The sequence below is a fragment of the Heliophilum fasciatum genome (assembly GCF_004341395.1).
GTDB lineage: Bacteria > Bacillota > Desulfitobacteriia > Heliobacteriales > Heliobacteriaceae > Heliophilum > Heliophilum fasciatum.
The window spans coordinates 57672-115342 of sequence record NZ_SLXT01000003.1 but is presented as its reverse complement, the minus strand read 5'-3'; the positions used below and the strand labels follow the sequence as shown (position 1 = coordinate 115342).

The window sequence follows — 57671 nt, the reverse complement described above, 5'->3', positions numbered from 1 at the left end:
GGAAGAGCGCAAGGCGGAGTTGCTGGAGGCCGCCTACCGTCTCTTTGTAAAAAAGGGATATCATCACACCGCTGTCAGTGATATCGTCAAAGAAGTGGGCGTTGCGCAAGGGACGTTTTTTTACTACTTCGCGACGAAAGAGGATGTTCTGGAGGCGATCACGGAGCGCTATATCGTACGCATGCTGGAAGATGCCAAGCGCATTACCGAGAATCCCAACTTGACGGCGCCCCAAAAGCTGAACGATGTGCTCAATTCGGTACTCCGCAATCTCGGTACCCAAGGGGAGACGATCTTACAGGTTCTCTTGGAAGAAAAATACTTGGGATTACGGCAAAAACTGCAAAGCCACAGTGAACAACGATTTACCCCCTACCTGATAACGATCTTGGAGCAAGGCCAGGCGGAAAAGTCGATGTACATTGAGCATCTGCCGGAAACGATTGATTTCATTAATGGGATCTTTTCTTTGTTGGTGGAATCGGCGTTATCGGCCAACTCCCCGGAAGGCTTGGCCAGAAAAGCGGCTGTGGCTGAAAAATTAATTGCCTGCGCTGTCGGCGTACCACGGGAGCAGATGCGGTTTTATGCCGTTGCTCCGCAGCATGGTCAAGAAGCGATTTCCAACGAAAAATAATATTCGGTGACTAATGTAGCCGGAAGCACGCGAGTTCCTTCGTGTGCTTCCGGCTACTTCTTTTCTCATTTAGACTTGACAACAGCGCTTTGTCTCATAATATGAAAGATAGTGTTCTTTTCGATAGGGAAAAATCGCGATATTTTGGTGGTAACAATCCAGAGGTGGTGCCACGATGGATGAAAAACAAGGCGGAACCTCCAATCGCCAGATGGCCAACGTGGTCTTAGGCGTTTCCGTAGCCGGCTATTTGCTCACGGTGCCTTTTGCCGGGACCTTTGCCGGTGGTTTGTTGAGCAGCGGTTTTGGCGCTGCTGTGGTCGGTGGTTGTGCCGATTGGTTTGCCGTGACGGCGCTCTTTGGTAAGCCCTTGGGGATCCCTTACGGTACGCAGATCTTGGTGCGCAACCGGCAAGAGATCGTCGATACGATGATCACCATGGTGGAAAAAGATTTGCTGACCAAGGATTACCTGCAAAGGCGACTGGCCGCCTATGATGTGGGTGTTTGGTTTGAGCAGGAAGTGCTGGCTTCGATCTTGCCGCGCCTCGTCGAGGGTGCGGCGCCGGATTTTTTGGGCAAGACGCTGGAACCGTTAGTGCGCACGATTGTGGAGGACCTACCGTTGTCGCCTTTTTTGGCCGATCAATTGACGTGGGCGCTGGAGCAAGGCTACGATGAGCGGCTTTTTGATCTGGCCTTGGACGAAGCGGAGTTATTGGTTATGCATTCGGCCATCCGGCAGGAGCTGGCCCGTCTGGTGGCCCAGACGAAAAAGCGCTATGAAGCAACGCTGACACGACGGCGCTTGTTCAATGATTTGATCTTGCGGATGGATCCCGATGATCTGGCAGCACAATTGCAGCGGGCTGCCCGCAACTACCTGGCGACGCTGCGTGACGGTGACCATCACTGGCGTAAAAAAGCGCGCGCTTATGTGCGCGATTGGGTGCTGCGGCTGCGTAATGATCCGGCGTTGCAAGCGCAGGTGGAAGCCTGGAAAAAAGCCCAACTCGGCCAAATCGCCTGGGAAGCGCTTTTGCAGGATCTGCTGAAGCAAGTGCAATCACCGGACGGACAAGTGCCGCTGGCGAAGTCCCCTTGGTTTCGCCGTACGGTGCGCCGCGTTGTCCGGTTGGTGGCGGCGCTGAAAGAGCAAAGTGCGTCACCGGATAAGCTGGATCAACTGTTGAAGCGAATCGGCGAGCAGTGGATCGATGATAAGCACAGCGCCATCGGCGAATTGATCCGGGAGAATATCAATCGTTTCAGCGATGAAGCGCTGGTGGAACTGGTGCAGTCCAAAGCTGGCAACGATCTGCAGATGATTCGGATCAATGGCTCGGTGGTCGGGGGCTTGGTGGGGATGCTGATTTTTTTGCTGACCCAGTTGACGTGATGACGTGATGACGGGATGGGAAAGGAGGCGTACGCATGCGCTATCAGAAAGCCAACGCCGTGCTGGCCGGCGTGTTTGTCCTTTTTCTGGTGTTGTGGATGCTGGCGCGCGTCTATCCGGACCAAGCGCTCTTGCGGGCGGCCTTGATCACGGCGGAGGCGGCGCTGGTCGGCGGCGTGGCCGATTGGTTTGCTGTAACGGCGCTGTTTCGCAAACCCCTGGGCTTTCCCTGGCACACGGCACTGGTACCGCGCAACCGTGACCGGGTGACGAGGGCCGTCATTCAAATGATTGAACGGGATTTGCTCAGTGCAGACATCATCCGGGCCAAGCTGGCCCAAGTCCGCTTGATCGATATTTTGATCGCCTGGCTCGATCAACCCGGGGTACTGGCTTTTCTGGAAGAACGGCTGGCTGACTATTTGCAGAACTGGAAATCGGACCGGCTCTATCAAAAGACGCTGCGTTTTTTGGAAAAACCGCTCAAGAGGCAACTGCGCGACAAGCCCTTGGCTGGGAAGGTGACGGTGTGGCTCAAGGGCTTCCTGACCGACGGCCGGGAAGCGCCCTGGGTCGAACTGGCCATTGAAGCGTTGCGGCGCTGGAATGACAGCCCGGCGGCACTGGCGCAGATTCGCCGGTATGTGGATGATCAGGTGGCAGCAAAGCGCAGTGGCGGCGGGTTGCTGGCGGATCTTTTCTTGTCGACGGTGGTGCTCGCTGATGCGTTTAACCCGGCCGATGCGGCTGCCGCGATTCAGCAGCAAGCGGGGCAATTGCTTCGGGAGATGGGTGATGAAGCCCATCCGATGCGGCAGACGCTGCGGCAGTTGCTGATCGATAAAGTGGAGCAGCTGGACGAGGACCCGGTATGGAATGCGGCGGTGGAAGCTTGGAAGGTGACGTTGATCGATGCGCTGAGTATCGGTGGAGCCCTGGCAACGCTCGTTCCGGAGGGTGAGGACGATCGGCGGCTCAAGGACAAGTTGGAGTTGCTTTGGGTGCAAATCAAAGGCGATCAAGCGCTGCTGGATTGGTTGGAAGGGCATTTACAGGCGACGGTGGCCTTGTTGATCGCGGCCAATCATCACCGCGTCGGCGAACTGGTCGAAGATGTGCTGGCGACGTTTTCGACGGATGATCTGGTCCGTTTTGTGGAAGATAAATCGGAACGGGATCTGCAGTGGATTCGCATCAACGGTTCTGTCGTCGGCGGTGTGGTCGGTCTCGGCAGCTATTTGTTTGTCGAGTGGGTTTATTTGCCGCTCTGGGCGGGCTTTTTCAGCCGGTAACCAGCGAAAGCGTTGCCGGGGCTCTCCGGAGAATCGGCATGGAACGATTGCTTTGAGCAGCGAAAAAAGAAAAAAACCGCCAGGCACTTGCCGGCGGTAGTAGGTTCAGGTAACGGAGCGATGCGATGGGCCGGCCACGGTGGACGGCGCACTTTGCTGGTACTGCAGTACCCGTGGTACGTAGGCGGTGGTTTCCCGAAACGGCGGGATGCCGCCGTATTTGGTGACATTGGCCGGTCCGGCATTATAGGCGGCCAGAGCCGATGCGGGATTACCTTGGAAGCGATCCAACTGTTGGCGCAGGTAGCGAACACCGCCATCGATGTTTTGGGCCGGATCAAAGGGATTGGTTACGCCTAAGGAAGCGGCCGTTTGCGGCATCAACTGCATCAAGCCGGCGGCACCGGTGCGGGACACGCTGTTTGGTTGAAAATTCGATTCGGCTTTGATCACGCCCCAGACGAGGGTGGGATCGACGCCATAGCGCTGGGCCGTTTGGCGGATTAGGTCGTCATAGGCCGTGGGGTCCGCCGGCGTAGCGGCCCTGGCGGATGACTTTTGTCCGGCGTTGACCGGTGACAGGGGCAGCGCGGCAGAACGGTCCGTCATCGGCGACGCCGTTATTGACGATGGCATTACTGGTGACGCCGTTACCGATGACGTCATCATCGGCGGGGCTGTTGGCGCCGTCGGGATCTGCGCTTGGTTTTTTATCGTTGTCGCTAAGGTGGCGGCAAAATCGGCATACGGGCGTGATGAGGTAGGACATTGTTCCATGATTTTTTGGCGGATCGGTTCGATGCTGTTGATCGTCATGCAAGCACCCCCTGATGTTCACTATACCTGAGGGCGCTGGCGATGTAAATAGGGCGAGAGACAGGCCGCGGTGAGGTTTTTTGCTGGAAAAGGTGTCAACAGTGCCAACTGGGCAATATGATACATTCCAATGAGCAACCGGTGAGCGGTCTTGGAGAGAAGGTGGCTTATGAACGAGCAAAAAGTGGCGCCCTGTTGTGCCCTCTGTCAGCAAACGCCGGAGCGCGGTATTGCCGGTGGTTGGTGGATCGGTGGATTCTTCCTTTGTGATCGCTGCTGGCAAGCGGCCGCCGCTTCCACGGACGGGGAAGGTGTCTATGACGAACTCTTTCGGGTGCTGCGTGAGCGCTGGCGCCATCACCGGCGTTGGCGTCGCTATCTCGTTCCCGGGGGAGGGGCCATAGGGCCGCGGCTGGGCACAATGAAGGTAAAAAAGGGGCGGCATGATTGAAGGAGCGACCACTTTGGCAAGCGTTACAGGCCTACCGGCAGGCTGGGATCGTCGGATTGCACATGCCGGGCCATGGACAGGGACGAGCTTTTGCAAAGCATCCCCTGACTGTCGATCTGGATGTGACGGAAGTACCGGGCCTGGATGATCTGCATGCACCGACGGGGCCGATCCAAGCAGCGCAACAATTGGCGGCCGAGGCCTTTGGTGCTGATGAAACTTTTTTTCTGGTCCAGGGAGCGACCGTCGGGATTCAAGCACTGTTTTTGGGGATGCTTAAGCCTGGCGACCGGGTGCTTTTGCCGCGGGCCAGCCACCGAGCCGCTTTTGGCGCGATGGTGCTAAGCGGTGCGGTGCCAAGTTATGTACCGCCCATCTGTGAGCCGGGGACGGGCTTACCGATCGGGACCGATTGGTCGGCAGTTACGGAGTCCGTTGTTACGGAATCAGTTGTTACGGATCTGGTAGTTACGGAGTCGGCAGACATGAAGCCGGCAGCTACCCAGCCGGCCGCCGCCCTGGCTGCCTGCCTGGCGTTGCGGCCGACGTACTGGGGCATTGCTGAAGATCTCGCCCCCTGGCGCCGGATCGCCCAGGCGCAGCAAGTGCCGCTGTGGGTAGATGAAGCTCATGGCGGAGCCTTTGCCTTTTCCGGGGCGTTACCGACGCCGGCACTGGAACTGGGGGCGCAAGCGGTCGTCCAGGGCAGTCACAAGACGCTGCCGGTGCTGACGCAAGCAGCGATGCTGCATTTGCGGTTGGGGGCGGACGATCCGCCAGGCTGGCGCGATGCATCGCTGCGGATTCGCCAGGCCCTGACGGTCCAGCAAACCACAAGTCCTTCCTATTTATTGATGGCATCGTTAGATCTGGCGCGGGCACAACTGGAGGAGTGCGGCGATGAACTGTGGGCCAGAACGATGGCCCGGGCCGATCAATTACGAAAAAAGCTGAAGCGGCTCAAAGGATTTCACCTCTGGGGTGAAGAAATATTGTCCTGTGTTCCAGGCAGTATTTTGGATCGAACGCGCCTGATGATCGCTTGGTCAGCAGGGGCGTTTACTGGTTTTACGGCAAGACAATGGTTGCGCCGGCAATGGGGCATCGAAGCTGAACTGGCCGGCCGTGATCATCTTTTGTTTCTGCTTTCTCCCTTTGATGCGCCCGGTACCGATGACAAGTTGGAGCAAGCCGTAACGGCCCTGGCGGAGGAGTTGGCCGGCAGCCCCGGCTCCGGAGCTGATGGAAGAAACGGTGCATCCTGGTCGGCGTTATTCCGCCACTTGCCGCCGGCGGTGTGCACACCACGGGAGGCTTTTTTTGCGCCGCGTCGGATCGTGCCATGGCGGGAAGCGCAAGGACAGGTGATCGGTGAGATGATCTGCCCCTATCCGCCGGGAATTCCACTGGTGGTACCGGGCGAAGTGCTTACCGCCGAAGTATGCGAAGCGGTGGCGTTGCTGGGACAAGCCGGTGCCCAATGGCAGGGGCCGGCCGATCCGACGCTGGCAACGATCGCAATTTTAGATGAATGATCAGTAAGGTGGGTGGCCATGACCGGCTTGTTTATTACGTTCGAAGGCGTCGATGGTGCCGGCAAAACGACGCAGGCCGCCTTAGTCGCGGAGGCGTTCCGGCGCAGCGGCCGCAAGGTGCTACAGACCCGTGAACCGGGCGGCACACCGGTCAGTGAAGCGGTACGCCGGTTACTTCTTGATCCGCAGTACCAGGTCGATCCCTTAGCGGAAGTGCTGCTCTACGAAGCGGCGCGGGCGCAACTGGTGGCCGAGGTGATTCGTCCGGCCCTGGAAGCCGGGGAGGTCGTGATCTGCGATCGCTTTATCGACTCGACGCTGGCGTATCAAGGGTATGGCCGGGGCATGGACTGCGCCATGTTGGAACTGTTAAATGACCGGGCCACGGCCGGATTGCGGCCCCAGGTGACGCTGGTGCTTGATGTCAACCCCAGGGAAGGTCAAGCGCGAACGGGGCAACGCCCGGCCGATCGTATGGAACTGGCCGGCTATGATTTTCAAGTGCGCGTGCAGCAGGGGTTTCGGGAACTGGCTGCGAAGGATCGGCGCTTGCAGTTGATCGAAGCCGGCGGCGCGATTGCTCAAGTGCACCGCCGTGTGATCGAAGCGCTGCGGCCTTGGGCGCCGGAACTGCTCCCGGCCGGTGAGGATTTTACGGACGATCACGGTTGAAAATGGCCGGTTTGGGAGATGATGACGGAGGAGAGATGACCTGTGCGGTTGTCAGCGATGGAAGGACAAGAACAGGTGATTCGTTCGCTGCAGCGAGGGTTGATCCATGAGCGCGTCGGTCATGCCTACTTGTTTTCCGGAACGCCCGGTGTCGGCAAAAAAACGATTGCCCGGGCCTTTGCGCAGTCGATTCTTTGCTTGCAGCCCCAAGCCGGTGATGCTTGTGACGTATGTCCGTCGTGCCGTCAGTATCTGTCGGACAATCATCCCGATATGACGTGGTTGCAACCCGATGGTGCAACCTTGAAAATTGATCAAATTCGCGGATTGCGTCAGCGCATTCGCTATCGTCCCTATGAGTCACCGAGCCAAGTGGTGATCATGGAGCAGGCTGATACGATGCAACCGCCGGCGGCCAATGCGCTGCTCAAGATCTTGGAAGAGCCGCCGGGGCCGGTCGTGTTTATCTTGATCAGCGATCGCGGGCAGGCACTGTTAGAGACGATTCGTTCGCGCTGCTTACCGGTGGCTTTTGGCCCTGTGCCGGATGAAGCGATTGCCGCCTTTTTACAAGGTCAAGGGGTGGCGGAAACGCAAGTGACTTTGCTCACGCTGCTGGCGGAAGGTCGTTGGGACCGGGCGGCGCGCCTGGCCAAAGAAGGACCGCCGCCGATCCGGGAAAAAGCGATTGCCCTCCTGAAAGAACTGCCCCAGGCCGGCGAAGTGACGATCTTTCGCTGGGCCGAAGAGTGGGATAAAAATAAAGAAGGTATCGCTGAATTGCTCGACACGATGGCCTTGTTGATGCGCGATCAGTTGTTGATCAACCAGCAGGTGCCTGAGTCCTTGATCGTCAACGGTGACTGCGCCGGGTTGTTAGTCCATTGGCCGCCGGCGGCGTTGCTCGATGGTGTCGAAAAAGTGCTGGCAGCGCGTAACTGGCTGACGAGTAACGTCAGCGGCAAGCTGTTGGTGGAGGATTTGTTGATGACGTTGCGCGAGCACGTGCGGCGCCGGTGAGGAGGAAAAGCCGTGATTAAGATTGTAGGCGTGCGGTTTAAAAAGACGGGTAAAGTCTATTATTTTGACCCCGGTGACTTGACGATTGCCTTGCATGACCGGGTCATTGTCGAGACGGCACGGGGCATTGAGTTTGGCGAAGTGGTGATCGCACCGCGCGATGTAGCCGAGGAAGATGTGGTCAGCACTTTGAAGAAAGTGTTGCGGTTGGCTACGGAGGAAGATGCGCACAAGGTTGAAGAAAATCAAGTCAAAGAAAAATATGCCTTTGAGGTTTGTCAAAAAAAGATTACCCAGCATCGCTTGCCGATGAAGCTGGTCGATGTGGAATATACCTTTGATGCGTCCAAAATCATCTTTTACTTTACGGCCGACGGGCGTGTGGACTTCCGGGAACTAGTCAAGGATCTGGCGGCCATTTTCCGCACGCGGATCGAACTGCGGCAAATCGGTGTGCGTGATGAAGCCAAGATGATCGGCGGCTTGGGGTCTTGTGGCCGTGTGCTCTGTTGCGCTTCTTTTCTCGGCGATTTTGAGCCCGTATCGATTCGCATGGCCAAGGATCAGAACCTGTCCTTGAACCCGACGAAGATCTCCGGGATCTGTGGCCGGTTGATGTGTTGCCTCAAATTTGAAAATGACTGTTATGAACGCAAAGAACATTGTCGTCGCCGGGAACGGTCCGATGCCAATACGATTCCTGCGGAAATGATTGAAGGTCCATCGTGAAGAACGGGCGTTCTGCTGTAACGCTTGGATCGCCAGGAGGTGGCAGCATGAAAAAAATTACCACACGGCTGATTGCGCTGGAAGAGCATCTTCAAGGGTTGTTGGCCGAGATCGAATTGCTCAAGATGGAAGCCTATGCCTTAGAAGCGGAAAATCAACGCCTGCGCGCGCAGCGGGCGAATGTAACGCCGGAAGAAATGAACCGTGTGGAAGATAATGCGCGGATGCTGCAAGGGGAGGGCTACGACAACCTGGCCCGCTTGTATCAAGAGGGCTTTCACATTTGCCATGTTCATTTCGGGCAACCGCGCACCGGTGAAGAGTGCTTGTTTTGCATGACATTTTTACATAAGGAATGATGAGGTGCTGCATGGTGGCTGAAGGGCAAGGCAAGTTGTTGGTTTGCGCCACACCGATCGGCAATTTGCAGGATATTACCTTGCGGGTGCTGCAAGCGCTGCAACAGGCCCATGTGATTGCGGCGGAAGATACGCGGCATACGCGCAAGTTGCTCAGTGCATTTGACATTCATGTGCCCTTGACGGCCTATCATGAGCATAACCGCCTGGGCAAAGGGAATCTGTTGCTGGAGCGGGTGGCCGCCGGTGAGACGGTGGTGCTCGTATCGGATGCGGGGATGCCGGGTATCTCTGATCCGGGGGAAGACTTGATCCGCTCCTGCATCGCTCAGGGTTTGCCGCTGGAAGTCTTGCCTGGGCCGTCGGCTTCGGTGACGGCCCTTGTCTTATCGGGCTTGCCGACGGATCGGTTCGTCTTTGAAGGCTTTTTGCCACAAGGGAAAAAGGAGCGCCGTGAACGGTTGCAGCGTCTCGCGCAAGAGGAACGGACGATGATTCTTTATGTGGCGCCGCACCACTGGGCGGCGACGCTCAAGGAACTGACGGCTGTGCTGGGGGCGGAGCGACCGGCGGCGCTGGTGCGGGAATTGACGAAAAAATTCGAGCAGGTGCTTCGAGGGACCTTAGCGACCTTGGAGGCGGACACGGCTGACGGTGTGCGCGGCGAATGTACCTTAGTCATCGGCGGACGACCGCCGGAGGAAGCGGCCCCGCTGGACTGGGAAGCGGACCCGGAAGGGTGTCAGCTACGTCTGCAAGCCGAACTGGCTCGGTGCAGGGAAGCCGGCATGGACAGCAAGGAAGCACTGAAAGCGGCAGCGCTAACGATGGGCATTCCCAAACGGGAAGCTTATCGTCTGCAGTTGGCGCTGAAAGGGCAAGAATAATAGCAGCAACGTTGCGAGGAGGCGATCAGTTTGAGTTCCAAACCGACTTTTTATATTACGACGCCCATTTATTATCCCAGCGATCATTTGCATATTGGTCACGCCTATACGACGGTGGCCAGTGATACGATGGCCCGCTACAAGCGCCTGCGGGGCTATGATGTGCGCTTTTTAACCGGTTCCGATGAGCATGGCCAGAAGATCGAGCGCAAGGCGCGGGCGCAGGGGAAAGAACCCTTAGCCTACGTCGATCCGATCGTGGCGTCGTTTAAAAATCTCTGGAGCCGCTTGCAAATCGAGTACGATGATTTTATCCGCACGACCGATGAGCGTCACATCCAGGGCGTACAAGCGATCTTCCAGAAGATCTATGATCAAGGCGATATTTACTGCTCCGAGTATGAAGGCTGGTACTGCACACCTTGTGAAGCCTTTTGGCTGGAACGGCAGTTGGAGAAGGGTGAAAACGGTGAAAAACTGTGCCCGGACTGCCAGCGGCCGGTCGAACTGGTTAAAGAAGAAAGCTACTTTTTCCGTATGTCCAAATATCAGGATCGCTTGCTGGCCCATATCGAAGCCAATCCTGACTTTATCCAACCGGTCAGCCGACGCAATGAAATGATTGCTTTTATCAAGCAAGGGCTGGAAGATCTTTGCGTATCCCGGACGACCTTTGCTTGGGGAATTCCCGTACCGATCAATAAGAAGCATGTGATCTATGTTTGGTTTGATGCGCTGTCCAACTACATCACGGCCTTGGGCTACGGCCGCGATCAAGATGAACAGTACCGCCGCTACTGGCCGGCCGATATCCATGTCGTCGGTAAAGATATTGTGCGCTTTCACACGATCATCTGGCCGATCATCCTGATGGCCCTGGGCGAGCCCTTGCCGAAGCAAGTCTTTGGTCACGGCTGGCTGTTGCTGTCTTCCGGTAAGATCTCCAAATCCAAAGGGAACCTGGTTGATCCGCTGGCACTGCTGGAGCGGTACGGTGTCGATGCACTGCGCTACTACTTGCTGCGGGAACTGCCGTCGGGACAAGATGCCTATTATTCCGAAGAAGCGTTGGCCATGCGCATCAACACGGATCTGGCCAATGATCTGGGGAACTTGCTCCATCGCTCGCTGTCGATGGTCGAAAAATTTGCCGGCGCCGTGATCCCGGCAGCCGATCCGGCCGCCGAAGGTGAGCTGGAAAAAGAAGTGCAAGCCTTGGCGGCGGCGACGGTGGTGCAATTTGAGGAGCGGATGGACCGCTTTGATCTGGCCAATGCCTACGGCGCCGTCAGTAAGCTCGTGGGCCGGATGAATAAATATATTGACGAGCGGGCACCTTGGGCACTGGCCAAAAAGCCCGGTGCCGAGGCGGAACTGGCAACGGTGCTTTATCACATGCTTGAGAGCTTGCGCATCGTGACGGTACTGCTGCAGCCGGCTATGCCCAATGTACCGGCCAATATGTTTGGTCAGTTAGGCATTGCCGAACGGACCGATCTGCAGGGCTGGGATGCTACGGGCTGGGGATTGCTGCCGTCGGGAACGAAGGTCGCCAAAGGGGAGCCGATTTTCCCCCGCATTGATCTAAGTTTGCTCGAGGAAGCGACGGATACGAAGGAGGAACCCAAGGGGATGGAATCAGAAAAAGCAACGACGGCCGTACCGCAAGCGGAAGGGGCCGCTGCACCGGTCGTCGCACCGGAAGCACCGGCGGCCGCGGAAATTGCGCCCGTATCGACGGAAGAAATCACGATTGATGACTTTGCCAAACTGGATTTGCGTGTTGCCGAGATCCTGCAGGCTGAGCGGGTACCCAAGACCGATAAACTGATGAAGCTGCAAGTGAAGGTCGGCGCGGAAGAACGCACCGTTGTTTCCGGCATCGCCAAACACTACAGTCCGGAGCAACTGATCGGCAAAAAGGTTGTCCTCATCGCCAACCTCAAGCCGGCTAAATTGCGCGGCATTATGTCCCACGGGATGATTCTCGCAGCTTCACATGGCGATCAGTTGGAAGTCCTCATGGTGGACAGCGATCTGCCGGCAGGGAGCCGGGTGAAGTAGGATGGGCTTGTTTGATACCCACGCGCACCTGGACGATAAGCGCTTTGCTGACGACTGGGATGCCCTTTGGGCCAAGATCACCGCTGCCGGCGTTACGCGCATTGTCAATGTCGGTTATGACTTGGTATCGTCGGCGCGTTCAATCGATCTGGCCGAGCGATACGAACCGATCTATGCGGCCGTCGGTATTCACCCCCATGATGCGGTGGGCGTTGATGATACGGTCCTTACCCAGCTGGAGCAGATGGCGGCCCATCCGAAAGTGGTGGCCATCGGTGAGATGGGCTTGGATTATTATCGCGATCTTTCGCCCCGTGACCAGCAGCGCCAGGTGTTTCGGGCGCAGTTGGACTTGGCCCGCCGTCTCGGCAAGCCGGTGATCATCCATGATCGCGATGCCCACGGCGATGTCATGGCCATCTTGGAGGAAGCGGCGCCAACCCTGCGCGGTGGCGTGCTGCATTGTTTTTCCGGCAGTTGGGAGATGGCGCAGCACTGTTTAAAGCTGGGATTTCATATTTCCTTGGCCGGTCCCGTGACCTATACCAATGCGCGGCACTTGCTTGATATTGCCCGGCAAGTGCCGCTGGAACGGTTGCTGATTGAAACCGATGCGCCCTACTTGGCGCCTCATCCCTTGCGCGGTACGCGCAATGATTCGGCCAATGTGGCCCTAATCGCGGAGCGGATCGCCGAGTTGCGGGCCATGGAGCCGGCCGTGCTGGCAGAGCAAACGTTGCGCAACGGGTGTGCCTTATTTGGAATTCCCGTACCCTGATTCCAAGAGATGAAATACATGTCGAAACATTTATGGTGACAAAACCCATATTTCTACAATCGTGGCTTTGACAACCTGCTTCCTCTTCGGTACAATGAAAAAGTCCCGTGAAGACGAACAACACAATTGCACCGATGAGGAAGGGGGCCTGTTATGTCGGACGGTAAGTTTGGCACCGAACAACGGCGAAGGTTATCTCAACCCGTGCAAAAGGCAAAGAGTCTAGCGGATGGTATTTGGCCGGGGATTCAACAAATGATGCAGCACATGATCGAGTTCGGCAAGTCACTCGGTTCGCGCAGCTTCGAGGGATGGGCTCGGGCTTGGTCGATGATTCCAACGTTATTTCAAAAGCGCGAGGGGTCAGCCATTCGCAGGCATGAGCCAGGCGCGACGATGCCTGTAGCGGTTGCAGGCGAAGTAAGTGACGATACGGTAAGTACCGTACCGTCGGGGGCATGGTATGCCCATTTTACCGGATGGTTTCAAGGTGGTCCGCAAAAAGCTTGGATCGTAGCGGTTGTTTTGCTGTTGCTCAGCGGTTGGGGCGGCTACCACTGGATGGAAAATCAAATTATCATCGATGTTGACGGCAATCCGATGAAGGTGTCGACCTTCAAAAAAACAGTGAGCGAAGCTTTGGCGGAAAAAGAGATTGTCTTAGGTGAAAAAGATCGCTTGGAACCGGAGCCCCAAACGAAGCTGGCCGATGGCACAGTTATCAAGGTGACTCGTGCATTTTCTGTCAACGTTTGGGCCGATGGCAAGCAGAAAGTTTTACTGACGACACCTCGTGTAGTCAAAGACTTGCTGGCCGAAGCGCAGATCGAAGTGAAACCCTTGGACCGGGTTGAGCCCTCGTTGGAGACACTGGTTGATCAACCACAGAAGGTACGGGTCATTCGCGTTCGTCAAAAAGAGATTACGACGGAGCAAGTGATACCTTTTCGTGTTGCGCAACAAAGTGATCCCAACCTGGAACGTGGTTTGCGTCGAATTGTCTCCCGTGGCAAAAACGGGCTGGAACGACATAAAGCACGGATCACCTATGAAGATGGTAAAGAAGTTCGGCGGGAAATTGTAGAGCAAAAAGTCATTCGTCCACCTGTCAACCAAGTCGTGGCGATGGGTACGATTGATCATGTGTCGCGTGGCGGTCTCGATTTACATATTAAAGAGGCTCGTTACATGTCAGCGACGGCGTATACACATACAGGTAACAATACGGCCTCCGGTGTTTATCCGGAAGTCGGCATGGCGGCGGTGGATTCCTCGGTCATTCCCTTGGGCTCCCGTCTCTATGTTGAAGGTTATGGTTTTGCCCGTGCCATGGATCGCGGCGGTGCGATCGTGGGCGATAAAATAGATTTATTTATGGAGACAAACGGGGAAGCTAGACGTTGGGGTAAGCGCAATGTCAAAGTGTATGTTTTAAAATAAAGCCGGCTGGAGCTCACCCGTTCGGGTGGGCTTTTCTGGCGTTGGGGGAAACGATGAACGGCAAAGAGAAAATCCACGAATTGATCGTTGTCGAGGGGCGTGATGATCTGGTTGCCGTCAAACGCGCTGTCGATGCGGCGGTGGTGATCACACAAGGCTTAGGGTTAAGTGACAAGACGTTGGCGACGATTCGCGCGGCCCAAGAGCGCTGCGGCGTCATTGTGCTTACCGATCCGGACGGGCCCGGTGAGCGGATCCGCCGTTGGGTCACTGAAGCCGTCCCCGGTGTCCGCCATGCCTTCATGCCGCGGGCACAAGCCCGCAACGGTCGTGGCGTTGGCGTGGAATATGCTTCGCCCGAAGCGATACGGCAAGCCTTGCAAGCGGCGCGGTCGCCTCAGGCCCGGCATGCGGTGCAGGAGGTCTTTACCAAAGCCGATCTGTGGAACTGGGGACTCGATGGGGCGCCCGGTGCCGGTGCGCGGCGGGAGCAAGTGGGGGAACGATTGGGCATTGGGCGCACCAATGCCAAGCAGTTCTTACAGCGGATCAATCATTTTGGTTTGAGCCGACAGGAAATTGAGGCCGCCTTAGCGGCTGAGCAGCAGGAGACAAGGCATGAGCAATAACACAGGGCCATTAAAGCAGCGATTGGCGACGTACGGGATTTATGCCAAAAAAGGGTTAGGGCAAAACTTTTTGCACGATCGAAGTTACGTGCGCCAGATTGTCGAAGCGGCAGAACTGGCGCCCGGTGATGTGGTCGTCGAGATTGGCCCCGGACCGGCTACCTTGACCTATGATCTGGCCGAAGCTGTTCGCCCCGGCGGGAAGGTTGTCGCCGTGGAAGTCGATGAACGCTTGCAAAAATTACTCGGCGACGTGCAGCAACAATGTCCGGAAGTGACCGTCCTCTGGCAAGATGCTTTGCAAGTCGATTACGGTGCCGTGACGGCACCCTATCGAACGGGCGATACCTTCGCGCTCGTCGCCAACTTGCCCTACTACATTACAACACCGATTTTGATGCATTTGCTCGAAGGTAATTTTCCTGTGTCCCACTTGGTGTTAATGGTACAAAAGGAAGTGGCCGAGCGGATCTTGGCATCGCCGGGGACGAAGAATTATGGCGCCTTATCGGTGGCGGTGCAATATCGTTGCCGGGGCCGGATGGTGGCGATCGTGCCGCCGGGAGCCTTTGTGCCGGCGCCTAAGGTGAGTTCGGCGGTGATTCGCTTGGACCGCCGCGCTGAGCCGGCAGTGACCGTACAAAATGAAGCTGTCTTTTTCCGTGTTGTCGCGGCGGCCTTTCAGCAACGGCGCAAAACGTTGCTCAACGCGCTGGGTGTACTGGCCGGCGATCGGACCAAAGAAACGCTGCACAACCAACTGCATGCCTGTGGGATCGATCCGGTGCGCCGCGGGGAAACATTGACGTTGGAGGAGTTTGCCCGCGTGGCCGATCTCTTTGTTTGAGGCTTACAAATCAAAGTGTTTGCCAACCTTTGGTTAAAAAAATGAAAAAATTGAAAAAGGGGGATTGTCAAAAAGGCAATCCCCCGCTACAATAAAGATACGACAAAGACGTCCGGTGGTAGCTCATCGATGATCTTTGTTTTTTTTTGCAGCTTTTTCGAGAGCGATTGTACTTAGGTTGGCTAACAGGAAACAAGATGAATTGCTCAGAGAAGGTCCTCCTGATCACCATGCGGAAGGGAGAACAATGAATAAGCCAGAGAGGGAGTGGGACTTAATGAAAAAAATCGAAGCGATTATTCGACCTGTCAAATTAGATGAAGTCAAAGATGCGCTGAACAAAGCCGGTGTCCGGGGGATGACAGTGACGCAAGTGGCAGGGTGCGGCCTGCAAAAAGGCAAAAAAGGTTTTTATCGTGGTTCCGAGTACTCAATTGATCTGTTGCCCAAGGTGAAGTTAGAAGTGATTGTACCCGATGCGATGGTCGATCAGTTGCTTGATATTATTACAACACAAGTCCGTTCCGGTGAAATCGGTGACGGTAAGATCTTTGTTTACCCGGTAGAAACGGCTGTGCGGATTCGCACCGGTGAGAAAGGCGAAGAAGCACTGTAATCGTCCATTAAGGGGCGCAGGTTAACGCGTCCGGCCCGTAGCGGCATCAGCACGTTGTCCGGAATGGGGACAGCAACGAGGAGCACTGGAGCTCCCGAGGGAAGTGGAAGCACTTCCTTCGGGAGCTTTTTGTTTTTTGCAGATAGGAGGAAGCGAGATGTTGAGAATCGATACGGGTGATACAGCCTTTATTTTGATGTCGGCAGCGTTAGTGATGCTGATGACGCCGGGGTTGGCTTTTTTCTATGGTGGGATGGTCCGCAAACAAAATGTGCTCAGTACGATGATGCATAGCTTCATTATGATTGGTATGGTTTCGGTGCTTTGGGTCCTCTATGGCTACTCCCTGGCCTTTGGCCCTGATAACCACGGTCTCATCGGTAACTTTGACTGGGCATTGTTTAACGGTGTGGGCAGTGAGCCCAATCCCGATTATGCAGCGACGATTCCCCACAATGTCTTTGCCATGTTTCAGTTGATGTTTGCGATTATCACGACGGCGTTGATCAGCGGTGCTTTTGCGGAACGAATTCGCTTTCCTTTCTTTATGCTTTTTATGGTGCTGTGGGTAACGGTGATTTATTTCCCGGTAGCCCATTGGGTCTGGGGCGTTGGCGGTTGGCTTCGTACGCTCGGCGCCCTTGATTTTGCCGGCGGGACGGTCGTGCATATTACTTCCGGTGTATCCGGATTGGTTTTGGCGATGCTGCTGGGGAAACGGCGCGGTCTTGGAACGATACCGATGCCGCCGCATCATCTTCCCTTGACGGTCCTCGGTGCTGCACTTTTATGGTTTGGTTGGTTTGGATTTAACGCCGGCAGCGCCTTGGGTGCCAACGGTCTGGCCGGTAGTGCTTTGGTGACGACGAATACGGCGGCGGCGGCCGGTGTTGTTGGCTGGGTGATGGTGGAATGGATGCGCCAAGGCAAAGCCACGCTGTTAGGGGCCGCTTCCGGTGCTGTGGCCGGGTTGGTAGCGATTACGCCGGCGGCTGGTTTTGTTACTCCCGGTGCGGCCGTTGTGATGGGCTTGATTTCCGGTCCCCTTTGTTACATGGGTGTGCTCATGAAGCACCGGTTGGGCTATGACGATGCACTGGATGCTTTTGGCATTCATGGTCTGGGCGGCACCTGGGGGGCGATTGCCACAGGAATTTTTGCGACAACAGCGGTGAATTCGGCCGGTGCTGACGGGTTGTTGTATTCCGGTAACGTGGATCTCCTGATCAAACAGTTGATTGCTGTTGCTGCTAGCTACGCCTTTGCAACAGCAGCGACGATTATCATCTACTACGCAGTCAATGGGATCACCAAAGCACGGGCAACGGCGGAAGAAGAATACACGGGGCTGGATCTTACTCAACATGGTGAAGAGGCCTATGCGGGCTTTGCCGTTCAAGGGGGTAGTTTTGGGCACACGAGCTTGAACAGTGACCCTTCCGGTTTGCCGAAGATGGTGACGATGCCGAATCAACCACATCTCTAACTTCGATCACCAAGGCCTTGCCTGCCATATTCTGTGGTAGGCAGGGTCTTGGCTTTTTGGCACTTGCGTGGAAAGGTCGACATAGGCTGTAGCGACGAAGATGTTGGGCTCACCCCGTCGACGAGAAACGTGGTGAATAGGAGAGATGTAAGCAATGAGGGAAGTTCGAGTTGGGGACAGTGTAACCCGCAACTCCTATGGTAATGATATTTTTTTTCGTGTGGTTGAGATTACACCGGGTGAAGAGGAGCCCGATGCTCGTTTACAGGGATTGGATGTGCGCTTAGAAGCGGATGCACCGCTCAGTGATTTGCAGGTGCCGCCGCTGCTGGAAGTATTTCGTTATCGCCAACGGATGCTGTTGCTTCATCACAAGCGGTTGGCCGCCGCTGAGGCCGCTTGTGCAGCGCGGTCCCGTGGGAGCAGTGACGATGGGCGCCCCCGGCGGGTTCTTCATCTCGATGGTGATGAAGAGGCATTGTCGGCTTGTCTGGATGCCTATCGTAAGCTGAATATCGCAGCGTGCGGCTATTTTCATGAGGAAAAAGAGTTTGCCGATGTGGTCGGCAGCTATCTGGAGTCTCATCCGGCGGACTTCTTGGTATTGACAGGCCATGACGGGGCCTACCGACTGCCCGATGGAACGTACAAGCAGCATCATACCGAGTACTTGACTGAAGCGATTGCGGAAGCGCGACGGCGGGCGCGCAGCGGCAATGATTTAAAAATCGTGGCCGGCGCTTGTCAATCTTGTGCAGAAGCACTGCGAACGGCCGGTGCCGATGCGGTTGTGGAGACGGATCAGGAATGGATGACGGTACTTGATCCGGTCTTGACAGTCAAGGCGCTTTGTAAACAGCGGTAAGACCGTATGGTGATGGGGAACTACTCTTGCCCTTTCACATTCATGTGGAAGCGGCTTTTTTCATAGCATCGAGGTGGACAGGAAATCAATAACGTAAAAAAGGAGAATAGCATTGTTTGCGGAATACGTAAATGGACGATCTGCACGGAAATGATGTGGGAAAGAGGGGTGGTTTGCGGTGCAGATGCTGGCGCCCGCCAAGATTAATTTATCCTTAGATGTTCTGGGACGTCGTGATGATGGTTATCATCAGGTGTCGATGGTGATGCAGACCATTGCCTTATTTGATCGCGTTCACGTTGAGGAAGTAAGCCGATCGGGTGTGTTTTTATCCGGTGGCTCCTCGGAGGCGCCGCCCGATCGAAGCAATTTAGTATATCGTGCCGCCGCATTGGTCTTGGCGCGAGCCGGACGAACCGGTGGTGTGGCGATCGACCTGGTCAAGAACATTCCGGTAGCCGCCGGACTGGCCGGCGGCAGTTCCGATGCGGCCATCACGATCAAGCTGATGAACCGGCTGTTGGGCTTGGGTTGGTCCTTGGCCGAGATGGAGGCGCTGGCGGCGGAATTGGGATCGGACGTCCCCTTTTTGATCCGCGGCGGTACGGCGCTGGCATCGGGCCGGGGAGAACAATTGACCGCATTGCCGGCGGCACCCACCTTTTGGTTGGTTGTGGTCAAGCCTCCTTTTGGCGCATCGACACCGCGCGTGTATCAAGCGCTGGGCGCTCCGCCCTATCCAGGTGGACAGCACCGCGAAGGGGCCACGGCGAAGGTGATGGCGGCCTTGGCGGCTGGGTCCTACGGGGCGTTGATCGCGGCCGTCGGCAATGACTTGGAACAGGTAACGATCGGGTGGCACCAGGAGTTGCAGGAGCTTAAAGAAGCACTGGTGCGCCACGGCTGTGATCGGGCACTCATGTCGGGAAGCGGCCCGACAATCTTGGGCTTTACCGAGCACGAGGATGTGGCCCGGCAGGCTGCGCAGGCCATCGAACAGTCGGCCTATTGGTCGGGATATGGAGTATGGGTAGCCAAGACACTTACAGAGCAGGAGGGTAACGAAGGATGACTCGTCGATTTGTACCGCTGAAACTGGATAATTATCGCCCCTTGCGGGATATTGTTTTTGAGCACCTGCGCGAGGCGATTATTGCCGGTGTGCTTAAGCCCGGTGAACGCTTGATGGAGATTCAACTGGCGGAAGAGTTAGGTGTCAGCCGGACGCCGGTACGGGAAGCGATCCGTAAGCTGGAGTTGGAAGGCTTTGTCGTGATGGTGCCCCGCAAAGGTGCTTATGTGGCCGGTGTGTCGGTCAAGGATATTACCGATGTATTTGAGTTGCGGGCCGCCCTGGAGGCGCTGGCCGCGGGATTGGCGGCGGAGCGGATCACCGAAGAAGAAACGGAAGAGATGGAACGGCGGCTCAATCGCTATGCCGCTGTGACGGAAGATGCCGATCTGAATCTGATGGTCGAAGCCGATATCGATTTTCATGATTGTGTGTACCGAGCCAGCCGCAATCAACGGTTGGTGCAAATCACGAACAACCTGCGCGAGCAGCTGCGGCGCTTCCGGACGACGTCGCTCAGTGACCCCGGGCGGCGCATGGAAGCTGTCGATGAACACCGCAAGCTCGTCGAAGCCATTGAGGCCCGCAACGTCCAGTTAGCCCAATCGCTGGCGTGGGAGCATATTGAGAATGCCGAAAACAGCATGCTGGAAGCGATGGGCGCCGTCAAGAAAAAAAGCCCGTCATGACCATAAGCAAAACCCTGGAAAAACGAATGGAACGTTTTTTCCAGGGTTTTTCACGTATTGGGCATTTCCATCATAGTATGAAGCAGTACTACATCGCTGCCCTGAGTCAGGAAAAAAGAGGATGTGGTTGGCTCACCTCTTGGGTGCAGGCATCATAGTATGTGGCGAGCCGAAAAGCATGGAACTTAACCGGGTATGTGGAAGAAGGAGGATGCACATGGACACCAAGAACGGCACCATTGAGTTGTTTGCTCAAGTCGTGGTGGCCAAAAACATTCAAAAAGATGAGCCGATCTTTTTCTCACTGGACACGTCGGTGGTACCGCCACGCGTGATTCCGCAACGGGTTTGTCTTCAGAATGTTAACGGAAGGCCGATTGTCGCCATTGAAAACATCATTTTTGACTTTGACCGCCGTGAGGATGTCATCGTCAATATCAACGGGAACGTGACGATCACCATCAACTTTGAACTGGTCTTTTTAGTGAAGAGTGCCGAAGGAACACGGGCAGTGGACGTGATTCCCGGTACATTCACGAAAATTATCCAACTTGATGAGTTCTGCCCGTCGCTCACCGTAGCGGAGCTGGCTGATGAAGTGGAAGATGCCGAAGTGCTGGTGCGCAATGTGCGCTTTGACGTGGTGTTGCGCCGGGGCGAGACCTGCACGCCAGGCGATAGCGCAGTCGCCACAGGAACACCGGCGGATGTGCTGGTCTTTGCCGATGTCATCGTCAAATTGACCCGTTTTACCGACGTTGTTGTCTATGGTGAGTTAGACATGGAAAAAGAATGTTAGGCCAGGTGGGCCATGGTGCGCACCAAGGAAAATATTCTTAAGGCGCTCGTCTATGAACAGGCGGCTTACTATAATTACCGTAAATTTGCGGAAGAAGCGAAAAAAGAAGGGTTAAGCGAAACGTCAGTGTTGTTTCAGGCGCTGGCGGGACAGGAGATGGATCACAAGCAGCAATTGCTGGGCCAGTTAAAGATGATCGTATCTAAAGAACTGACTCGTGGGCGTAAGCCGGCGGGAGAAGGAAAACGGACCTTGTCTCCGCGCAGCCCCGGGTCCGTCTCCCCCCGCAGCCCCGAACGGTTGCCGCCGGACTGACGACGTTGCCTCGGCTGTTCTACACAGAGCAGCGGAGGCTTTGTTTTTTTACATAAAAGGTCTAAAGGAATTGTGGCGATAATACGAGGAAGACGTAGAATATTTATCTAAATTTTATTTACTATGATGAAGGGATCTAATGCCATTGGTCGAATAAGTACAAGGTTAGGACAACGAGAGGATTCAGGAAGGTGGTGAGACCATGAATATCACTGACGTCCGAGTTCGCAAACTAAACCTGGAAGGCAAAATGAAGGCCATCGTTTCCGTCACTTTTGACAATGCCTTTGTGGTGCATGACGTCAAGGTGGTGGAAGGGCAAAAGGGGTTGTTCGTGGCCATGCCTAGCCGCAAAACGACGGAAGGTGATTATCGGGATATTGCTCATCCGATTTCGACGGATGCCCGTGAGATAATCGCAACTGCTGTGCTGGATGCATATCAAACAGCAATTGCCGATTCGGCTAGCAATGAAATTGCCTGAACTTCTTCACAACATGACAGATATTTTTAGCTAGAATGAAAAAAGAGATGCGATGCATCTCTTTTTATATTTATTAGCATCGATCCCGGTGCGGATCAGATCCCCCAGGCGTCACGGATATCGCGTTTCTCATCCCATTCACGGCCTTCGTCAATCATCTGCCATAGCGGTTGGAGATCGGCCGTACAGGTGCTGTAAGAAGGCAATGCTTCGAGGCTTTGGCGCAGTCCGGGCCATTGCTCGCGAAAATAGGTTTTATTGCCCAGGTAAAGCTGCCGGGCAATGGCCGGGTTGTGGAGAAACGTTGCCGGCAAGTTGTGAAAATGGGTGGCGATGAGTTGCGCCAGGGTAAAGGTGGCCAGGGTAATTTCGGGGTTGATGAGCCAACTGGCCGGTGAGCGATATTCGAAATGGATGGAGCTTTTCACGCGAACGTCGCCAATGCCGCCGTAGTAACGACGGCGTTGCTTCGCTGTGGCGGTGCACTCGATCAGGAAGAGAGGGATCAGCAAATAATGGTCGAGAGCGCGCAAGAAGCGGAAGCGAAGCGGCACATTGCCAAAGTGGATATGGCCGCCGATGGGGAATTGAGGAAAGGGCTGTGAGCCGGCGACCAAACGCAACGGATACCGCGCGATGCGGCGATGCACACGCAGGAGCAGGCGGCGGATGGTGTCCGTGAGCTCACGGGGGCTTTTTTGCGGTTGGGGCCGCACTTCGCCGATAACACTGCGCTGGTCACAGCCGATGCTGCCTTGCGGCGTAAAATGCCGGCGGGCTGCGATCATTTTGCCGGTGCGGCGATGCTGCAGCATGAATTCGGGATCGGCACCGAGCAGCAAATTTTCCGGTGCCGGCGACGGTGTAAGCCGCTCGACGATCAATTCCCGCAGGGCCGGCGCATAGATGCGTGCCAGTCGCGGTGTGAGGTTCGGGGCCAGGTGGATGCTGAGCAACCGAGGATAGCCACGAACGGGCACAGCGACTTTGACGGCGCCAAAGTCGGCACCGCTGAGGTATAGGGCGCGCATGGCCGTTCCCAGTGCTTTTTTTCGCTCGGAGGCGGTGAGTGTATTACGGGTTTGCACAGCGATGATCCGTCCGTCAACGATATGGACCGTGAGCACGCGGCGGTCGCTGCCCCGGTGGTCAAAAGGTACGTTATGAATACGATAAAGCCGGAGGGCTTGTTGTTGGGTAAAATCTTGCAAGACGGAAACGGGGTTGAGCGTGAGCAGGCGCCCTTGGGCTTCGGCGGTACGGCCAAAGCAAATAAGCGTATCCGGTGTTTCGGACGGTACCGAGGTCATATGGGGACAGCCGAGTGCATCCGCCAGGCGCTGACCGGAGCGCCGGTGGGCATGAAGGAGAATCGTATCCAAATGAGTCACCTCGCCGACAATTTTTTGTCGGAATGAAAGGAAACCGCGCAGTCATGTGGAATAGTAGACGATGATTGCGCAATTTTCACTTCTTGATTTCGGTTGAGATAAAAAAGCGCATGAAAACTTGAGCGATCCAGGGCGACGATACAGGAGGCTTTATCAATGGGAAAAAGGGCGGTCATCGTCCTCGCTGCCGGAAAAGGGACGCGGATGCGCTCAAACCGGCCCAAGGTGCTGCATGAGGTAGCGGGACAACCGCTGGTCATGCATGTGTTGGATGCGGTGGAAACCTGTGATGTACAAACGCCGGTGGTGGTCATCGGTCATGGCGGCGATGCCGTACAAGCGTGCCTAGGCGACCGTGCACAGGTCGCGTGGCAGCAAGAGCAGTTGGGTACGGGTCATGCGGTGATGATGGCGCGTACGCTGATACCGGATGATGTGACGACGGTGATGGTGCTTTGTGGTGATACGCCGTTGCTACGCGGTGCAACGCTGGCTGATTTGTGGCAAACCCATGAGCAAAGTGGCGCGATGGCGACGGTGCTGACGGCCGTCGTTCCCGAACCAACGGGGTACGGGCGCATGGTGCGCGATGACCAAGGGCATGTAGTCGCGATTGTAGAAGAAAAAGATGCCACACCGGAACAAAAAGCGATTACGGAAATCAACTCAGGGACCTATTGTTTTGAACGGGCTGCGCTGTGGACCGCCTTAGATGAGATTCGACCGGTCAATGCACAAGGCGAGTATTATCTTACGGATGTGCTGGCGATTTTCCGTGACCGTGGCGGTGTTGTCGGTGCTCACATCGTGCAGGATACTCAAGAGATTTTGGGGATCAATTCGCGTCGGCAGTTAGCCGAAGCGGAACAGGTGATGCAAGAGCGCTTGCGCCAGTATTGGATGGACGCCGGTGTGACCATGCTTGATCCATCGAGCGTGTGGTTATCGGCAGACGTTCGTATCGGCAAAGACACGGTGATTTACCCGCAGACGATGTTGGAGGGGCAGACCGTCATCGGTGAGGACTGCACTGTCGGGCCGCTGACGCGCATTCGCGACAGTGTGATTGCCAATGGTGTGGTGATTCAAAACTCGGTGGTGTTGGGGAGTCAGGTTGCCGATGGCTGTTCCATAGGCCCCTTTGCCTATTTGCGCCCCGGCACCGAACTCGCTGAGGATGTCAAGGTAGGTGATTTTGTCGAAGTTAAAAAGTCACGGATTGGTGCCGGTTCCAAGTTACCTCATCTCAGCTATGTCGGTGATGCGGTGCTGGGCACCGGCGTCAACATCGGCGCAGGGACGATTACTTGTAACTATGATGGGGAAAATAAGTGGTTGACAACGATTGATGATGGAGCGTTTGTCGGGTCAAACACGAATTTAGTTGCGCCGGTTCATGTGGGGGCACGAGCGATCATTGGTGCAGGTTCGACCATTACAAAGGATGTGCCTCCGGAAGCGTTGGCCATTGAACGGGCACCACAACGGAATGTGGATGGCTTTCGGAATCGAACGAAGAAACAATAAAAAACTACCATGCACGAATAATCATAGAGCCGACGGCGATACGGGAATATCAGTAGCCGTGGCTTGATCCGAAACCCAATTGGAGGTGCCTTATGTCTTTTTTTAACCGTAAGTTGAAGATTTTCGCGGGCAATGCCAATCCGGCGCTTGCAGAGGAGATCGCCGAGTATCTGGGGGTTTCGGTGGGATCCGCGAAGGTGACTCATTTTAGCGATGGCGAGATCCATGTGAATATTGCCGAGAGTGTACGGGGCGCTGATATTTTTGTCGTACAGCCCACGTCCTACCCGGTCAATGAAAACATTATGGAACTGTTGATTATGGTCGATGCGTTGCGCCGGGCGTCGGCACGGCGGATTACGGCGGTCTTACCTTATTATGGATACGCACGGCAAGACCGGAAGGTGCGTGCTCGTGCACCGATTTCCGCCAAGCTGATGGCCAATATTCTGACGGCAGCCGGTGCGCGGCGGGTCGTGACCATGGATCTGCATGCCGGACAAATTCAAGGATTCTTTGATATTCCTGTTGATCATTTGCCCGGTGTACCGATCTTGGCGGAGTATTTCCTGAATAAGGGGCTGCAAGATGTCGTCGTCGTATCACCGGACCTGGGTGGTGTCACACGGGCACGGGATTTAGCGGAGCGGATTGGTGCATCGCTGGCGATCATCGACAAACGCCGTCCCGAACCGAATGTGTCCGAGGTTATGAATGTCATCGGTGATATCGAAGGCAAAACCGCCATTATGACTGATGATATCATTGATACAGCGGGCACGATTGTCAACGGTGCGCAGGCACTCCTTGATCGCGGGGTCAAAGAAGTGTACGCTTGTTGTACGCACCCGGTGTTGTCGGGACCGGCGATTGAACGGATTGCCAAGTCGAGTTTGAAAGAACTGGTCGTGACGAACACGATCCCGCTGGCGCCGGAAAAGCGCATCGATAAGATTCAAGTGCTTTCGGTGGCACCGTTGATCGGGGAAGCGATCATTCGCATCCATGAAGATCTTTCGGTAAGTAAGCTCTTTGACTGAGGCTCGGGACTAAAGCGCTCCGGTGCCATCGTTTTGGCTGGGAAAGGCGGTTCCGTTTATCCGTCCGTAAAATAAAGAAGGCGCCCTGTAGTCGCTTGACTGCAGGGCGCTTTTGGCGTTATTTCGGTTCCGTTGGTGCCGGTGGGGCCGCCAGCGCGGGCGGCTCAACGGCTGGCGGCGTATCGGCCGGGGGAGGAGAGAGCGGCAGGACGGGGGCAATGGGAGGATCATCGGGCGCCGGCGATTCAAGCGGGGCGACGGGAGCGACGGGGGATGGGATCGTCGTTGTTGTCGGTGCCATAGGCGGGTTGACCGGAAAATCACCGGTGAGCGTAGGAGCGGCCGCTGCTTCCGGGGTGATCCAGGGGGGTGGCGGAAAGTCATCGCCGGCATGATTAGATGATGATGCAGGATTGCGGAACTTTTCAATGGTGCGGGAAAACTGATCGCCCCATTGCCGCTGCAAGGTGACGGTGCGATCCCAGGTTTTTTCGGAGGTTTCATGAATTTTTTGGATGGTTTGGCTGAAGCGACTGCTGATCGGCTCCAGGTACTCGTGGGTGTTTTCATATACGAGGACCATTTCACTGCTGATGGTGCGAATACAGCGGGCGGGCATGCGGACGCTGCCATTGAGCCAGCCTTGTTTCCAGGAACCGCGAATATCAAAGAAAAGGATGCGGCCGCTTTGCGGTTCGAAGTAATAGTCTTCGATGATGCCGAGTTTTTGGCCGCCCGTGGTCAGCACGCGGTTGCCGATCAAGGCCGAGCGTTCGCGCATGAGCTGAAACAGGTGAGGCAAGTTGGTGCTGCGTTGCACATGACTGGAACGATCGATGATGATGGCGGCATCGCCAATGGAGTGGATTTTTCCGTAGGGAATGACTTTTTGTTCCCGAAATAAGCCGCGTTGCTCCACTTGCAGGGCGAGAACTTCCAGGGTTTTCGGATCGACAATCAACCCATGGACGGTGCCGATATGTTGGCCTTCTTCAAGGGTGATGATCGGTCGCTGGAGGAGTTCTTTGCTGGCAAGCATGGCTTGGATTCCTCCTTTACAGGTTCTTCCTGATGATGTGTATGCCTTGGCGGAAGCAGGTATGACTTGATCCGAATGGGGGCATACTGGTCATAGGTATAAGGTTGAAGGAGGATGGCTATGGATCGCATGGCCCTGGGTGTGCAAACGCGAGAAAAAGCGGATAAACAACTGGTCAAAGCATTGCGTCGGCGCGGTGCGTTGCCTGGTGTCGTCTATGGTCAAGGCAAACCGGATATGTTACTGTCGCTGGACGCGAAGGAACTGGGGCGGCTGTTGACGTCCCGCGGTCAAGGCTTGGTGGATTTGCGCATTGACGGCGGTGAAAAGCGGGAGTTGGTCATGATCCGTGATGTGCAGCGTCATCCCATTGATCGGACGCTGCGCCATGTGGATTTTCAACGGGTAGCGATGGATCAGCCGGTCGATATTGAACTGCCGCTGGTGATCACCGGAGAAGCGCCGGGCGTCAAAACGGGCGGTGTCTTGCAGGTGGCCCTGCGCACGGTCGGTGTCTCCGGGTTGCCGCAGCACCTGCCGGCGCACATTGCCGTCGATGTCTCCGGGTTGGAAATGCATGAGAAGCTGACCGTCGGTGATCTGCAGTTGCCGGAAGGTGTGCAGCTACGCGATGATCAAGATAAGGTGATCTTGTCGATCGTGGCACCGCGGGCCGTCGTAGAAACCGGTGAAGCCGCAAGCGCCGCCGGAGCGACGGACGCGGCCGAGGAGGCTCCGAAGACCGAAGAATAAGCGCGGCGATGATGAAGAAAAAGGGTTTTTCGCAGGGCAACACGAACTGTTCCTGCGAAAGGGGAGTCTCTGGTGAAAGTCATCGTTGGATTAGGCAATCCCGGTCGGCAGTATGCGTCGACGCGGCATAACATTGGATTTATGGTCGTTGATGAATTGGCGGACCGCTGGGGCTGTGCCCCCTTTGTATCGCGCTTTCGGGGCTTGGTCACGGAAGCCCGGATGGAGGGGCAAAAAGTGCTGTTGCTCAAGCCGGAAACGTTCATGAACTTGAGCGGTGAAGCCGTAGGGGAAGCGGTACGGTTTTTTAAGGTTGATCCCAAGGATATCTTGGTGATCCATGATGATCTTGATTTGCCGCCGGGCCGCTTGCGCGGGCGGGAAAAAGGTCGCAGTGGCGGCCATAATGGGTTGAAATCGCTGATTGCCCATCTCGGCGGTGAGAATTTTCCGCGCTTGAAGATGGGGATTGGCCGTCCGGTTCAGGGTTCCTCGGCAGCCTTTGTCTTGCAGAACTTTGCTGTCGACGAAGCCGAGGTGGTGGAGACCATGATCGGTCAGGCCTGCCAAGCTGCGGAGCTATGGGTTCGCCAGGGGATGCTGGAAGTGATGAACCGGTTTAACCGTGAAGGGGAGCCACCAAAAAACCCGTCTGCATGATGCAGGCGGGTTTTTACGCATGACCATCACCATGGATCAGGTGGTGGTGAACAATCGTTTGAATGGTTTGGCGCACCAAGTCGGCGATGGCCGGCGAAACCGGTTGATCGTACTGTGGGGCGAGGCTGGTGATCTGCCGGCGTTTGCCCTCCAACAGTGCATCAATGTCACCGTCAGCGATCATACCGGTCTTGATGGCCCACAAGATGCTGGTGGTGGGATCGTCGTAGGATAAGGCGTGGGCGAAGTTCCAGGCGCAGGCGGCGTAACGTTCGAGCAAGTCGAGCAGGCGGTAGGCATGGAGGGCTTCTTTGGTATCATAGCCGTAGCGCTCGACAAGGGTGCCGGTCGTTGCCGTTCCTTTGCGTAAGTTTTTGCGTTTTTCTTGATAGGTCCCCAGGCAGGAACGGTAGAGATGAACGCGCCCGGCGGCGGTGATGATCTCACGTTGGTGAAAAAGCGGCTCCAGCAGGTGGTAATAAGGCTTGTGAATCGCAAGTTCGCGGCTGTAGAGCACTTCGAGAAAGTAGGGATTGCCCTTGAGGATCAGATCGGCGAGGCGGCGAATGTCATGAACAGTATAGTCTTCTTGCGGGGACGTATGGGCATAACTGTAGCGGGTGCCGTTGTAAAGATCGTCGAAACTGGGCAGCACAAAGAGTTTCCAATCCTTATCAGAAAGGGCATCGTGCAGGTTGTAATTCAAGGAGCCGACGCGGGCCCGAAGAAGTACGGTGCGAGCGCCCCAAGGCTTGATCATAGCTGTGCTCCTAGGAGAAAGGATGGATGGGTAAGAACCGGCAGATGGTCGAGCCTGTGGATAAACCGGTCAAAGGCTTGGAAAAGTTCCGGGTGAAAGAGGTGGGCGTTTTCACTCATGTGTTGCCATGCTTCTTCCGGTGTCCGGCCTTTCTGGCGAATCGTTTCTTCTTGCAGGCTCACAAAGGTATCGCAGAGATGAATGATATGGCTGCCATAGAGAAGTTGTTCACATGGCACCCGGCGTGGATAGCCGCTGCCGTCCATCTGTTCGTGATGTTGGGCAATCATCATGCCGATCTCCTGGGGAAAGAGCCCCATTTCTTTGAGAATCGCTTCGCCATGGGTAGGATGAGCTTGAAAAAGAACTTCTTCATAGGGCTCAATGGCCATTGGTTTGTTTAGTATTCCCGCATCGACACGAAGTAAACCGATATCGTGCAGCAGGGCAGCCAAGGTGATCAAGAGGGCATTTTCCGGTTCCGTATGGAGATAGGTTAAAAAAGCACGGGTTTTCCGGGCGACATTTTGTGTATGCCACAGTGCCGGTTGACTGTGGGATGCCAGTTTTTGCAGCAATGAATGGGTAGGCTCAAGTAAGTTATGATGATCAGAACAAACCGGTGAGACCATAAAGGGAGCCTCCTCGCAGGAACGAATGCAAAATACCTACACAAACATTGTACACGATTCTATCGGCTTGCGGGTATCCTTTCCTTGACCGGATTCAACGAGTACTCATATAATGAGGACGAGTGGATATCTTTAATTTTGTAGGGGATTCGTTGATTGGCGCTTCGCTTATCGCGTGATCGAAAAGGCAGGGCTTTTTTTTTGTGCGTTTTTAGCCGTTGGCAACAGGCGCAAGCAGGAGCAACGCTTGCGGAACCGGTTGAAAAAGAGCAGTCCCTGATGGAAAGAGAGTGTGCCGATGTCTGAACAAGTACGAGATCAAAGTCTGTTAGCATATTTAGCGGCGATGCCGGAATGGGAACGGGTATGTTCGGGAGCGCAGGGTCGGTGGGCCCAAGCGGTTTTTGGATTACCGGCGGGCCTGCGCACGCTATTGATGGTGATGGTGGCGTCAGTCACGAAGCGACCGCAGTTGATTGTGATGCCGTCCTTGGCCGGTGCCAAACAACTGGTCGAAGAGTTGCAGGCGTGGCAAATCGGCATGCCGGTCCGTTTCTTTCCGGCTGCGGAAGTGATGCCCTATGAAGTCTTGGCGTCGAGCCATGAGCTGTTGGCGCAGCGCATGGTGGTGCTGCAGTCGCTGGCGCTGGGGGAAGCCATGGTGGTCGTAACGACGGCCGACGCGTTGATGAAAACGCTGTTGCCGCCGGCGGTGCTGAAGCAAGCGCGGTGGTCCCTCGCCTTGGGGCAGCAGGTGGAACTGACGGAAGCGTGCCGGCGTTTGCACGAACTGGGCTATCAGCGTTTGCCGCTGGTGGAGGCGCCCGGGCAATATGCGCTGCGTGGAGGCATTCTCGATATTTTCCCGCTCACCGAAACGCGGCCGGTGCGTGTGGAGTTTTTTGATGACGAAATCGATTCGCTGCGCTTTTTCGATGTGCAAAGCCAGCGTTCGCTGGAAAATGCGACAGCGTATACGGTCGGTCCGGCACGGGAACTCGTGCTGACGGCGGAAGGCATGACTGCCGGTCGCGAACGGTTGGCCGCCGAGGCGGATCGGGTCTATGGCAAGCTGCTGACGGCCGGTGAGGGGGAAGCGGCGGCGCGGTTGCGGGAAAAAGTCGATGGGTACTTGGAACAGTTGGATCAAGGGATCTGGACGGAAGGGATGGAACAATACCAGCAGCTTTTTTACCCGGACCGTACGTCGCTGTTTGATTATCTATCGCCCGAGACGATCGTTTTTATGGATGAGCCGTCGCGCTTGCAAGAGACGATGCGGGCGCGAAGCCAAGAAGTGACCGATATGTTTACGCACCTCTTGGCCGCCGGTCAATTGTTGCCATCCCAACAAGCCTTGTTAATGACGGAAGATGCGCTGACGGGATCACTGGCAGGGCACTCGGTCATCTATTTGTCGTTGCTGCCCAAACGCATCGACGGTGTCGCTGCTGAACGAGCCGTATCGGTGGCGGCCAAAAGCATGCATGCTTTTATGGGTAAACTGGAACCGCTGGCGGAAGAATTGCAGCAGGCGCGCAAACGCAAGTTGGCCTGCTTAATCATTGTCTCCACACCGACGCGGTGTCAGCGTCTGCGCGAAGCGTTGCGTGACTATGGGCTGGAAACGGTGGTCGGCGATGTGCAGTCCCCGCTGCTGCCGGGGACGGTGACCTTGGCCGTCGGCACGTTGGAAGCCGGCTTTGAGCTACCGGCGGCGCGGTTGATCGTGCTGACGGACGCGGAAATTTTCGGGCGGGAGAAAAAGCCCCGCAAGCCCAAAAAATCGACCAAGGCAGGTACAAAAATCGACTCTTTTCTGGATTTAAACGCCGGCGATTATGTGGTGCACGTCAACCATGGGATCGGCCGCTATCTGGGTGTCGAAAAGTTGGAAGTCGGCGGTATTCATAAGGATTATCTGGTCATCCGTTATGCCGGCGAAGACCGCTTGTATGTGCCGACCGATCAAGTGCATTTGATGCAAAAGTATGTTGGTTCGGAAGGCGTAGTGCCGAAAATCTACAAACTAGGCGGCAATGATTGGCAGAAGGTCAAGCAAAAAGTCAAAGAGTCGGTCCGGGAAATGGCCGGTGATCTGCTGCAACTCTATGCGCAGCGGGAGAACCGACCCGGCCATGCGTTTCTGGCCGATTCGCCCTGGCAGCGCGAGTTTGAAGAACGCTTTCCGTACGAGGAAACGCCTGATCAAGCGCGCTCGATTGATGAGGTCAAGGGCGATATGGAAAAGCCCAAGCCGATGGACCGGTTGCTCTGCGGGGATGTGGGCTACGGCAAAACGGAAGTGGCCATCCGGGCGGCATTCAAAGCCGTTTACGAAGGGTTTCAAGTGGCCATTTTGGTGCCAACAACGATCTTGGCACAGCAGCACTACAACACCTTTCGGGAGCGCTTTACGGGGTATGCCGTGACTGTCGAGGTGCTTTCGCGCTTTCGCTCGGCGAAAGAGCAAAAGGTAACGCTGGAAAAATTGGCGAAGGGGTCACTGGATATTGTGATTGGCACCCATCGGCTGGTTTCGCAAGATGTCCGGTTCAAAAATCTGGGTTTGCTGATCATCGATGAGGAGCAGCGCTTTGGCGTCGCCCATAAGGAGAAAATCAAGCAGCTCAAGCAAGATGTCGATGTCTTGACCTTGTCGGCGACGCCGATTCCGCGGACGCTGCACATGTCCATGGTGGGGCTACGCGATATGTCGACGATTGAAACGCCGCCCGATGACCGCTATCCGGTGCAGACGTATGTGGTCGAGCATAATCCGGAACTGATCCGGGAAGCGATCAAACGGGAACTGGGCCGCGGCGGTCAAGTTTATTATGTGCGCAACCGGGTGGAAGATCTGGATCGCATTGCCCGCGATCTGGCCAAGATGGTGCCGGACGTGCGCATCGGGATTGGTCACGGCAAGATGCGTGAGGATCAACTGGAACAGGTCATGTTGGATTTTATTGAAGGTGAATATGACATTTTAGTTTGCACGACGATCATCGAAACGGGCCTCGATGTGCCCAATGTCAATACCCTGATCGTGGATGGTGCTGATCTGATGGGACTGGCGCAGTTGTACCAGTTGCGGGGCCGCGTCGGCCGGGCCAATCGTTTGGCTTACGCGTATTTTACCTATCGCAAAGATAAGCTGTTGACGGAAGTGGCGGAAAAGCGGCTCCATGCGATCCGCGAGTTTACCGAATTAGGGTCGGGTTTCAAGATTGCCATGCGCGATCTGGAAATTCGCGGTGTCGGTAATTTGCTTGGTGCGGAGCAGCATGGTCACTTAGCATCGGTCGGGTTTGACTTGTACTGCCGGATGCTGGAAGAAGCGGTGCAGGATTTGCGCGGCGAAAAAACACCGGAAGTACAGGAGACACTGGTGGAGATTGCCGTCGATGGCTTTATTCCCGATGACTATGTAGGTGATCCGGCGTTAAAAGTCCATTTTTACAAGCGGTTGCTGGCCGCCAAAGAACCGGGGCAAGTCAATGAACTGGAAGAGGAATTGGAGGATCGCTTTGGCGATCTCCCCGATCCGGTATTGAATCTGGTTCGCCTATCGCGGGTCAAAGCCAACGGGCTCCTTTGCGGTGTTTCGGCGGTGCAGTGGCAAAAGGAACAACTGCGGATTCGTTTTTTTCCGCACTCGCCGGTTACGGCGGCTGATCTGCAACAGATCAGTCATTTGCGTGGCCGCAAAGTGATGTTTCAGGCCGCCGGAGTGATGGAAATGGCGGTGCAGGTCGCGCGGGTGAAAGCGATGAATGTCTTGGCGCTGGCCGATAATATCTTGCAGGATCTGGGTGCCAACGTCGCCGGTGGTGCGCCCCAGGACAGCCAGACAACGGAGCCACAGACGCCACCGCAGCCGTTGCTTTTGCAAGGAGCGCCGGCGCCCCGGGCGAAACCGATGCCGGCAAGCGGGATGCGCCCGGAGGTGCCCCGGTCCTAGCCCCGTGCACTTGCTCCTGCTTGCACCCGGATGGTATAATGCCTGTACTAAGAATTAAGGGGGCCGGTGCCATTTTGAAGTGGATACGGCAAGCGGGAGTGCTAGGGCTCATCGTGATGTTGTTCGTGACGGCCGGTTGCGGTCAGTCGCAAGCAGTAGCTACCGTCAACGGCGACACCATTACACGGGCAGAATTAGACAAACGGCTCGATCGTTATAAAAATGATATTGCCGCCCAAGCCGAAAACGAAGATACGCGTAAGCAGCAGATGGCGATGCTGGAACAGCAAGAACTGGATCGCATGATCGATGAAACGTTGCTGGAACAGGAAGCCAAAAAACGCAATGTTCAGATCACGGAGCAGCAGGTAGAAGAAGAACTGGCCAAAACCAAACAATCCTTTGCTTCTGATACGGACTACCAAGAGGCATTAAAACAAAGCCAGATGACGGAAGCCGATGTCAAGGAAATGACGCGGATGCGGCTCATGGCCTTCGCGGTCTATGAGCAAGTCACGGCCGATGTGGCGGTGACGGACAATGAAATCGCCGCGTACTATCAAGCCAATCCGGAACGATTTAAGACGGGCAAGCAAGTTCGCGCCTCGCATATTTTGCTGAAGACAGAAGCCGAAGCCAAAGACGTCATTGATCAATTGCAAAAGGGTGCTGATTTTGCCCAGTTAGCGGCGACCCGCTCGATTGATCCTTCGGCGGCGCAGAACAAAGGTGATCTGGGCTTTTTTGAGCAAAGTGATATGGTCAAGGAATTTGCCGATGCTGCTTTTGCCATGAAAAGCGGCGATACCAGCAAAACACCGGTAAAATCATCTTTTGGCTACCATGTGATTCGTGTGGTCGACAGTAAGGAGCCCCACCAGCAGACGCTGGAAGAAGCCCGCGATCAACTGAAAGTCGATTTGCCGGCCGAGAAAAAGGAAACTCGGTTCACCAATTGGTTTAACGAAATGAAAGCGCAAGCGACGATTGATCGTAAGTTGCCGCCGCTGGCCGAGAATGATATGGGACCCCTGTTGGGTGCGCCGGAAGGAACCGGCAAATAAGCAGATGAAGCCGGACGATGTCCGGCTTTTTTTATCGGACCATGGAACCGAAGGATATTTTTCACTGGTAGTTGAATGGAAAAAAATGAATAACCCTTCCCGCTCGGATATATACTAACACTGAACCGGGACCCTCAATATAGGCCCACAAGGGAGGGATGAAAAAGGAATGAAAGCAACGGGCATTGTACGGCGAATTGACGATCTAGGGCGCGTAGTCATCCCGAAGGAGATACGGAGAACGCTACGCATACGGGAAGGCGACCCTCTGGAAATCTTTGTGGACCGCGAAGGGGAAGTTATTCTTAAAAAATATTCGCCGATCGGGGAATTAGGCGACTTTGCCAAAGAGTATGCGGACTCACTGAGTGAAGCGACGGGCCATATTGCCTATATTGCCGATCGCGATAATATCATTGCCGTCGCAGGAGCCCCGAAAAAAGAGTTTTTGGGGAAACCAATCAGTCCAGCTGTGGAACGAGTGATGGAAGAACGCAAATCCGTGCTGATTCAGAAGCCAGGTGACCATGCGCACTGTAAGGGTTGCCCTTCCACAGAGGAAGATGCTGATTGCAATCTGTCTGCTGAAGTGATTGCTCCGATCATTGCAGAAGGGGATCCGATTGGTGCGGTGATCTTGGCTTCCAAGGATCCTAATGTCAAAATGGGTGATATGGAGATCAAGTTAACCGAAACGGCAGCGGGATTTTTAGCCAAACAAATGGAACCCTAACCGAGCGCAAGCATAACCATCTAAGCTATGGTTATGCTTTATTTTTTTACTGCCAAGCGGTGCCGGTGGCGAACTTGCTGATTCGATCGGTTGCTGTTACAATGATGGCATGTTTTTCCGGAATGGAGTTGCTCATATCCGGGGAAATCGTAGATAGACGATGCAGGGGCAGAGGAGGTACCGCATGGGTGCACATATCCAGGTGGTCGGGTTGGGCGCAGGCGATCCCGGCCATCTGACTTTAGCAGGGTGGCAAGCCATCCAAAAGGCAGAACGATTGATCTTACGGACGCAGGTACATCCGACTGTCGCGTATTTGCAGCAAGCGGGGATCCATTTTGAAACGTTTGATCATCTCTATGACGAAGCGTCGTCCTTTGCTGAACTGTACCCGCAGATGGTAGAGGCGTTGATGGAGGCTGCCAGCGCAGGTTCGCTGGTGTTTGCTGTGCCGGGCCATCCCTGCGTCGGGGAGAAAACGGTAGAATTATTAGTAGAAGCAGCATCGGCGGCGGGCGTGACGGTAGAGATTATCCCCGGCCTGAGCTTCTTGGAAGCGCTTTATCCGCTGGTAGGGGTTGATCCGTCGCAAGGGTTGCTGGTACTGGACGCGTTGGATTTGTCCCCGCTGGATTTGTCTCCGCGCCACGACACGGTGGTCACGCAGGTCTTTTCCCGGCCGGTAGCATCGGAATTAAAACTGACGTTGATGGAAGTCTATCCCGATGAGTACCCGATTACGGTGGTGCGGGCGGCCGGCGTTCCCGGACTGGAAAAGGTATGTGCGGTGGCGCTCTTTGAACTGGATCGCTTGTCCTGGATTGATCACCTGACGAGTGTATTTATCCCGGCTCAGGTCGCGGCGATGACCGGGGAACGGTCACCGGAAGCATGGGAATCCGGGCAGGATCATAGCGATAAAGATAAAGAACAAGATCAAGACCAAGGGCAAGGAACCCCGCTGAACCGGTTGATGGAAGTTATGCGCTGTTTGTTAGGTCCGGAGGGCTGCCCCTGGGACCGTGAGCAAACCCATCAGTCGCTTAAACCGTACCTGCTGGAAGAAGCCTATGAGGTCCTCGACGCCATCGATGAAGGCAACGATGAGCATTTGACGGAAGAGTTAGGCGATGTGTTGTTGCAGGTTGTTTTTCATGGGGTGATTGCAGAACAGCGCGGTGCTTTTGCTGTGGATGATGTGATCCGGGCGATTACCGAGAAGATGCTCCGGCGCCATCCTCATGTTTTTGCCGATGCCACCGTGTCCGGTGCTGAGGAAGTGGTGACCAATTGGGATATGATCAAGCGGCAAGAGAAGGGTGCAGTGCCGGAATCGGTGCTGGGGAAGATCCCGGCCAGTTGGCCGGCGTTGCAACGGGCGCAAAAAATCCAAGCCAAAGCGGCTCGCGTTGGTTTTGATTGGCCCGATGCCGAAGGGCCCCGTGCCAAGGTGCTGGAGGAGTGGCAGGAACTGCTGGAGGCCATCGAGCGGAACGATCAAGCCCACATGCGTGAGGAGTTAGGTGATTTGCTTTTTGCCGTCGTCAACTTGGCCCGTTTTTTGCAGGTGCATCCGGAGGAAGCGCTTCACCGTACCGTTGATAAATTTGTCCGGCGTTTTCAAGGCATCGAAGGGCTGCTCCGGCAGGAAAAGCGGTCCTGGGAAGACTGTACGCTGGCGCAATTGGATGAGTATTGGGATAAGGTGAAACAGGAAGAGCGGCAACGGCACTAAAAAGGCTCGAATCGAGGTATATTTTTCCTCATGAAGTCGAAAATATTAACATTCTAGAAGGAGATAATGGATCCATAGCGAATAAGCTTAGGGCGAATCATCACTAGGAGGGGTAATCGGTGAATAAGACCGAGTTGATCGGCGCTGTCGCAGAAAAAGCCCAGTTGGCGAAAAAGGACGCGGAAAAAGCGGTTAATGCATTTTTTGCTACGGTAGAAGATGCACTGAAGGCGGGCGATAAGGTGCAGATCGTGGGCTTTGGTACCTTTGAAGTCCGAGAGCGCAAAGAGCGCACCGGTCGAAATCCGCAAACCGGTGAAGAGATGAAGATTGAAGCATCGAAATCACCGGCATTTAAGCCTGGGAAAGCATTTAAAGATTTATTGCAAAATAACGGTGAATAGCCCGGCGAGGGCCATAATGCTCCAAAAATCAGGTTCTTGCGAGAGCCTGATTTTTGCTATGGAGGCAGTGGGATGCGTGTCGATAAATTTCTCAAAGTATCACGGTTGATCAAGCGGCGTACCTTGGCCAAGGAAGTTTGTGATGGCGGCCGTGTATCGATCAATGATCGACTGGCCAAGGCCGGCAGTGAAGTGGCCATCGGTGACCGTGTGCGACTCCAGTTTCCGCGCCGCTTGGTGGAAGTGGAAGTGGTTTTGATCAAAGAGTCGGTGCGCGCTGAAGAAGCGAAAGACCTCTACCGCGTGGTTCGTGATGAGCCGCTCGAGGGGTAACCTCTGGGGAATCTGATTCATGAACAAGGGACCTCTTTGCATAGCTATGTAAGGAGGTCTTTTTATTTTGCTGGCGCTAGAAAATGGTCGAGGAGGCGTTGGTTATGGCGGGGGGACCGGGTGGGCCAAGCGGCTTTGAAGTGATCGCCCGCGGCGAGATGATCGTTCGCGGTGTGAAGCAAGTCGGTGCGTTTGACGAAGTGGAGATTTTACTGGAGACGGTCGACGGGCCGTTGCTGCTACGTGGTGAAGGGCTGCATATCACCCAGTTAAATTTGGATGAGCAGTACTTAGAACTGGCCGGGCGAATCAATCAAGTGCAATATATGGAGGAAACTGCAGGGCCGAGCTTGCGGCATCGGGGGAAGAACTTGTTGACCCGTCTTTGGAAATAAAGAGAGGGGGCGGCGTGGTGACACCCCTAGCGCAACAGGTGGAAAGTTTTTTTTGGGCCGCCGTTGCCGGCGGCGTGTTAGGTATGGGTGTTGACCTTTACCGAACACTTTTGCGCGGGCGCCGGCGAGCATGGTGGTGGGCCATTGCCGATCTGCTTATGTGGTTGATCGGCGCTTTGATTTTTTTTGCCTTCGTTCAGTGGTCGAACCGAGGCCAAATTTCTGTCGAAAGCGTTGCCGGTTTGGTCGGCGGATTAGTGATTTATTTTCGTTTTGCTTCGCCGGAGATCCGTTCCTTCTGGGAAGGCATAACGGAACTGATTAAATTTATCCTGCGCAAGCTGATGAGGACCTTGATCTGGCCCTTTGTCATGATGGCCCGCGGCTGGATGTGGGGACGGCGGCAATGGAAGCAAGCGATGGGTTGGCTCCGTATCCAAGTGCGGCCCCGTTGGCAGCACCTCCAAGGTTGGTGGCGAAGCCGGAAACGGGAGACCGGACAATGGTGGCGGCGGTGGACGGCGCGCTGGCGGCGCCCGCCGCAGGAACCGCCGGCTTCATAAAAAGAACCGCCAGGGGGAGGAGTTTGGCGGTTATATGTAGAAGCTTTGAGTAAGGATCCATGAGTGACGGGGAGGCCAGGCAATGGAACAGCGGGAAGCACAACGCCAAGCGGCGGGGCAACCGATGAATCGGCGGGTACGACGGCGAACCAAACGCCGGAAAATGTCAAAGCAGATGGGATTGCTTTTGCTTTTGTTGGTCGTTGTGCTGAGTGCGGTGGTGCCGCCCATGGTAAAGAAAGTGGAGATGAACAAGGAAGCCGAACGGCTTACGCAGGAGTTGGAACGGGCCCAAGCAGAGAGAAAACGTCTGGAAGAAGAAAAGCAATGGCTCGCGCAAGATGCGTATGTGGAGCAAGCGGCGCGGCAGCAGCTTGGTTTGGTTCGTCCCGGAGAAGTGGCCGTGGTCCGTACCCGTAGCGGGGAATCGGTCGGCGTGCAGCCCAAAGGGGGGCCCGTTGTCAATGTATATGATGTAAAAGATTAAAAAGCATTTCCGCCCGTACCGGGGGAAATGCTTTTTGTATGAGGAGGAACGTTGATGCGAGACGGTTGTTGGGGAGCCGTGGATATTGGCTCCAACTCGGTGCGATTTTTGGTGGCACAGGTAACGCCCGCAGGGATGAAGCCCCTATGGAGTTCCTTGGTAAGCACACGGTTGGGACGAGATATGGCCCATTCACCGATATTATCGAAGGAAGCTGTCGAAGCAACGCTGGCGGCCATGGTCGAGGCGTGGCGGACGATGCAGCGCTGGCTCGATGATCCGGCCCGGGTGGCAGTGCTGGCGACCAGTGCTGTCCGGGAGGCCCGTAACGGCGCAGCCTTTTGCCGGATGGTGGCGCAACAACTGGGCATGACGGTACAGGTGCTCTCCGGCGAAGCGGAGGGGAAACTAAGCTATGAAGGGGCCGTTGCCGGCTTGACGGCAGAGCCACTGCAAGGAAAACAAGCGATCGTCGTCGATATTGGCGGCGGCAGTGCTGAAGTGGTCTGTGCACCTGCCGGACGCTGGCATCGCTGGAGTTTACCTCTGGGGGCCGTGCGGTTGACCCAGACGGGGTGGCAACGCGAGATGATCGCAGCGGCTTGGCGACCGGTCGTGAATGAACTTGTGCAAATCGCGGAGACCGCGCCGATGCAGTTCGTCGGCGTCGGCGGTACGGTGACGACCTTGGCCGCATTGGAGGCTGCCATGGTCGTCTATGATCCGGAGCGCATCCATGGCGCGGTGGTCACCCGGGAAGCGGCGCGGCGTTGGCTGGCGACTTTGCTGGCGATGCCGCTGACCGAGCGCCGCTCCCTTGCCGGGTTACAGCCGGAGCGGGCCGATATCATTCCAGCCGGTCTGGCCGTCTTGGTCGAACTGATGGACGGCGCTGATGCTGAGCAGTTGATGGTCAGTGAGACCGATTTGCTCTATGCGGCGCTGTTGCGTCATGCCCAGGGGCGGTTCTGGGATGGTCTTGATTAACCGGACTGGCTGAAACGGCGGATGATCGATTGGTGGGCTGCCATTTCCCAGCGATCAGGCAACGCCGGGAGATGATCGTCGCCGTAACGGCGGATCAGGGCATGGCGGATCAGCCAGTCGGCCAACGCTGGGTTTTTCGGTAGGACCGGCCCATGCAAATAGGTGCCGACGGCGTGACGATACACGGCACCTTCTTGGCGATCATCACCGTTATTGCCGTAGCCGCTGCGCACATGGGCCAGGGGACGAATATCCTTGGTACCCAAAAAGGTGCGTCCCGAATGGTTTTCAAAACCAACCAGGGTAACGTCCGGACCAAGTACGGGGGCTTCGGCAACGACATTGCCGATCAAGCGCGTCGGGCCGGCTTCGGTCCAGGCATCGAACAAGCCCAGACCAGGCATTTCTTCGCCGGTATGGGCGCGATAGTAACGGCCGAGCAGTTGATAGCCGCCGCATACGGACAGCAGCGGCAGGTCATTCTCGGCGGCCTCCACGAGCGCAGGGCCTTTGTATTTTTGAAAATCGGTGAAAAGCAGCGTTTGTTCACGGTCCGAGCCACCGCCGATAAAAACGATGTCGACAGGGCCAAAATCGACCGTATCGCCGAGCGAAGCCGTTTGCACCGTCAGGGGAATGTTGCGCCATTGGCAGCGCTGGCGCAAGGTGATGATATTGCCGCGATCGCCATAGAGATTGAGCAGATCGGGATAAAGGTGCAACAAGGTTAAGGGACGGGTTGTGTTGGACATGGGGGCCTCCTTGCAATCGGGTCGGATTACTCTTCCCAGTAGTTCGGTGAGTAGCCCAGTTTGGTTAAGGCCGTTTTGACGGCGAGCAACGCCGTATAGGTAGGCAGGATGTATAAGGTTTCGCCAGGTTGGGTGTCCTTAATCGCCCCTGCGATGGCCTGGGCAATATCGCTTTGATAGGTCAATTGTTCGGCCGGTATGCCGGCATATTGTAGGCGCAGGGCCATATCTTCGCCGCGTAGCCCCGCGGTCTGTACTTGTTTGATCAAGGGCAGGGCCGGTATGAGCGCTTCAAAATCCGCATCCCAGAGCCAGGAGATATCGCGCCCGTCGGCGGCATTGTCATTGATGATCACCAACAGGCGTTTGGTGCCTGTGGGTTGCGCGACGGTACGAATCACTTCGTCACATCCGGTCGGATTCTTGATCAAGGCCAAGAAGGCTTTTTTGTTGTCCGGCAGCGGTAACTGTTCCATCCGTCCGAAGTTGGTGCGATAGCCTTGCAACCCTTTTTCAATCGCCTGGGCCGGTAGTTTTAATTGCACTGCCAGCGCCACCGCCGCGAGGGCGTTGTAGATGTTGTAAAAGCCTGGCGTGGAAAGGGTCAGATCAAACCGTTGTTCCGGTGTTTCAACAGTAAAGCGGGAGCCCTGTTCGCCGCGCAGTTCGATCTGACGCACGACAATGGAGGGTTGCGGGCGGACCAGGTTGCAGTTGGTGCAGCGGTAATGGCCGAGTTGACCAAAGTAGTACCAGTCGTAAGTCAGCGGGTGGCCACAGGCACGGCAAAAACGGGTCTCGGCTGATTGCTGCATGGTGGCGGAACCGCAATGCCGATCGTCCATGCCGTAGTAAATCACCTTGCCGGGAAAGAAGCGGCCCAAGTGGGCGACTAAAGGATCATCGGCGTTGAGCAGCACGACCGATTTTTTTGGTAATTTTCCTAATGCGTCGCTGACGAGTTGTACCGTTTTATCAAGTTCGCCGAAGCGATCCAGTTGGTCGCGAAAAAAGTTGGTCACAATCACCACACGAGGCTGCACTTCTTGGACAAGTTGGGGGACGGTGGCCTCATCGACTTCGATAATGCCAAGGCGGCCTCGTAATTGGCCCAGGGCGGAAGCGGAGTCGATAAAAGCGGTCGTAATGCCGCCGATCAAGTTGGCGCCGGCGCGGTTGTGGGTGACAGGAATGGAAGCGCCGGCCGCGATGGCGGCGATCATTTTGGACGTAGTGGTTTTACCGTTGGTGCCGGTAACAAACAATGAGCCTTGCGGGAGTTGGCGCGCAAGGGCCGTGAGTAACGACGGCGCCAGTTTGCGGCTGACTGTTCCCGGGAAGGACGTACCGCCATGACCGATGCGACGATTAAGCCAGATCGCCGCTTTGCCCGTCCAGAGAGCCAGGAGAAAACGCGGGGACTGTAGCAACGAGGCACCTCCTCATGATGAGATCAAGGGAGGGAAAAGCTCCCTTCCCCTATCGTTATGCTATTATAACACTTTTCCTGCATCGTCGATCATCGCGAGAAAAAGGCTTGACAAGTCGGCGCTTTTAGGGGATAATCGTATCCGAACATGATGAGTGCTCGTCATCAGCACAAGCCTCAGATTGATCAAGTGATGGCGGCGTAGCTCAGTTGGTTAGAGCATACGGTTCATACCCGTAGTGTCCGGGGTTCAAATCCCTGCGCCGCTACCAAAAGTATAAGGCCCGTTGGTCAAGCGGTCTAAGACACCGCCCTTTCACGGCGGCTACAGGGGTTCGAATCCCCTACGGGTCACCAATTTGGCATAAAACTTTGCTCGTTGATTTGAGCAAGGTTTTTTTGTGTTCGTTGAGTCGGTGCGTGATCCTGGTAAGCACTTGCGCAATAGGGTGAGAAAACCGAAAAAAACGTACTCTGCAAATTTCAATGCTTCCCAAAGCGCTTTCTTTCGGTTAGAATAAGGGCGACAGAATAGGGTGATCTCGATCACAATATAGAGAAGATCGGACTCGGGGCTCGCTATTTAGGGTGGCAACAAGGGGCTCATTTGCGATGTCGATACATACAGCAATGAGAGGGTGGGGCGATTGTTTATCTTCGTCGTAGGACTGAACCACAAATCGGCGCCTGTGGAAGTCCGCGAGAAACTCTCGTTTTCGGGGGAACGCGTACAGGAGGCATTGACGACGCTGCGCGCAGCAGCGGGAATCGAAGGGTGCTGTATCCTTTCGACGTGTAACCGGATGGAGATTTATGCAGCCTGTACGGACATGGAAAAAGGTCTTGCTTCCGTGAAACGTCTGGCAACCGGGTGGGCCAACTTGCCGCAAGAGATGTTCTCTCGGTATTTTTATGTGCATACACTATACAACGCGATCCGTCATTTGTTTCGCGTCGCTGCCGGCCTGGATTCCATGGTTTTAGGGGAAACGCAAATTCTCGGGCAGGTACGAACGGCCTATCAACTGGCTTGCGAAGAACAGGTAAGCAACGGCATCATCAATACCTGGTTTCAGCAAGCGATCACGGTGGGCAAGCGTGTGCGAACGGAAACCGGTATCGATCAGTTTCCTGTATCCACATCGTATACGGCGGTGGAATTGGCTGAGCAGAAGCTCGAAGGGTTGGCCGGCCGCTGTGCGCTGATCCTCGGTGCCGGCAAGATGAGCGAGCTTACCTTAAAACACCTGCTTTCCCATGGTGTCCAAAAAATCCTCGTCGCTAACCGTTCCTTGGACAAGGCGCAAGCGATGGCCAATAGTTGCGGTGGCGAAGCGATTGCTTATTCGGCGCTTTATGAGCGGATGGCCGAGGCGGATATCGTCATATCTTGCACAGCCGCTACCCATTATGTGCTGCAAAAGCACCAGGTGGAGGCGGCCATGGCGCAACGTCAAGGCCAGCCGATGTTTTTGATTGATATCGCCGTGCCCCGAGATATTGACCCGCAAGCGGGCGAAGTGCCTGGCGTCCATCTCTATGACATCGATGATTTGCAAGGTGTCATTGATCAAAACCTGGAAGAGCGCCGGAATGCGGCGGCGCAAGCCGAAAAGATCATTGAGTTTGAAATCAGTCAGTTTATGCGCTGGTTGAACTCCCTGTTTGTGGTGCCGACGATCGTGGCCCTGAAGCAAAAAGGCGAGCAAATTCGCGAAAAAGAATTGGCCCGCGCTTTAAGTAAAGTCAAGCATCTTTCCGAGAAAGAAAAGAAACTGATCGGGTCCTTGGCCAGTTCCATCGTCAACCAGTTATTGCATGATCCGATCACTCGATTGCGTGAACATGCAGCCAGTCCAGACGGGCACCTTTATTCCGAAGTGTTGCAAAACCTGTTCTCCTTAGATGTTCCGGGACAACGGGCGAAGCGGGAAAAGGAAAGTCCGGCATTGCATGTTGTTCGTCGCGGCTAATATGGAGACATTCTCGGTGGCGCTGGGGCAGCGATAAAATATCTGGTTTTGATAAAAAAACATAAATCAACAGTTGACGTGCTGCAACCTTCTCACTAAAATTGAGTTGTTAGCAAAACTATCGAAGGAGGTGAAATTGTGAAACATCTTAAATTAGTAGGTGCTACCGCCCTCCTTGCTTTCAGTATGGTAACCTTGACCGCTTGCGGTGGTCCGAGCAAACCGGCTGAAGCTCCGAAGGAAGCTCCGAAACCTGCTGCGTCCGCTCCGGCTGCTGCGCCTGCCGCTGCTCCGGCTGCTGCACCTGCCGCTACCCCGGCTGCTGCTCCGGCTGCTGCTGGTGACGCTGCAAAAGGCAAAGAGCTCTTTGCTGGCAAAGGTGGCTGCTTAGCCTGCCACAAAGTGGGTACTGAAGGTACCTCACCGATCGGTCCTGATCTGGCGAAAGTCGGCGAGAAGTACAAAGGCGATGTTGCTAAGTTTGAAAAGATCCTGATTGATCCGTCGGGTCAAGGTCTCTTGGCAACCATGCCCGCTGCTGCCATGCTGAATGACGCAGAGAAAAAAGAAGTTGCTGCTTACTTGGCTACCCTCAAATAAGCTGGACTTCCTCCACAGCAGAGGACGTACATAGCGAAAAGGAGCCCCTTCGGGGGGCTCCTTTCCTGTGTGTGCAGTTAATTGCATACATGTTCGTGATCTATACAATCCGGGAAGAACATGATAATATACCAGCGTAGGAAACGTGACGCCCATAGCGTTTATGGGTCCCTAGTGCGAAGAAACAAGACAACAAGGGAGGGTTAGCTGTGAACAAACCTGATTATCAGGCAGGGATGATTAACTTGTTCATTCTTGTCGTCGTGGCTCTTGTCTTAATGGGGTTGATGGTTAAGCAATGGTCGATCGCCGACTATAACGGGGCGGCCATGTACTTGGGCTTTTTGTTCATCGATCTGGGTATCGCTACATACTCGTTTCGAGTGGCCGCATTGGACGGCATTGGCTACAAGGAGGTCAAAGACTAAATGGATAACACGACACCGGTATCACGCAGAAAGTTTTTAGGCGCTGTTTTGGCGATTCCTGCGATTGGCGCTCTGGGAACCCCGTTAGTGGCTGCAGGACAATTCGTCTATCCGCCGGATTCTCTGTTACAACCGCCCAAACCGAAAAAAATTGGCAACTTGAAAGATGTTAACGTGTGGGAATCGATCAAGTTTGACTTTAACGACGCACCTGGACTGCTCGTTCGCAAAGACGAAAAAGAAGTGGTTGCCTACTCCCTCAAGTGTACCCATCTTGGTTGCACCGTAGAAGTGCCGAAGGGGAACTTGAAGGATAAACAACTGTTCTGTCCTTGCCACGGTGGCCAGTTTGATCCGATGGGCAACAATGTTGGTGGCCCTCCACCCAAACCGCTGCCGGCTTTTGGTGTTGAGATCGCCGATAACGGCGACATCATCATCAGTGAGAAGCTAGCGTAACCGGTGGGCAGCCATGAACAAGCGCTATCAGGAAAGGATTGCTTAACATGAGTTGGATGGAAGAACGCTTTCCGGGAATTGGCCATGCGGCCAAGGAAATTGCGGAACATAAGGTTCCTTCGCATACCTTGAACCCGATCTATTGCCTGGGCGGCTTAACATTGATCGCGTTCTTGGTGCAAGTACTTACAGGTATTTTCTTGGCGGTTTATTACAAACCGACGGTGGCGGAAGCTTACGCATCGGTGCAGATGATCACCTATGAAGTACGCTTTGGTGCTATTGTCCGTTCGCTGCACCACTGGGCAGCAAACTTGATGATCGTGCTTTGCTTTCTGCACATGCTGCGGGTGTACTACACGGGCGCCTTTAAAAAGCCTCGCGAGTTGAACTGGGTAGCCGGATGCTTCCTGTTGCTTTTGAGCATGGGCCTGGCCTTCACGGGTTATCTGCTTCCTTATGAACAACTTTCCTACTGGGCTTCGGTTATCGGTGCGGAAACAGCCGGTTCGTTGCCGGTCATCGGTCCTGACCTTAAGATCATGATGCAAGGCGGCATCAAAGTTACCGGCGAAATGCTGAGCCGCTTCTATGTGCTGCACTTGATGGTCTTGCCGGCGATCACGATCCTGTTCATGGTCGCACACTTTATCATGATTCGGGTACAAGGCATTTCCGACCCGATGTAAGGAGGGGAATTCATTGGAAAAGAGCAAACGGTTTACCATACCGTTTTTGCCGGTTCACGCGACAACGGAATTAGCGATTGCTTTAGTATTTGTAGGTTGTCTTTTTGTCCTTGGTGGCGTCATGCCGCGGGGGCTGGAAGAAGCGGCCAATAAGCTGGTGACACCGGTCGGCTTGAAGCCGGAGTGGTATTTTCTCTGGGCCTTTGCCTTGTTAGAAATGATCCCGAACAAATTGATGGGGATTATTGTTCCCGGCTTGATGGTCGGTGCACTGATCATCGTTCCTTGGTTGGAGCCGAGCCCCGAACGTAAACTTTCGAAACGTATGATCGCCGTTAGCGTGTTCTCGGTCATGATGGTGGTTCTGGTGATTCTTACGTACATCGGCAAGACTGTTACGTTCGGTGCATAGCGAACGAAGCGCAATAAAGAAGAGACAAGGTTCTTGAACCATATACGACAAGGGGGAGACGTGTTGGACATCCGCAAAATCACCATGTTTGGCGGGACGGCCTTACTGGTTGTTGGCTTGTTGCTTGCACCAAGTTGGCAAGCATCGGGTAAGCTGAGACAGGGCCATGAGATGTATAAAACCCATTGTGCGTCTTGCCACGGCGACGATGGTAAAGGCGTGAAAGGCGTCAAGGCAGCCACACTGAATAACGAAGGCTTTTTAAAGATTGCATCGGATGAGTATCTGACCGCGTCTATCCGTAATGGCCGTCCGGCAGGTGCCATGCCGGCTTTTGACAAAAAGACGATTCCCGACGAGCAAGCCAAGTACATTGCGAACTACATTCGTTCCTGGCGTCCCGATATAACGCCGTTACCATTGACGAATGATCCGGTCGTTGGTGATGCCGCCAAAGGTGAAGCGCAGTACAAGCTCCTCTGTGCAGCTTGCCACGGTCAAAATGCTGAAGGTGGCATTGGCACAGCGCTAAACGATGCCGGTTTCCATGCGTCGGCTTCGGATCAATTCATTATGAAGTCGATCACCATGGGCCGTCCGGGTACCGCCATGATCGCCTACCCCGATTCGCCGGATATCAATAATATCGTTGCATACTTGCGCACGAAAGCTGCTGCTCCGGCAGAAGCGAAAGAGGATGCCAAAGCTACGGAAGCAAAAAAATAACTGCTTCATGATCAAGCTACCTGTCGGAAGCAAAAGGGTCAGCCTTTTGCTTCCGATCTTTGCATAGCCCAAGGCAGCCCGGAAGTATAACCATGAACCAGATGGTCCCATGAAAGGAAGAGCTGACAGCAGATGAAAACAACACGGTCTTGGTTCTCCTGGGGGAGTCCAATAAGCATGGTGCTTTTTGCCCTTTTGGCAGCTTTTTCAATGGATTTGATGATGTCTGGCTTCCATAACCTTGGCAATGGATTCTTGACGATCATAACTGGTCTTGTAGGGCTCTTGCTGGGTGGGTACGGTATTCTTAAAGGAGTTTATCGCTACGATAAGAACCGGGGTCGAGTAAAAAAGGAAATTAGGTTTTTTGAGTAATGCAAATTCTCAGTGATATACTCAAACTGCTTTCCAGTCTCCTGCTTTGCCAGGTGGCCAGTTATGCTGGTTCGATCTTCACCATTCATTCAATGGTATGGTATGCTGCATTGGTAAAACCGGAGTTTAACCCGGCGAATGGAACCTTTGCACCGGTATGGACAGTACTGTATATCCTTATGGGTATCGCTTATTTTCTTGTTTGGCGCAAGAAAGAAGCGATGCCGGAAACCCGGAGCGCGATGCTCTTTTTTGTCTTGCAATTATTTTTAAATATTCTTTGGTCATGGCTCTTTTTTGAAATGCAGTCGCCAGGCTGGGCGATGCTGGAAATCTTTTTCTTGTGGGGCGCCGTCCTCATCACGACGATTAAATTTTTCAAGATTTCGCGCTGGGCCGGTGTGCTTTTATTACCCATCCTGGTGCGTGTGGCTTATGAAGGATTGTTGAACTACTATATTTGGTGGCTCAATCCATAGCGACATAAGATTTTTGCATCGATCTGATCCACTTTGAATGATCAAATTGGTTGATCAAACGAAGATAGTGCGGTATACTTCAAGCATCGACCAATAGCTAGTTTATGATTATAGTGAGAATGGGACGCGGTTAAGAGATGGGAAGCTCGAAAATAGGCCCTAACTCGATCATTCAAACGATTCGGGTTTTGCAAGAATACTATGGACGAGAAAAAGCGGAACAAATCTTGCAAGCGGGCCAATCACCTTGGCAAGCCGGAAAGCTGCCGGCGGAGATGGTCGACGAAGACGTATTTCTCGAATTGATTCACCTGTTGCGCGATCAGCTGGGATTGGATCAAGCCAAACTCGTGTTGAGTAAAGCCGGAGATTATACAGCAGAGTATTTGCTGGCTAATCGCATCCCGAAACCGATGAAATGGTTGTTTCCCTTGATGCCGCGAAAGATGCGAATGAAAATCTTGATGACAGCCATCGGTAACCATGCGTGGACCTTTGCCGGAAGCGGTAGATTTCACTTCCACCCGGAACCCAAACCGATGTTTATCATTGAAGACTGCATCACCAGTCGCGATATTGTCGCCGAAACACCCGTTTGTAGTTTCTATAGCGCCACCTTTGAGGGCCTTTTGCGGTGTCTTGTCGATAGCCGAATCAACGTAATCGAAAAAAGCTGCCGTGCTTCCGGGCAGGAACAATGTGAGTTTTTTATTCAATTCCGTTGAGCAAGCAGCAAATATTTTCAACGATTAAAGACTATACATACATAAGAAAGCAATTTTGTTGCTTTGTGGCCTAGCGTAATGGTCAAATGATAGGGGTGTCACGATGGGTGTAGAACTGAAACAAAATCGTTTACCTGCAAATCAGACCGGTACCGCAACGAGTACATATAACCCTTGGCGAATCCGGTTGCAACTGACAAAACCACTAACCTGGGTAGGACCGGCATGGTCCGTGGCTTGCGGTGTTGTCGGAGCTTCAGGTGCAGATTTCAGTGTACACACGTTTGGTTATGCCTTGTTATTGATTGTCTTAATCGGACCGTTAGTGCTGGGCATGGGGCAGTCAATCAATGATTATTGTGATGCCGATGTGGATGCCATCAATGAACCGGATCGGCCCTGTGCGAAAGTTCCGGAATTTAAGCACCTAGCCATGACCAATGTCTATGTGCTGACCTTGGCATCGTTGATTGTCGCCTACACCATGTTTCGTATCGAAATCTTCTGGTTAGTTGTCTTTGGACTGGTAACCGCGTACATATATAGCGCACCGCCGTTGCGCTTAAAGCAAAACGGCTGGTATGGGAACACTGCCTGTGCCATCACCTATGTAACGATTCCATGGATTGCCGGTAACCTGGCATTTGATAGTTTTACTTGGCAGCAAGCAACGGTCGCTTCGATCTATGCCATCGGTTCCCATGGAATGATGACCTTTAATGACTTTAAAAGTGTAAAAGGCGATACAATGGCCGGACTGAAATCCATCGTGGTTCAGTATGGAATTGACGGCGGATTGAAATTAGCACTGGCCATGCTCAATACATCGCAACTCTTGGCGGCACTTTTTCTTGCCTGGCAAGGACGTTATGTTGGTGCCGTAATCCTTATCGTATTCCTTCTTATTCAGTTGCCTTTCCAAAAGAAAGTCAAAGAAGACCCTGTAACCAAGGCCCCCTGGTACAACGCAACCGCCGGAAGTTTTTTTATTCTAGGAATGATGGTGGCTGCGTTTTACCTGAAATAATTTTTTATTGTTCTTTGCTTCCGAATTCCTTGCCGGCGAAAGGGGTAGGCGCCGAGTATTGCCGCTACGGCGGTACCAGGAGGTGACGTAAGCAACCTAAGGGTAGGTTTGCACCAATTTTATTTATACCGGAATTATCTTTATTATTAGCTAGTTTTTGATCAACGAAAGAGAAAAAAACTAAGGGGGTATTCGAATGGCAGTTGCATCGGCAACAAACGATACATTCAAGGTAGAAGTCCTTGAATGGGCTAAAAATATCGTTCCGAAAACCCGCGGCGACGTGATGCGTGCGCACACGAACCATATGGGTATGGCTGCAGGCTGGGTTTCCTTCTTCCTCGTTCACAACTTTTATTGGGATGCCAGTCAAGTACTTTATCCGCCTTCGACCTATTTCTATGCTCGTCTTTATAATCTCGGTCTGGATGCATCGCCGCTCAGCGCTGATGCGTTGATGGTTGCTCGTCTGCACTTGTTAGCAGCAGTTATCTGCTGGGCCATCGGCCACTTCTTCCCATGGGATAAACTTAACCTCGAAAAAGTTACCCTGGGTAAAGCACTCGTCGCTCAAATTCACTTCATGGCTCTCGTTGCTACCGCATGGGGTCTCCATCTCTCGATGTATGGCCTACGTGGTGCTGACGGTCTTCCTACCGGCGCTGTGCCTATTTCCTTTGATCCTTTTGCTCCGATTACCATCTCTAACGTTGCTGGTAACCACATTGCTTTTGGTGCTTTCTGGTTCCTCGGTGGCGTGTTCCACTACTTCAAGGGCTTCAATGTTGGTAAGTTCAAACACTTGAACAACGACTGGGAAGCAGTTCTCTCCGTCAGCGCTCAAGTTCTGGGCTTCCACTTCGCAACTGTTGCTGGTTTCATGGTTTACTGGCAAGATCCCGTTGTTGGTTTTGGCTTCATGCAACAATACTCCCTCTCCCAGTTTGCTGCTCCTGAAATCCGCGAAATCGCTTCCACCAACCCTGGCTACATGCTGAAACAAGTGATCTTCGGTCACTTCATGTTCGGTACCCTCTTCTGGATCGGTGGCGTGTTCCACGGTGCACACTACCTGTTCCGTGCCACCAAAGATCCTCAAATTGCTGAAGATCTCAAGAACTACAAAATGCTGCAACGTTGCTTCGACCATGATTTCCAAAAGAAAATCCTGGCTCTGGTTATGTTCGGCGCTTTCTCGACGATCTTCATCTCCTATGGTATCGCTACCCACAACACAATTGCTGACCTCCATGCCAATGCAAAAACCGGTCTCTTCTCGCAAATGGCCTACATCGATATCAAACCTTTCATTCATGATGCAATCTTTGGTTCCCATGGTACTGTTTCTGACTTCATCGCTGCACACGCTATCGCTGGTGGTATCCACTTCACGATGGTTCCTGTATGGCGTATGGTGTTCTTCTCCAAAGTGTCTCCCTGGACGACCAAAGTTGGCATGAAAGCTAAGCGGGACGCTGAGTTCCCCTGCTTAGGACCTGCTTACGGCGGTACTTGCTCCATCTCTCTCGTTGACCAATTCTACCTGGCAATCTTCTTCAGCCTCCAAATCATCGCTCCTGCATGGTTCTGGCTTGATGGCTGCTGGATGGGTTCGTTCGTTGCTACTTCCTCCGATGTGTACAAAGCCGCTCTGGCTGCGTACCAAGCTGACCCCACCACTTACTCCCTGCACACCATTTCGGTGATGAGCAACGAAGGTTACTTCAGCTACATCATTTCGCAAACCGTCCGTATGTTCAAATACTATGACGGCCACATGATCCAAGCTCTGCTCGGCGCTCACTTCATCTGGGCATACTCCTTCTCGATGCTGTTCCAATATCGTGGATCCCGCGACGAAGGTGCTATGGTTCTGAAATGGGCTCACGAACAAGTTGGTCTGGGTGCTATCGGTAAAGTCTACAACCGCGCGCTGACCCTCAAAGAAGGTAAAGCATTCGGCACCTTGATTTTCTACAAGATGACGATCGTCGCTATGTGGACCCTGATGATGGTGTAATTTTTCGGCCGAGTCCTTAGGTCTCGACACCCCTGCGCCCTGAGGGGCGCAGGGGTTTTTTAAATGGCAAAAACTATCCTTGGAGGTAGAACGAGTGGCCGGCGGGTATAACAAACAACAAGAGCATGTTCGGGACTACTTTGATGGCGATGCCTTTAAGCGGTGGGAAGCGATCAGCACTGGTAATGGACGGAACTTTGCCCAGCGCAAGCTCATTGAAGGACGCATGGCGATCCATCAATGTGTGCTTGATTGGGTCGGTCCCGTAGAAGGAAAGCGAATCCTCGATGCCGGATGTGGCGCTGGTGTGCTGGCAGAAAGATTCGTTGATCGCGGTGCATCGTACATTAAAGGGATTGATATCTCGGAAAAAATGATCGATCTTGCTCAAAAGCAAGGCAGCGGCAAAGTGGAATATGCTGTGTGTGATCTCATGTCAGAGCATGGAAACTATGATATTTTAGTTTCGATGGACGTACTGATCCACTACTCGCTGGCGGATATGCCGACGCTACTGGAACATGTATTGGCACGTGCCAAAGAAAAAGCATACATATCGTTCGCCCCGTCTACCCCCCTGTTTCGACTGTTGAAAGCTATTGGCAAGCGATTTTCCGGAGGCTCACGCACTACCAATGCGTATTTACACCGTATCGCTGATATTCGCACAATCCTGCAGGGCTTGGGTTATCAGATCACACGCCAGCAACTCTTTTCGAATGTTATATATAATGCGGTCTTGCTGGAGATTCGGCCAGTAAACCCAAAAAAGTAGGAGGATAAGGCATGCGTATATTGATGATCCAACCAAACTACCATTGTGGTGGCGCGGAAATCGCCGGTAACTGGCCGCCCAGTTGGTCAGCCTATATCGGCGGCGCGTTAAAAGCAGCCGGATATTCCAATGTGAAATTTATCGACGCCATGGCAGCAGACATGCCCGATGAGATTTTGGGTGAAATCATTGAGCGTAACCAGCCCGATGTGGTTTTTGCATCAGCGATTACCCCGATGATTTACAAAGCGCAAGATACCCTGAAAATTGTAAAAGAAAAACGTCCCCAAGCGAAAACAGTACTTGGTGGCATCCATCCCACCTTTATGTACACACAAGTACTCACGGAAGCACCTTGGATCGATTATATCGTCCGCGGTGAAGGTGAAGAGATTACGGTCAATTTGATGCGTTCCATCGAAGCGGGCACAGATCTAAAAGATCGCCGGGAGATCAAAGGCATCGCCTTTTTGGAAGATGAACAAGTCGTCGCGACGCCGGCGCACCCGCCGATTGCCAATTTGGACAGCCTGACGCCCGATTGGAGCTTGCTGGAGTGGGATCGCTATATCTACATTCCGATGAATGTACGGATGGGTGTACCTAACTTTGCCCGTGGTTGCCCCTTTACGTGCCGTTTTTGTTCCCAGTGGAAGTTCTGGCGTTCCTACCGTTTGCGGAGCCCTAAGAATTTCGTCGATGAAGTTGAAACCTTAGTCAAAGATTACAAAGTGGGCTTCTACATCCTGGCTGATGAAGAACCGACGATTAACCGGGACAAGTTTATCGCCATGTGCCAGGAAATGATCGACCGCAAGATCGATGTCCAATGGGGTATCAACACGCGCGTTACCGATATTCTGCGTGATGAAGCGTTGCTGCCGTTTTACCGTAAAGCTGGCTTGATGCACGTATCGCTCGGTACCGAAGCATCGACACAGATGAACTTAAACCGTTTCCGTAAAGAAACGACGATCGAACAAAACAAAAAAGCCATCGACATGCTCAAAGCCAACGGCATGGTCGCGGAAGCCCAATTCATCATGGGTCTCGAAAATGAAACGCCTGAGACCATTGAAGAAACCTATAAACTGGCGCTTTATTGGGATGCCGATATGGCCAACTGGAACATGTACACACCTTGGCCTTTCTCAGAACTCTTTGAAGAGCTCGGTGACAAAGTACAAGTACGGGACTACTCCAAGTACAACTTCGTGACACCGATCATGCAGCCCGATGCGATGGATCGTGAAGATGTACTCAAGGGTGTATTACGCAGCTACGGACGATTCTATTTGCGTAAAAGCTTCATGGATTACCCCTTTATCAAAGATCCCAAGAAGCGCAAATATATGATGGGTTGCTTAAAAGCCTTTATCAAAATGACCGCCAACAAACGTTTTTACGATCTTGGTCGCGTCAAGCAAAAAGGCTTTAAAACGGAGATCGATCTGGGCTTCGACAAGACCAAAATCTTATCGCAAGAACAGATTGCATCCTTGAAAAACCGCCCCGATTTGACACCGGATATCAATTCGGTCGGCAACATCTCGGCATGTGGCGCCCCCCGCGATCTAGAATACAAAGAAAATAAAGTGAGCGACATTTCCGCTTGCGGTGCTCCCCGTGATCTGGAGTACAAAGAAGAAAATTCCATGGATGATCAAGCAACCAGGGGGATGTTCAAAATATGATCATCGCAGTCTATGGTAAAGGCGGCGTAGGCAAGTCAACGGTAACTTCGAACTTGGCAGTGGCTATGGCTAAGCTCGGCAAGAAAGTGCTGCAAATTGGCTGTGACCCCAAGAGTGACTCGACATTTACCATTGCTGGGCGCATGATACCGACCGTTGTAGAAATTCTCGATGCTCACAATTATCATTATGAATCAATAGAACCTGAAAATCTGGTCGTTGCAGGTTACGCCGGTGTCCACGTTGTGGAGACCGGCGGCCCCCCCGCGGGCAGCGGTTGCGGCGGTTATGTCGTTGGTGAGACGGTTAAGCTGCTGGAACGACTGGACTTGATGACCAGTTACGATATTATCCTTTTTGACGTGCTTGGTGATGTAGTCTGCGGTGGCTTTGCTACGCCTTTACAATATGCAGATCTCGCTTGCGTGGTGAGCTCCAATGATTTTGATGCGCTCTTTGCGGCCAACCGCATCTGTGAGAGCATCGTCGAAAAAAATGCTTCCGGCTATGATGTAAAGTTTGCCGGTGTGATCGGTAACCGTTGCGATCAAACGGAACTGTTAGAAACGTTTACTCGCCGCACGGAATCACCGTTACTTGGCGTTGTGCCACGAGCGGAAACCATCCGTCAATCCCGTGTGCAAGGCTTTACCGTTTTTGAGCTGGAAGATATGGGTGAGCCGGTGCAAGAACTCACGACCGAGTTTAAACGCATTGCTGCCCATTTGATCAGTAAACCGCCCGGTGTGATTCCCGATGTGGTGGGTACACGGGAGATGTTTGAACTGTTCCGAGGGGAGGACCTACCGTGGAAACGATCAGCCGCGAAGGCGGATGCCTCCATACCTTCTGCCCAATAGCCAGTGTGGCTTGGCTCCATCGCAAATTTAATGATTCTTTCTTTTTAATTGTGGGCACCCATACCTGTGCTCACTTTATTCAGACTGCCTTGGATGTTATGGTCTACGCGCATTCCCGCTTTGGCTTTGCCGTGCTGGAAGAGTCCGATTTGGTCAGCGCCAACTTAACGGGGCCCTTAGATGGCGTGATCCGTAAAGTCATTGACGAATGGCATCCCAAAGTGATTTTTGTCATGACCACCTGCAGCATCGATATCCTCAAAGTGGATCTGCAAGTCTCCTGTCAAGAATTAAGTAAGACCCATGAGTTTCCGATCCTATTAGCGTCAACATCCGGCATCGATCGTACCTTTACGCAAGGTGAAGATGCCGTATTGAAGGCGTTGTTGCCCTTTTCCCCACAAGAAGCTCCCGTTGTCCCGGCTCCGGCTCCTGTGCCGGCGGAAGCACCGGTAGTGGAAAAAAAGAAAAAGTGGTTCTCCTTGGGCAAATCCGAACCGGAAACACCGGCACCGGTCGCAGCACCGACGGCAGTACCGGCCGAGCCAAAACCGAATTTGGTCTTGCTCGGTGCGATCCCCGATATTACGATCCGCCAACTGGTTTGGGAACTGAACCGCCTGGGGATTCCCCAAGTGGATGTGTTTCCTTCGGCTGATCTGTCAACAATGCCGCCGATCCATGAAAAGACGGTGGTGGTACCGCTGCAGCCCTACCTGAACGAAACGATCAATGCTATCCGTCGCCAACGCGGTGCGGAAGTGCTCTCCACGGTATTCCCGATCGGACCGGACGGTACGGCACATTTCCTCCGGGATATTTGCCAACGTTTTGATCTGCCGATCGATCGTGTGTATCAGCGGGAAGCAGAAGCCTGGGGCGACTTAGAAACATATGTGAACTTCTTGCGCGGCAAAAAAATCATGTTCCTAGGAGATAATCTGTTGGAGCTTTCTTTGGCGCGCTTTTTGACCGCTTGCGGTGCAAACGTGGTGGAAGTCGGTATTCCCTATGTGCACCGTAAGGATATGCAAGCGGAATTAAAATTGCTCACCGATCGGCAGATCCCGATCGTCGAAAATCCTGATTTTCATAAGCAACTACAACGGATTGAAGAATACCAACCGGATTTGATCATTGCCGGGTTGGGTATCTGTAATCCTTTGGAGGCGCGGGGCTTCACTACCGCTTGGTCGATTGAGTTTACCTTTGCGCCGATTCACGGCTTTGGCAGTGCTGTTGACTTGATCAAGATGTTCACCAAGCCGTTGTTTAAGAAACAAACGCTGGCCGAAAACGGCTGGGGGATGGAGGGCATGGCGCTGTGAAACTAGCCTACTGGATGTACGAAGGAACGGCGCTTTCCGGGATCGCTCGTGTAGCCGGCAGTATGCAACGGGTACATACGGTGATCCACGGTCCCCGCGGCGACGGATATATCAATGTAATGTTTTCCATGTTGGAACGGTTTCATGAAATCCCGCCGTTCACCTTATCACCGATCGGGCAGCGGGAAATGGCCCAAGGGTCACGGGCACGATTGGTCGAAACGGTCCGGCGTGTAGAACGGGACCATCAACCCGATGTTATCGTCATTACACCGACGTGCTCATCGACGCTGTTGCAAGAAGATATCGGTTCGGTGGCCCGAACGCTCGGTAAAGAAACCAAAGCCAAAATCATCGTTCCGCAAGTCAATGCCTTCCGTGATCTGGAACATGAAACGATGGATGCGTTCTTAACGCAACTGGTCGGTACATTGGTGGAGGAACAGCCAAAAACGGAGCGGTTCAGTGTCAACTTGATCGGACCATCGTATCTGGGCTTTCATCAACTCCATGATCTTACGGAGATCCGTCGCCTGCTTGCTGATGTGGGCGTCGAAATCGATGCCGTGGTG

61 protein-coding genes and 2 tRNA genes (2 of these 63 cut by a window edge) are annotated in these 57671 nt (G+C 54.1%); 56 read left to right on the top strand and 7 right to left on the bottom strand.

What is annotated here, in order from left to right:
- The 3 genes from EDD73_RS02270 to EDD73_RS02260 all read left to right on the top strand — a co-directional run.
- Positions 1-637 carry the 3' portion of a TetR/AcrR family transcriptional regulator gene (locus tag EDD73_RS02270; RefSeq protein ID WP_131918075.1) on the top strand. The gene continues 23 nt to the left of window position 1, outside the view, so the window shows 637 of its 660 coding nt (coding positions 24-660); its start codon lies off the left edge, out of view; it ends in the stop codon at positions 635-637.
- 175 nt (positions 638-812) lie between these two features.
- Positions 813-2036, top strand: a complete 1224-nt coding sequence (locus EDD73_RS02265) for a DUF445 domain-containing protein (RefSeq protein WP_131918074.1) — start codon at positions 813-815, stop codon at positions 2034-2036.
- A gap of 35 nt (positions 2037-2071) precedes the next feature.
- On the top strand, positions 2072-3328 hold the full coding sequence (locus tag EDD73_RS02260) for a DUF445 domain-containing protein (RefSeq protein WP_131918073.1): 1257 nt from the start codon (positions 2072-2074) through the stop codon (positions 3326-3328).
- Positions 3329-3433: 105 nt separating this feature from the next.
- Here EDD73_RS02260 and EDD73_RS02255 read toward each other — a convergent pair whose 3' ends face one another.
- A complete protein-coding gene (locus EDD73_RS02255; RefSeq protein ID WP_207668784.1) occupies positions 3434-4144 on the bottom strand; it encodes a lytic transglycosylase domain-containing protein in 711 nt (236 codons plus the stop codon).
- 169 nt (positions 4145-4313) lie between these two features.
- Between EDD73_RS02255 and EDD73_RS02250 the strand changes: the two genes are divergently transcribed.
- The 20 genes from EDD73_RS02250 (at position 4314) to spoVG (ending at position 21881) form a co-directional block, all read left to right on the top strand.
- Positions 4314-4595 (top strand): hypothetical protein, encoded by a 282-nt coding sequence (locus EDD73_RS02250; RefSeq protein ID WP_131918072.1) that lies wholly within the window; start codon positions 4314-4316, stop codon positions 4593-4595.
- Positions 4592-6130 (top strand): aminotransferase class I/II-fold pyridoxal phosphate-dependent enzyme, encoded by a 1539-nt coding sequence (locus EDD73_RS02245; protein WP_131918071.1) that lies wholly within the window; start codon positions 4592-4594, stop codon positions 6128-6130. The genes EDD73_RS02250 and EDD73_RS02245 overlap by 4 nt, the downstream gene beginning before the upstream one ends.
- An 18-nt stretch (positions 6131-6148) precedes the next feature.
- Positions 6149-6802: a dTMP kinase gene (tmk, locus tag EDD73_RS02240; RefSeq protein WP_131918070.1), complete on the top strand. Its 654-nt coding sequence runs from the start codon at positions 6149-6151 to the stop codon at positions 6800-6802.
- Between the two features lie 42 nt (positions 6803-6844).
- Positions 6845-7822 (top strand): DNA polymerase III subunit delta', encoded by a 978-nt coding sequence (holB, locus tag EDD73_RS02235; protein ID WP_131918069.1) that lies wholly within the window; start codon positions 6845-6847, stop codon positions 7820-7822.
- A 12-nt stretch (positions 7823-7834) separates the two neighbouring features.
- Positions 7835-8551 carry a PSP1 domain-containing protein gene (locus EDD73_RS02230; protein WP_131918068.1) on the top strand — a complete coding sequence of 239 codons (717 nt, stop codon included), beginning with the start codon at positions 7835-7837 and terminating at the stop codon, positions 8549-8551.
- A 47-nt stretch (positions 8552-8598) separates the two neighbouring features.
- Entirely contained in the window at positions 8599-8910 is a 312-nt protein-coding gene (locus EDD73_RS02225) for an initiation-control protein YabA (protein ID WP_131918067.1), read from the top strand.
- Between the two features lie 11 nt (positions 8911-8921).
- A complete protein-coding gene (gene rsmI / locus EDD73_RS02220) occupies positions 8922-9797 on the top strand; it encodes a 16S rRNA (cytidine(1402)-2'-O)-methyltransferase (protein ID WP_131918066.1) in 876 nt (291 codons plus the stop codon).
- Positions 9798-9827: 30 nt separating this feature from the next.
- Positions 9828-11861, top strand: a complete 2034-nt coding sequence (gene metG / locus EDD73_RS02215; RefSeq protein ID WP_131918065.1) for a methionine--tRNA ligase — start codon at positions 9828-9830, stop codon at positions 11859-11861.
- Between the two features lies 1 nt (position 11862).
- Positions 11863-12639 carry a TatD family hydrolase gene (locus tag EDD73_RS02210; RefSeq protein ID WP_131918064.1) on the top strand — a complete coding sequence of 259 codons (777 nt, stop codon included), beginning with the start codon at positions 11863-11865 and terminating at the stop codon, positions 12637-12639.
- A gap of 153 nt (positions 12640-12792) precedes the next feature.
- Positions 12793-14079 carry a 3D domain-containing protein gene (locus EDD73_RS02205; protein ID WP_131918063.1) on the top strand — a complete coding sequence of 429 codons (1287 nt, stop codon included), beginning with the start codon at positions 12793-12795 and terminating at the stop codon, positions 14077-14079.
- A gap of 53 nt (positions 14080-14132) precedes the next feature.
- Positions 14133-14708, top strand: a complete 576-nt coding sequence (gene rnmV / locus EDD73_RS02200; RefSeq protein WP_131918062.1) for a ribonuclease M5 — start codon at positions 14133-14135, stop codon at positions 14706-14708.
- Positions 14698-15555, top strand: a complete 858-nt coding sequence (rsmA, locus tag EDD73_RS02195) for a 16S rRNA (adenine(1518)-N(6)/adenine(1519)-N(6))-dimethyltransferase RsmA (protein ID WP_131918061.1) — start codon at positions 14698-14700, stop codon at positions 15553-15555. The genes rnmV and rsmA overlap by 11 nt, the downstream gene beginning before the upstream one ends.
- A 277-nt stretch (positions 15556-15832) precedes the next feature.
- Positions 15833-16171, top strand: a complete 339-nt coding sequence (locus EDD73_RS02190) for a P-II family nitrogen regulator (protein ID WP_131918060.1) — start codon at positions 15833-15835, stop codon at positions 16169-16171.
- A 157-nt stretch (positions 16172-16328) separates the two neighbouring features.
- Positions 16329-17657, top strand: a complete 1329-nt coding sequence (locus EDD73_RS02185) for an ammonium transporter (RefSeq protein WP_131918059.1) — start codon at positions 16329-16331, stop codon at positions 17655-17657.
- Between the two features lie 154 nt (positions 17658-17811).
- A complete protein-coding gene (locus EDD73_RS02180; RefSeq protein ID WP_131918058.1) occupies positions 17812-18522 on the top strand; it encodes a sporulation peptidase YabG in 711 nt (236 codons plus the stop codon).
- 184 nt (positions 18523-18706) lie between these two features.
- Positions 18707-19594: a 4-(cytidine 5'-diphospho)-2-C-methyl-D-erythritol kinase gene (gene ispE / locus EDD73_RS02175; protein ID WP_243116764.1), complete on the top strand. Its 888-nt coding sequence runs from the start codon at positions 18707-18709 to the stop codon at positions 19592-19594.
- On the top strand, positions 19591-20283 hold the full coding sequence (locus EDD73_RS02170; protein WP_131918056.1) for a GntR family transcriptional regulator: 693 nt from the start codon (positions 19591-19593) through the stop codon (positions 20281-20283). The genes ispE and EDD73_RS02170 overlap by 4 nt, the downstream gene beginning before the upstream one ends.
- Before the next feature lie 217 nt (positions 20284-20500).
- The gene (locus tag EDD73_RS02165; protein WP_131918055.1) at positions 20501-21082 is read left to right on the top strand and encodes a hypothetical protein; all 582 of its coding nucleotides are present in this window, start codon (positions 20501-20503) and stop codon (positions 21080-21082) included.
- 15 nt (positions 21083-21097) lie between these two features.
- Positions 21098-21397, top strand: coding sequence for a ferritin family protein (locus EDD73_RS02160; RefSeq protein WP_165876268.1), 300 nt, complete (start codon positions 21098-21100; stop codon positions 21395-21397).
- Between the two features lie 202 nt (positions 21398-21599).
- Positions 21600-21881, top strand: coding sequence for a septation regulator SpoVG (gene spoVG / locus EDD73_RS02155; RefSeq protein ID WP_131918053.1), 282 nt, complete (start codon positions 21600-21602; stop codon positions 21879-21881).
- A 95-nt stretch (positions 21882-21976) separates the two neighbouring features.
- Here the strand turns inward: spoVG and EDD73_RS02150 are convergent, their stop codons facing one another.
- Entirely contained in the window at positions 21977-23263 is a 1287-nt protein-coding gene (locus tag EDD73_RS02150; RefSeq protein ID WP_131918052.1) for a putative amidoligase domain-containing protein, read from the bottom strand.
- A gap of 165 nt (positions 23264-23428) precedes the next feature.
- Between EDD73_RS02150 and glmU the strand changes: the two genes are divergently transcribed.
- Together glmU and EDD73_RS02140 are read left to right on the top strand one after the other, a co-directional pair.
- Entirely contained in the window at positions 23429-24799 is a 1371-nt protein-coding gene (gene glmU, locus EDD73_RS02145) for a bifunctional UDP-N-acetylglucosamine diphosphorylase/glucosamine-1-phosphate N-acetyltransferase GlmU (RefSeq protein WP_131918051.1), read from the top strand.
- A gap of 92 nt (positions 24800-24891) precedes the next feature.
- Positions 24892-25839, top strand: coding sequence for a ribose-phosphate diphosphokinase (locus EDD73_RS02140; RefSeq protein WP_131918050.1), 948 nt, complete (start codon positions 24892-24894; stop codon positions 25837-25839).
- A 118-nt stretch (positions 25840-25957) separates the two neighbouring features.
- On the opposite strand, the gene EDD73_RS02135 is transcribed toward EDD73_RS02140, so the two are convergent.
- Positions 25958-26878, bottom strand: a complete 921-nt coding sequence (locus EDD73_RS02135; protein ID WP_131918049.1) for a PRC-barrel domain-containing protein — start codon at positions 26876-26878, stop codon at positions 25958-25960.
- Positions 26879-26998: 120 nt separating this feature from the next.
- Between EDD73_RS02135 and EDD73_RS02130 the strand changes: the two genes are divergently transcribed.
- Both EDD73_RS02130 and pth read left to right on the top strand, forming a co-directional pair.
- Entirely contained in the window at positions 26999-27631 is a 633-nt protein-coding gene (locus tag EDD73_RS02130; RefSeq protein ID WP_165876267.1) for a 50S ribosomal protein L25, read from the top strand.
- A 72-nt stretch (positions 27632-27703) separates the two neighbouring features.
- Positions 27704-28291, top strand: a complete 588-nt coding sequence (gene pth, locus EDD73_RS02125; protein ID WP_131918047.1) for an aminoacyl-tRNA hydrolase — start codon at positions 27704-27706, stop codon at positions 28289-28291.
- Positions 28292-28304: 13 nt separating this feature from the next.
- Here the strand turns inward: pth and EDD73_RS02120 are convergent, their stop codons facing one another.
- Together EDD73_RS02120 and EDD73_RS02115 are read right to left on the bottom strand one after the other, a co-directional pair.
- Positions 28305-29051, bottom strand: a complete 747-nt coding sequence (locus EDD73_RS02120; protein WP_131918046.1) for a DNA polymerase beta superfamily protein — start codon at positions 29049-29051, stop codon at positions 28305-28307.
- Entirely contained in the window at positions 29048-29683 is a 636-nt protein-coding gene (locus EDD73_RS02115; protein WP_131918045.1) for an HD-GYP domain-containing protein, read from the bottom strand. The genes EDD73_RS02120 and EDD73_RS02115 overlap by 4 nt, the downstream gene beginning before the upstream one ends.
- Positions 29684-29981: 298 nt before the next feature.
- Here EDD73_RS02115 and mfd point away from each other — a divergent pair, with 298 nt between their 5' ends.
- The 10 genes from mfd to EDD73_RS02065 all read left to right on the top strand — a co-directional run bounded on the left by mfd (position 29982) and on the right by EDD73_RS02065 (position 40348).
- A complete protein-coding gene (gene mfd, locus EDD73_RS02110; protein WP_131918044.1) occupies positions 29982-33647 on the top strand; it encodes a transcription-repair coupling factor in 3666 nt (1221 codons plus the stop codon).
- Positions 33648-33721: 74 nt separating this feature from the next.
- Positions 33722-34711, top strand: a complete 990-nt coding sequence (locus tag EDD73_RS02105; RefSeq protein ID WP_165876266.1) for a peptidyl-prolyl cis-trans isomerase — start codon at positions 33722-33724, stop codon at positions 34709-34711.
- 169 nt (positions 34712-34880) lie between these two features.
- Positions 34881-35444 (top strand): stage V sporulation protein T, encoded by a 564-nt coding sequence (gene spoVT, locus EDD73_RS02100; protein WP_131918042.1) that lies wholly within the window; start codon positions 34881-34883, stop codon positions 35442-35444.
- Between the two features lie 184 nt (positions 35445-35628).
- Positions 35629-37179 carry a bifunctional methyltransferase/pyrophosphohydrolase YabN gene (yabN, locus tag EDD73_RS02095; RefSeq protein ID WP_131918041.1) on the top strand — a complete coding sequence of 517 codons (1551 nt, stop codon included), beginning with the start codon at positions 35629-35631 and terminating at the stop codon, positions 37177-37179.
- A gap of 119 nt (positions 37180-37298) precedes the next feature.
- Positions 37299-37583: an HU family DNA-binding protein gene (locus EDD73_RS02090; RefSeq protein ID WP_131918040.1), complete on the top strand. Its 285-nt coding sequence runs from the start codon at positions 37299-37301 to the stop codon at positions 37581-37583.
- 72 nt (positions 37584-37655) lie between these two features.
- Positions 37656-37916 (top strand): RNA-binding S4 domain-containing protein, encoded by a 261-nt coding sequence (locus EDD73_RS02085; protein WP_131918039.1) that lies wholly within the window; start codon positions 37656-37658, stop codon positions 37914-37916.
- Positions 37917-38020: 104 nt separating this feature from the next.
- On the top strand, positions 38021-38311 hold the full coding sequence (locus tag EDD73_RS02080) for a YabP/YqfC family sporulation protein (RefSeq protein ID WP_131918038.1): 291 nt from the start codon (positions 38021-38023) through the stop codon (positions 38309-38311).
- Between the two features lie 17 nt (positions 38312-38328).
- Positions 38329-38874, top strand: a complete 546-nt coding sequence (yabQ, locus tag EDD73_RS02075) for a spore cortex biosynthesis protein YabQ (RefSeq protein WP_131918037.1) — start codon at positions 38329-38331, stop codon at positions 38872-38874.
- Between the two features lie 82 nt (positions 38875-38956).
- Positions 38957-39361, top strand: coding sequence for an FtsB family cell division protein (locus EDD73_RS02070; RefSeq protein ID WP_131918036.1), 405 nt, complete (start codon positions 38957-38959; stop codon positions 39359-39361).
- Between the two features lie 54 nt (positions 39362-39415).
- A complete protein-coding gene (locus EDD73_RS02065; protein WP_131918035.1) occupies positions 39416-40348 on the top strand; it encodes a Ppx/GppA phosphatase family protein in 933 nt (310 codons plus the stop codon).
- Here the strand turns inward: EDD73_RS02065 and EDD73_RS02060 are convergent.
- Together EDD73_RS02060 and EDD73_RS02055 are read right to left on the bottom strand one after the other, a co-directional pair.
- Entirely contained in the window at positions 40345-41100 is a 756-nt protein-coding gene (locus tag EDD73_RS02060; protein ID WP_131918034.1) for a type 1 glutamine amidotransferase, read from the bottom strand. The two genes, EDD73_RS02065 and EDD73_RS02060, sit on opposite strands and share 4 nt — an antisense overlap.
- A gap of 26 nt (positions 41101-41126) precedes the next feature.
- Positions 41127-42530, bottom strand: coding sequence for a Mur ligase family protein (locus tag EDD73_RS02055; protein WP_131918033.1), 1404 nt, complete (start codon positions 42528-42530; stop codon positions 41127-41129).
- 194 nt (positions 42531-42724) lie between these two features.
- Here EDD73_RS02055 and EDD73_RS02050 point away from each other — a divergent pair.
- From EDD73_RS02050 to bchB, 19 genes are all read left to right on the top strand, one after another.
- A tRNA-Met gene (locus EDD73_RS02050) sits at positions 42725-42801 on the top strand.
- A gap of 9 nt (positions 42802-42810) precedes the next feature.
- Positions 42811-42886, top strand: a tRNA-Glu gene (locus tag EDD73_RS02045).
- A gap of 281 nt (positions 42887-43167) precedes the next feature.
- On the top strand, positions 43168-44502 hold the full coding sequence (hemA, locus tag EDD73_RS02040) for a glutamyl-tRNA reductase (RefSeq protein ID WP_423244895.1): 1335 nt from the start codon (positions 43168-43170) through the stop codon (positions 44500-44502).
- Positions 44503-44640: 138 nt separating this feature from the next.
- Positions 44641-45102 carry a c-type cytochrome gene (locus tag EDD73_RS02035; protein ID WP_207668783.1) on the top strand — a complete coding sequence of 154 codons (462 nt, stop codon included), beginning with the start codon at positions 44641-44643 and terminating at the stop codon, positions 45100-45102.
- 209 nt (positions 45103-45311) lie between these two features.
- On the top strand, positions 45312-45530 hold the full coding sequence (locus EDD73_RS02030; RefSeq protein ID WP_131918031.1) for a hypothetical protein: 219 nt from the start codon (positions 45312-45314) through the stop codon (positions 45528-45530).
- Positions 45531-45989, top strand: coding sequence for a QcrA and Rieske domain-containing protein (locus tag EDD73_RS02025; RefSeq protein ID WP_131918030.1), 459 nt, complete (start codon positions 45531-45533; stop codon positions 45987-45989). It abuts the gene before it with no gap.
- 47 nt (positions 45990-46036) lie between these two features.
- Complete coding sequence (locus tag EDD73_RS02020) at positions 46037-46678, top strand: cytochrome b N-terminal domain-containing protein (protein ID WP_131918029.1); 642 nt, start codon at positions 46037-46039, stop codon at positions 46676-46678.
- 13 nt (positions 46679-46691) lie between these two features.
- Entirely contained in the window at positions 46692-47090 is a 399-nt protein-coding gene (locus tag EDD73_RS02015; RefSeq protein WP_131918028.1) for a cytochrome b family protein, read from the top strand.
- Positions 47091-47153: 63 nt separating this feature from the next.
- A complete protein-coding gene (locus tag EDD73_RS02010) occupies positions 47154-47816 on the top strand; it encodes a c-type cytochrome (RefSeq protein ID WP_131918027.1) in 663 nt (220 codons plus the stop codon).
- 132 nt (positions 47817-47948) lie between these two features.
- Entirely contained in the window at positions 47949-48191 is a 243-nt protein-coding gene (locus EDD73_RS02005; RefSeq protein ID WP_131918026.1) for a hypothetical protein, read from the top strand.
- Complete coding sequence (locus tag EDD73_RS02000; RefSeq protein ID WP_131918025.1) at positions 48191-48670, top strand: TspO/MBR family protein; 480 nt, start codon at positions 48191-48193, stop codon at positions 48668-48670. Before EDD73_RS02005 ends, EDD73_RS02000 begins: the two co-directional genes overlap by 1 nt.
- A gap of 137 nt (positions 48671-48807) precedes the next feature.
- Entirely contained in the window at positions 48808-49395 is a 588-nt protein-coding gene (gene bchJ / locus EDD73_RS01995) for a bacteriochlorophyll 4-vinyl reductase (protein ID WP_131918024.1), read from the top strand.
- A gap of 103 nt (positions 49396-49498) precedes the next feature.
- Positions 49499-50422 carry a (bacterio)chlorophyll synthase gene (bchG, locus tag EDD73_RS01990; protein WP_131918023.1) on the top strand — a complete coding sequence of 308 codons (924 nt, stop codon included), beginning with the start codon at positions 49499-49501 and terminating at the stop codon, positions 50420-50422.
- A gap of 196 nt (positions 50423-50618) precedes the next feature.
- The gene (locus EDD73_RS01985; RefSeq protein WP_131918022.1) at positions 50619-52442 is read left to right on the top strand and encodes a hypothetical protein; all 1824 of its coding nucleotides are present in this window, start codon (positions 50619-50621) and stop codon (positions 52440-52442) included.
- Positions 52443-52536: 94 nt separating this feature from the next.
- The gene (bchM, locus tag EDD73_RS01980; protein WP_165876265.1) at positions 52537-53217 is read left to right on the top strand and encodes a magnesium protoporphyrin IX methyltransferase; all 681 of its coding nucleotides are present in this window, start codon (positions 52537-52539) and stop codon (positions 53215-53217) included.
- Between the two features lie 11 nt (positions 53218-53228).
- Positions 53229-54911, top strand: coding sequence for a magnesium-protoporphyrin IX monomethyl ester anaerobic oxidative cyclase (gene bchE, locus EDD73_RS01975; RefSeq protein WP_131918020.1), 1683 nt, complete (start codon positions 53229-53231; stop codon positions 54909-54911).
- Positions 54908-55771 (top strand): ferredoxin:protochlorophyllide reductase (ATP-dependent) iron-sulfur ATP-binding protein, encoded by an 864-nt coding sequence (gene bchL / locus EDD73_RS01970; RefSeq protein WP_131918019.1) that lies wholly within the window; start codon positions 54908-54910, stop codon positions 55769-55771. Before bchE ends, bchL begins: the two co-directional genes overlap by 4 nt.
- Positions 55720-57099: a ferredoxin:protochlorophyllide reductase (ATP-dependent) subunit N gene (gene bchN, locus EDD73_RS01965; RefSeq protein ID WP_131918018.1), complete on the top strand. Its 1380-nt coding sequence runs from the start codon at positions 55720-55722 to the stop codon at positions 57097-57099. Before bchL ends, bchN begins: the two co-directional genes overlap by 52 nt.
- Positions 57096-57671, top strand: partial view of a ferredoxin:protochlorophyllide reductase (ATP-dependent) subunit B gene (gene bchB, locus EDD73_RS01960; RefSeq protein ID WP_131918017.1) — the start only. The gene runs 969 nt beyond the window's last position; only the first 576 of its 1545 coding nucleotides appear in the window; the start codon lies at positions 57096-57098; its stop codon lies beyond the right edge, outside the window. Before bchN ends, bchB begins: the two co-directional genes overlap by 4 nt.

Excerpts from the sequence above, each read along its gene's own strand:
- EDD73_RS02265 (WP_131918074.1), top strand. The coding sequence starts at position 813 with ATGGATGAAAAACAAGGCGGAACCTCCAATCGCCAGATGGCCAACGTG.
- EDD73_RS02260 (WP_131918073.1), top strand. The coding sequence starts at position 2,072 with ATGCGCTATCAGAAAGCCAACGCCGTGCTGGCCGGCGTGTTTGTCCTT.
- EDD73_RS02255 (WP_207668784.1), bottom strand. The coding sequence starts at position 4,144 with ATGACGATCAACAGCATCGAACCGATCCGCCAAAAAATCATGGAACAA.
- EDD73_RS02250 (WP_131918072.1), top strand. The coding sequence starts at position 4,314 with ATGAACGAGCAAAAAGTGGCGCCCTGTTGTGCCCTCTGTCAGCAAACG.
- tmk (WP_131918070.1), top strand. The coding sequence starts at position 6,149 with ATGACCGGCTTGTTTATTACGTTCGAAGGCGTCGATGGTGCCGGCAAA.
- EDD73_RS02225 (WP_131918067.1), top strand. The coding sequence starts at position 8,599 with ATGAAAAAAATTACCACACGGCTGATTGCGCTGGAAGAGCATCTTCAA.
- rsmI (WP_131918066.1), top strand. The coding sequence starts at position 8,922 with ATGGTGGCTGAAGGGCAAGGCAAGTTGTTGGTTTGCGCCACACCGATC.
- EDD73_RS02210 (WP_131918064.1), top strand. The coding sequence starts at position 11,863 with ATGGGCTTGTTTGATACCCACGCGCACCTGGACGATAAGCGCTTTGCT.
- EDD73_RS02205 (WP_131918063.1), top strand. The coding sequence starts at position 12,793 with ATGTCGGACGGTAAGTTTGGCACCGAACAACGGCGAAGGTTATCTCAA.
- rnmV (WP_131918062.1), top strand. The coding sequence starts at position 14,133 with ATGAACGGCAAAGAGAAAATCCACGAATTGATCGTTGTCGAGGGGCGT.
- rsmA (WP_131918061.1), top strand. The coding sequence starts at position 14,698 with ATGAGCAATAACACAGGGCCATTAAAGCAGCGATTGGCGACGTACGGG.
- EDD73_RS02190 (WP_131918060.1), top strand. The coding sequence starts at position 15,833 with ATGAAAAAAATCGAAGCGATTATTCGACCTGTCAAATTAGATGAAGTC.
- EDD73_RS02185 (WP_131918059.1), top strand. The coding sequence starts at position 16,329 with ATGTTGAGAATCGATACGGGTGATACAGCCTTTATTTTGATGTCGGCA.
- EDD73_RS02180 (WP_131918058.1), top strand. The coding sequence starts at position 17,812 with ATGAGGGAAGTTCGAGTTGGGGACAGTGTAACCCGCAACTCCTATGGT.
- ispE (WP_243116764.1), top strand. The coding sequence starts at position 18,707 with ATGCTGGCGCCCGCCAAGATTAATTTATCCTTAGATGTTCTGGGACGT.
- EDD73_RS02170 (WP_131918056.1), top strand. The coding sequence starts at position 19,591 with ATGACTCGTCGATTTGTACCGCTGAAACTGGATAATTATCGCCCCTTG.
- EDD73_RS02165 (WP_131918055.1), top strand. The coding sequence starts at position 20,501 with ATGGACACCAAGAACGGCACCATTGAGTTGTTTGCTCAAGTCGTGGTG.
- spoVG (WP_131918053.1), top strand. The coding sequence starts at position 21,600 with ATGAATATCACTGACGTCCGAGTTCGCAAACTAAACCTGGAAGGCAAA.
- glmU (WP_131918051.1), top strand. The coding sequence starts at position 23,429 with ATGGGAAAAAGGGCGGTCATCGTCCTCGCTGCCGGAAAAGGGACGCGG.
- EDD73_RS02140 (WP_131918050.1), top strand. The coding sequence starts at position 24,892 with ATGTCTTTTTTTAACCGTAAGTTGAAGATTTTCGCGGGCAATGCCAAT.
- EDD73_RS02135 (WP_131918049.1), bottom strand. The coding sequence starts at position 26,878 with ATGCTTGCCAGCAAAGAACTCCTCCAGCGACCGATCATCACCCTTGAA.
- EDD73_RS02130 (WP_165876267.1), top strand. The coding sequence starts at position 26,999 with ATGGATCGCATGGCCCTGGGTGTGCAAACGCGAGAAAAAGCGGATAAA.
- EDD73_RS02120 (WP_131918046.1), bottom strand. The coding sequence starts at position 29,051 with ATGATCAAGCCTTGGGGCGCTCGCACCGTACTTCTTCGGGCCCGCGTC.
- EDD73_RS02115 (WP_131918045.1), bottom strand. The coding sequence starts at position 29,683 with ATGGTCTCACCGGTTTGTTCTGATCATCATAACTTACTTGAGCCTACC.
- mfd (WP_131918044.1), top strand. The coding sequence starts at position 29,982 with ATGTCTGAACAAGTACGAGATCAAAGTCTGTTAGCATATTTAGCGGCG.
- spoVT (WP_131918042.1), top strand. The coding sequence starts at position 34,881 with ATGAAAGCAACGGGCATTGTACGGCGAATTGACGATCTAGGGCGCGTA.
- yabN (WP_131918041.1), top strand. The coding sequence starts at position 35,629 with ATGGGTGCACATATCCAGGTGGTCGGGTTGGGCGCAGGCGATCCCGGC.
- EDD73_RS02085 (WP_131918039.1), top strand. The coding sequence starts at position 37,656 with ATGCGTGTCGATAAATTTCTCAAAGTATCACGGTTGATCAAGCGGCGT.
- EDD73_RS02080 (WP_131918038.1), top strand. The coding sequence starts at position 38,021 with ATGGCGGGGGGACCGGGTGGGCCAAGCGGCTTTGAAGTGATCGCCCGC.
- EDD73_RS02070 (WP_131918036.1), top strand. The coding sequence starts at position 38,957 with ATGGAACAGCGGGAAGCACAACGCCAAGCGGCGGGGCAACCGATGAAT.
- EDD73_RS02065 (WP_131918035.1), top strand. The coding sequence starts at position 39,416 with ATGCGAGACGGTTGTTGGGGAGCCGTGGATATTGGCTCCAACTCGGTG.
- EDD73_RS02060 (WP_131918034.1), bottom strand. The coding sequence starts at position 41,100 with ATGTCCAACACAACCCGTCCCTTAACCTTGTTGCACCTTTATCCCGAT.
- EDD73_RS02025 (WP_131918030.1), top strand. The coding sequence starts at position 45,531 with ATGGATAACACGACACCGGTATCACGCAGAAAGTTTTTAGGCGCTGTT.
- EDD73_RS02020 (WP_131918029.1), top strand. The coding sequence starts at position 46,037 with ATGAGTTGGATGGAAGAACGCTTTCCGGGAATTGGCCATGCGGCCAAG.
- EDD73_RS02005 (WP_131918026.1), top strand. The coding sequence starts at position 47,949 with ATGAAAACAACACGGTCTTGGTTCTCCTGGGGGAGTCCAATAAGCATG.
- EDD73_RS02000 (WP_131918025.1), top strand. The coding sequence starts at position 48,191 with ATGCAAATTCTCAGTGATATACTCAAACTGCTTTCCAGTCTCCTGCTT.
- bchJ (WP_131918024.1), top strand. The coding sequence starts at position 48,808 with ATGGGAAGCTCGAAAATAGGCCCTAACTCGATCATTCAAACGATTCGG.
- bchG (WP_131918023.1), top strand. The coding sequence starts at position 49,499 with ATGGGTGTAGAACTGAAACAAAATCGTTTACCTGCAAATCAGACCGGT.
- EDD73_RS01985 (WP_131918022.1), top strand. The coding sequence starts at position 50,619 with ATGGCAGTTGCATCGGCAACAAACGATACATTCAAGGTAGAAGTCCTT.
- bchE (WP_131918020.1), top strand. The coding sequence starts at position 53,229 with ATGCGTATATTGATGATCCAACCAAACTACCATTGTGGTGGCGCGGAA.
- bchL (WP_131918019.1), top strand. The coding sequence starts at position 54,908 with ATGATCATCGCAGTCTATGGTAAAGGCGGCGTAGGCAAGTCAACGGTA.